This is a genomic window from Streptomyces sp. NPDC015125 (assembly GCF_043080045.1).
In the GTDB taxonomy this organism is placed as follows: Bacteria; Actinomycetota; Actinomycetes; order Streptomycetales; family Streptomycetaceae; genus Streptomyces.
The window spans coordinates 55,880-112,606 of sequence record NZ_JBIBVF010000008.1 but is presented as its reverse complement, the minus strand read 5'-3'; the positions used below and the strand labels follow the sequence as shown (position 1 = coordinate 112,606).

49 protein-coding genes, 3 tRNA genes and 4 pseudogenes (2 of these 56 only partly in view) are annotated in these 56,727 nt (G+C 70.8%); 29 read left to right on the top strand and 27 right to left on the bottom strand.

From position 1 onward, the window contains the following. On the bottom strand, positions 1–179 hold the 5' portion of the coding sequence (locus ACF088_RS19550) for a hypothetical protein (RefSeq protein WP_392377019.1). Its footprint begins 523 nt before the window's first position; only the first 179 of its 702 coding nucleotides appear in the window; the start codon lies at positions 177–179; the stop codon falls past the left edge of the window. Positions 180–286: 107 nt separating this feature from the next. On the opposite strand from ACF088_RS19550, the pseudogene ACF088_RS19545 reads away from it, so the two are divergent. Together ACF088_RS19545 and ACF088_RS19540 are read left to right on the top strand one after the other, a co-directional pair. Then, positions 287–1,307, top strand: a pseudogene (locus ACF088_RS19545) (FAD-dependent oxidoreductase); the annotation flags it as partial. A gap of 122 nt (positions 1,308–1,429) precedes the next feature. Next, a complete protein-coding gene (locus tag ACF088_RS19540; protein ID WP_392377018.1) occupies positions 1,430–1,897 on the top strand; it encodes a hypothetical protein in 468 nt (155 codons plus the stop codon). A gap of 476 nt (positions 1,898–2,373) precedes the next feature. Here the strand turns inward: ACF088_RS19540 and ACF088_RS19535 are convergent, their stop codons facing one another. The 3 genes and pseudogenes from ACF088_RS19535 to ACF088_RS19525 all read right to left on the bottom strand — a co-directional run bounded on the left by ACF088_RS19535 (position 2,374) and on the right by ACF088_RS19525 (position 3,562). Next, positions 2,374–2,709, bottom strand: a complete 336-nt coding sequence (locus ACF088_RS19535; RefSeq protein WP_392377017.1) for a DUF4333 domain-containing protein — start codon at positions 2,707–2,709, stop codon at positions 2,374–2,376. 316 nt (positions 2,710–3,025) lie between these two features. After that, positions 3,026–3,217: pseudogene (locus ACF088_RS19530) on the bottom strand (helix-turn-helix domain-containing protein); the annotation flags it as partial. Positions 3,218–3,346: 129 nt separating this feature from the next. Beyond that, positions 3,347–3,562 carry a hypothetical protein gene (locus ACF088_RS19525; protein WP_392377016.1) on the bottom strand — a complete coding sequence of 72 codons (216 nt, stop codon included), beginning with the start codon at positions 3,560–3,562 and terminating at the stop codon, positions 3,347–3,349. Between the two features lie 211 nt (positions 3,563–3,773). Here ACF088_RS19525 and ACF088_RS19520 point away from each other — a divergent pair, with 211 nt between their 5' ends. The 3 genes and pseudogenes from ACF088_RS19520 (at position 3,774) to ACF088_RS19510 (ending at position 6,024) form a co-directional block, all read left to right on the top strand. Beyond that, positions 3,774–3,938, top strand: a complete 165-nt coding sequence (locus ACF088_RS19520) for a hypothetical protein (protein ID WP_392377015.1) — start codon at positions 3,774–3,776, stop codon at positions 3,936–3,938. A 78-nt stretch (positions 3,939–4,016) separates the two neighbouring features. After that, a pseudogene (locus ACF088_RS19515) lies at positions 4,017–5,227 on the top strand (JmjC domain-containing protein). Then, positions 5,161–6,024 (top strand): aldo/keto reductase, encoded by an 864-nt coding sequence (locus ACF088_RS19510; RefSeq protein WP_392377014.1) that lies wholly within the window; start codon positions 5,161–5,163, stop codon positions 6,022–6,024. The pseudogene ACF088_RS19515 and the gene ACF088_RS19510 overlap by 67 nt, the downstream one beginning before the upstream one ends. Here ACF088_RS19510 and ACF088_RS19505 read toward each other — a convergent pair. The 4 genes from ACF088_RS19505 to ACF088_RS19490 all read right to left on the bottom strand — a co-directional run bounded on the left by ACF088_RS19505 (position 6,012) and on the right by ACF088_RS19490 (position 8,360). Beyond that, positions 6,012–6,866, bottom strand: a complete 855-nt coding sequence (locus ACF088_RS19505; RefSeq protein WP_392377013.1) for a hypothetical protein — start codon at positions 6,864–6,866, stop codon at positions 6,012–6,014. The genes ACF088_RS19510 and ACF088_RS19505 overlap by 13 nt on opposite strands. 1,091 nt (positions 6,867–7,957) lie before the next feature. Continuing rightward, positions 7,958–8,031: transfer RNA gene (locus tag ACF088_RS19500), tRNA-Ile, on the bottom strand. 178 nt (positions 8,032–8,209) lie between these two features. Further along, a tRNA-Asn gene (locus tag ACF088_RS19495) sits at positions 8,210–8,282 on the bottom strand. Between the two features lie 5 nt (positions 8,283–8,287). Next, positions 8,288–8,360: transfer RNA gene (locus ACF088_RS19490), tRNA-Asn, on the bottom strand. A gap of 219 nt (positions 8,361–8,579) precedes the next feature. Between ACF088_RS19490 and ACF088_RS19485 the strand changes: the two genes are divergently transcribed. Beyond that, a complete protein-coding gene (locus tag ACF088_RS19485; RefSeq protein ID WP_392377012.1) occupies positions 8,580–8,879 on the top strand; it encodes a YtxH domain-containing protein in 300 nt (99 codons plus the stop codon). A 66-nt stretch (positions 8,880–8,945) separates the two neighbouring features. Continuing rightward, a complete protein-coding gene (locus ACF088_RS19480) occupies positions 8,946–10,427 on the top strand; it encodes an FGGY family carbohydrate kinase (RefSeq protein ID WP_392377011.1) in 1,482 nt (493 codons plus the stop codon). 80 nt (positions 10,428–10,507) lie between these two features. On the opposite strand, the gene ACF088_RS19475 is transcribed toward ACF088_RS19480, so the two are convergent. The 8 genes from ACF088_RS19475 to ACF088_RS19440 form a co-directional block, all read right to left on the bottom strand. Beyond that, complete coding sequence (locus tag ACF088_RS19475) at positions 10,508–11,803, bottom strand: RNA polymerase sigma factor (RefSeq protein ID WP_392377010.1); 1,296 nt, start codon at positions 11,801–11,803, stop codon at positions 10,508–10,510. A 116-nt stretch (positions 11,804–11,919) separates the two neighbouring features. After that, positions 11,920–13,836, bottom strand: coding sequence for a DNA primase (dnaG, locus tag ACF088_RS19470; protein ID WP_392377009.1), 1,917 nt, complete (start codon positions 13,834–13,836; stop codon positions 11,920–11,922). 476 nt (positions 13,837–14,312) lie between these two features. After that, positions 14,313–15,365 carry a pyridoxal-phosphate dependent enzyme gene (locus ACF088_RS19465; RefSeq protein WP_392377008.1) on the bottom strand — a complete coding sequence of 351 codons (1,053 nt, stop codon included), beginning with the start codon at positions 15,363–15,365 and terminating at the stop codon, positions 14,313–14,315. Positions 15,366–15,374: 9 nt separating this feature from the next. Next, positions 15,375–16,640, bottom strand: coding sequence for an NAD(P)/FAD-dependent oxidoreductase (locus ACF088_RS19460; protein ID WP_392377007.1), 1,266 nt, complete (start codon positions 16,638–16,640; stop codon positions 15,375–15,377). 432 nt (positions 16,641–17,072) lie between these two features. After that, positions 17,073–18,398 (bottom strand): deoxyguanosinetriphosphate triphosphohydrolase, encoded by a 1,326-nt coding sequence (locus ACF088_RS19455; RefSeq protein ID WP_392377006.1) that lies wholly within the window; start codon positions 18,396–18,398, stop codon positions 17,073–17,075. Then, positions 18,395–19,384: a sirohydrochlorin chelatase gene (locus ACF088_RS19450; protein WP_392377005.1), complete on the bottom strand. Its 990-nt coding sequence runs from the start codon at positions 19,382–19,384 to the stop codon at positions 18,395–18,397. The genes ACF088_RS19455 and ACF088_RS19450 overlap by 4 nt, the downstream gene beginning before the upstream one ends. A gap of 237 nt (positions 19,385–19,621) precedes the next feature. Then, positions 19,622–20,647, bottom strand: a complete 1,026-nt coding sequence (locus tag ACF088_RS19445; protein ID WP_392377004.1) for an adenosine deaminase — start codon at positions 20,645–20,647, stop codon at positions 19,622–19,624. 187 nt (positions 20,648–20,834) lie between these two features. Next, complete coding sequence (locus ACF088_RS19440) at positions 20,835–21,275, bottom strand: gamma-glutamylcyclotransferase family protein (protein WP_392377003.1); 441 nt, start codon at positions 21,273–21,275, stop codon at positions 20,835–20,837. A 170-nt stretch (positions 21,276–21,445) separates the two neighbouring features. Here ACF088_RS19440 and ACF088_RS19435 point away from each other — a divergent pair, with 170 nt between their 5' ends. Then, positions 21,446–22,153: a vancomycin high temperature exclusion protein gene (locus ACF088_RS19435; RefSeq protein ID WP_392377002.1), complete on the top strand. Its 708-nt coding sequence runs from the start codon at positions 21,446–21,448 to the stop codon at positions 22,151–22,153. 82 nt (positions 22,154–22,235) lie between these two features. Here ACF088_RS19435 and ACF088_RS19430 read toward each other — a convergent pair whose 3' ends face one another. Beyond that, positions 22,236–23,327, bottom strand: a complete 1,092-nt coding sequence (locus ACF088_RS19430) for a trypsin-like serine peptidase (protein WP_392377001.1) — start codon at positions 23,325–23,327, stop codon at positions 22,236–22,238. Position 23,328: 1 nt separating this feature from the next. Continuing rightward, a complete protein-coding gene (cutA, locus tag ACF088_RS19425; protein WP_392377169.1) occupies positions 23,329–23,625 on the bottom strand; it encodes a divalent-cation tolerance protein CutA in 297 nt (98 codons plus the stop codon). Between the two features lie 398 nt (positions 23,626–24,023). On the opposite strand from cutA, the gene ACF088_RS19420 reads away from it, so the two are divergent. Further along, positions 24,024–24,389: a cupin gene (locus ACF088_RS19420; RefSeq protein WP_392377000.1), complete on the top strand. Its 366-nt coding sequence runs from the start codon at positions 24,024–24,026 to the stop codon at positions 24,387–24,389. A gap of 390 nt (positions 24,390–24,779) precedes the next feature. Here ACF088_RS19420 and ACF088_RS19415 read toward each other — a convergent pair whose 3' ends face one another. Further along, on the bottom strand, positions 24,780–25,568 hold the full coding sequence (locus ACF088_RS19415; protein ID WP_392376999.1) for a sulfite exporter TauE/SafE family protein: 789 nt from the start codon (positions 25,566–25,568) through the stop codon (positions 24,780–24,782). A gap of 70 nt (positions 25,569–25,638) precedes the next feature. Here ACF088_RS19415 and ACF088_RS19410 point away from each other — a divergent pair, with 70 nt between their 5' ends. Continuing rightward, the gene (locus ACF088_RS19410) at positions 25,639–26,535 is read left to right on the top strand and encodes an aldo/keto reductase (protein WP_392377168.1); all 897 of its coding nucleotides are present in this window, start codon (positions 25,639–25,641) and stop codon (positions 26,533–26,535) included. Between the two features lie 54 nt (positions 26,536–26,589). On the opposite strand, the gene ACF088_RS19405 is transcribed toward ACF088_RS19410, so the two are convergent. Continuing rightward, positions 26,590–26,922, bottom strand: coding sequence for a hypothetical protein (locus ACF088_RS19405; RefSeq protein WP_392376998.1), 333 nt, complete (start codon positions 26,920–26,922; stop codon positions 26,590–26,592). Between the two features lie 191 nt (positions 26,923–27,113). Here ACF088_RS19405 and ACF088_RS19400 point away from each other — a divergent pair, with 191 nt between their 5' ends. The 5 genes from ACF088_RS19400 (at position 27,114) to ACF088_RS19380 (ending at position 30,757) form a co-directional block, all read left to right on the top strand. After that, positions 27,114–27,944, top strand: a complete 831-nt coding sequence (locus tag ACF088_RS19400; RefSeq protein ID WP_392376997.1) for a helix-turn-helix domain-containing protein — start codon at positions 27,114–27,116, stop codon at positions 27,942–27,944. Further along, positions 27,941–28,228 carry a DUF397 domain-containing protein gene (locus ACF088_RS19395; protein ID WP_392376996.1) on the top strand — a complete coding sequence of 96 codons (288 nt, stop codon included), beginning with the start codon at positions 27,941–27,943 and terminating at the stop codon, positions 28,226–28,228. The genes ACF088_RS19400 and ACF088_RS19395 overlap by 4 nt, the downstream gene beginning before the upstream one ends. A 350-nt stretch (positions 28,229–28,578) precedes the next feature. After that, positions 28,579–30,003, top strand: coding sequence for an Ig-like domain repeat protein (locus ACF088_RS19390; protein WP_392376995.1), 1,425 nt, complete (start codon positions 28,579–28,581; stop codon positions 30,001–30,003). A 269-nt stretch (positions 30,004–30,272) separates the two neighbouring features. After that, positions 30,273–30,431, top strand: coding sequence for a hypothetical protein (locus tag ACF088_RS19385; protein ID WP_392376994.1), 159 nt, complete (start codon positions 30,273–30,275; stop codon positions 30,429–30,431). A 38-nt stretch (positions 30,432–30,469) separates the two neighbouring features. Next, positions 30,470–30,757 carry a hypothetical protein gene (locus ACF088_RS19380; protein WP_392376993.1) on the top strand — a complete coding sequence of 96 codons (288 nt, stop codon included), beginning with the start codon at positions 30,470–30,472 and terminating at the stop codon, positions 30,755–30,757. A 98-nt stretch (positions 30,758–30,855) separates the two neighbouring features. Here ACF088_RS19380 and ACF088_RS19375 read toward each other — a convergent pair whose 3' ends face one another. From ACF088_RS19375 to ACF088_RS19365, 3 genes are all read right to left on the bottom strand, one after another. Next, positions 30,856–31,926: an NAD(P)-dependent alcohol dehydrogenase gene (locus ACF088_RS19375; RefSeq protein WP_392376992.1), complete on the bottom strand. Its 1,071-nt coding sequence runs from the start codon at positions 31,924–31,926 to the stop codon at positions 30,856–30,858. Positions 31,927–32,176: 250 nt separating this feature from the next. After that, a complete protein-coding gene (locus ACF088_RS19370; protein ID WP_392376991.1) occupies positions 32,177–32,482 on the bottom strand; it encodes a hypothetical protein in 306 nt (101 codons plus the stop codon). Further along, positions 32,479–32,631: a hypothetical protein gene (locus ACF088_RS19365; RefSeq protein ID WP_392376990.1), complete on the bottom strand. Its 153-nt coding sequence runs from the start codon at positions 32,629–32,631 to the stop codon at positions 32,479–32,481. The genes ACF088_RS19370 and ACF088_RS19365 overlap by 4 nt, the downstream gene beginning before the upstream one ends. A 380-nt stretch (positions 32,632–33,011) precedes the next feature. Between ACF088_RS19365 and ACF088_RS19360 the strand changes: the two genes are divergently transcribed. The 14 genes and pseudogenes from ACF088_RS19360 to ACF088_RS19295 all read left to right on the top strand — a co-directional run bounded on the left by ACF088_RS19360 (position 33,012) and on the right by ACF088_RS19295 (position 49,489). Beyond that, positions 33,012–35,003: a glycoside hydrolase gene (locus tag ACF088_RS19360; RefSeq protein WP_392376989.1), complete on the top strand. Its 1,992-nt coding sequence runs from the start codon at positions 33,012–33,014 to the stop codon at positions 35,001–35,003. Between the two features lie 222 nt (positions 35,004–35,225). Then, entirely contained in the window at positions 35,226–37,880 is a 2,655-nt protein-coding gene (nirB, locus tag ACF088_RS19355) for a nitrite reductase large subunit NirB (RefSeq protein WP_392376988.1), read from the top strand. Then, the gene (gene nirD / locus ACF088_RS19350; RefSeq protein ID WP_392376987.1) at positions 37,880–38,335 is read left to right on the top strand and encodes a nitrite reductase small subunit NirD; all 456 of its coding nucleotides are present in this window, start codon (positions 37,880–37,882) and stop codon (positions 38,333–38,335) included. The genes nirB and nirD overlap by 1 nt, the downstream gene beginning before the upstream one ends. 123 nt (positions 38,336–38,458) lie before the next feature. Beyond that, entirely contained in the window at positions 38,459–38,956 is a 498-nt protein-coding gene (locus ACF088_RS19345; RefSeq protein WP_392376986.1) for an SRPBCC family protein, read from the top strand. A gap of 167 nt (positions 38,957–39,123) precedes the next feature. Beyond that, positions 39,124–39,426: pseudogene (locus ACF088_RS19340) on the top strand (ArsR/SmtB family transcription factor); the annotation flags it as partial. Between the two features lie 68 nt (positions 39,427–39,494). Beyond that, entirely contained in the window at positions 39,495–40,439 is a 945-nt protein-coding gene (locus ACF088_RS19335) for an oxidoreductase (RefSeq protein WP_392376985.1), read from the top strand. A gap of 362 nt (positions 40,440–40,801) precedes the next feature. After that, positions 40,802–42,766 carry an APC family permease gene (locus ACF088_RS19330; RefSeq protein WP_392376984.1) on the top strand — a complete coding sequence of 655 codons (1,965 nt, stop codon included), beginning with the start codon at positions 40,802–40,804 and terminating at the stop codon, positions 42,764–42,766. Between the two features lie 165 nt (positions 42,767–42,931). Beyond that, on the top strand, positions 42,932–43,747 hold the full coding sequence (locus tag ACF088_RS19325) for a maleylpyruvate isomerase family mycothiol-dependent enzyme (protein WP_392376983.1): 816 nt from the start codon (positions 42,932–42,934) through the stop codon (positions 43,745–43,747). 165 nt (positions 43,748–43,912) lie between these two features. Continuing rightward, the gene (locus ACF088_RS19320; RefSeq protein ID WP_392376982.1) at positions 43,913–44,299 is read left to right on the top strand and encodes a hypothetical protein; all 387 of its coding nucleotides are present in this window, start codon (positions 43,913–43,915) and stop codon (positions 44,297–44,299) included. A 292-nt stretch (positions 44,300–44,591) separates the two neighbouring features. Then, entirely contained in the window at positions 44,592–44,903 is a 312-nt protein-coding gene (locus ACF088_RS19315) for a hypothetical protein (protein WP_392376981.1), read from the top strand. Between the two features lie 151 nt (positions 44,904–45,054). Continuing rightward, positions 45,055–46,314 (top strand): ABC transporter substrate-binding protein, encoded by a 1,260-nt coding sequence (locus tag ACF088_RS19310; protein ID WP_392376980.1) that lies wholly within the window; start codon positions 45,055–45,057, stop codon positions 46,312–46,314. Continuing rightward, complete coding sequence (locus ACF088_RS19305) at positions 46,311–47,315, top strand: carbohydrate ABC transporter permease (protein ID WP_392376979.1); 1,005 nt, start codon at positions 46,311–46,313, stop codon at positions 47,313–47,315. Before ACF088_RS19310 ends, ACF088_RS19305 begins: the two co-directional genes overlap by 4 nt. Positions 47,316–47,321: 6 nt before the next feature. Continuing rightward, positions 47,322–48,158, top strand: a complete 837-nt coding sequence (locus ACF088_RS19300; RefSeq protein WP_392376978.1) for a carbohydrate ABC transporter permease — start codon at positions 47,322–47,324, stop codon at positions 48,156–48,158. A gap of 377 nt (positions 48,159–48,535) precedes the next feature. Then, positions 48,536–49,489 (top strand): TauD/TfdA dioxygenase family protein, encoded by a 954-nt coding sequence (locus ACF088_RS19295; RefSeq protein ID WP_392376977.1) that lies wholly within the window; start codon positions 48,536–48,538, stop codon positions 49,487–49,489. 286 nt (positions 49,490–49,775) lie between these two features. On the opposite strand, the gene ACF088_RS19290 is transcribed toward ACF088_RS19295, so the two are convergent. The 4 genes from ACF088_RS19290 to ACF088_RS19275 all read right to left on the bottom strand — a co-directional run. Continuing rightward, a complete protein-coding gene (locus ACF088_RS19290) occupies positions 49,776–50,621 on the bottom strand; it encodes an ArsR/SmtB family transcription factor (protein WP_392376976.1) in 846 nt (281 codons plus the stop codon). A gap of 683 nt (positions 50,622–51,304) precedes the next feature. Next, positions 51,305–52,600: a hypothetical protein gene (locus tag ACF088_RS19285; protein WP_392376975.1), complete on the bottom strand. Its 1,296-nt coding sequence runs from the start codon at positions 52,598–52,600 to the stop codon at positions 51,305–51,307. 486 nt (positions 52,601–53,086) lie between these two features. After that, positions 53,087–55,780, bottom strand: coding sequence for a pyruvate, phosphate dikinase (gene ppdK, locus ACF088_RS19280; protein WP_392376974.1), 2,694 nt, complete (start codon positions 55,778–55,780; stop codon positions 53,087–53,089). 590 nt (positions 55,781–56,370) lie between these two features. Then, a protein-coding gene (locus tag ACF088_RS19275; RefSeq protein ID WP_392376973.1) for a MarR family winged helix-turn-helix transcriptional regulator crosses the window boundary here: on the bottom strand, positions 56,371–56,727 show its 3' portion. 222 nt of this gene lie beyond the right edge of the window; the window shows 357 of its 579 coding nt (coding positions 223–579); its start codon lies beyond the right edge, outside the window — the gene reads right to left on this strand; it ends in the stop codon at positions 56,371–56,373.

Sequence of the window (56,727 nt, the reverse complement as noted above, 5' to 3'; positions counted from 1 at the left end):
TCCGAAGCCCGCACCGCCTCGACATCCAGCGCCTCCACCGCCGCCCGCGACCACTGCCAGGACCCCACATCCGGCTCCGGAACCAGCCCGATGTGCCGCGCCCACCGCCAAGTCGTGACCGGCACCTTCAGCCGCCTCGCCGTCTGGACCTCGTCGTACTCGTCTCGCCGTGCCCTCACACGTCCCTTCCTCATCGCCGCCCCGAACAGGACGGGCGAAACGCGACAGACCAGCGAAAAATATGCCAACAGGGCCTGCGCTGTGCCGAGTTGGGCCGCGCTACTGGATGCGCGCACTGGCGGAGCTCGACGCCTCGGGCGTGGTCACGGCGCTCGTTTCCCGCTGCATTCCATGCGGGTGCTCGACGCCCACGGTGGTCGGCTGGCCCAGGTGCCGCTGGGCGAGGCCGACGACCCACGACTGCGCTACCGGTGCCTGCGCCGAGGCGAGTTGAACGCCGCGCTGCAGGCCGAGGCCGTCCGACGGGGAATCCAGCTGTCGCACGGGGCACGGCTGGTGTCCGTCGAAACAGGCCGGACGAGGTGACCGTGCGCTTCGCCAACGGCCACGTCGCGACCGGCGATCTGCTCGTCGGCGCGGACGGCCTCAGCTCGGCCGTCCGGCGATCGGTCGCGCCCGGTGTGGAGCCCGTCTACGCGGGGCAGGGCGTCTTCTACGGCTAAACGAGCAGTAACCCGGCAGCGGAGGACACCGGCCAATTCACCACGGTGCGGGGAAGCTCCGCCGCCTTCGGCTACATGGTCTCGCCGGACGGGGAGACCTACTGGTTCGCCCGCGTCAGCGGCGACGCCGTGCCCGCCGACGAACTCGCACACCCCACACCGTCCCGCTGGCGAGCACAACTCGTCGCGCTGCTGGGCAAGGACGCCACCTCCGCCGCGGACATCGTCGCGGCCTCCACCGACGACATCATGGCCACCAACGCCACCGAGATCCCGCCCGGCACTCCCTGGCACTCCGGACGGACGCTGCTCATCGGCGATGCGGCACACGCGGCCTCACCGGTGACCGGGCAAGGGGCCTCAATGGCGCTGGAGGACGCCGTCATCCTCGCCAAGTCCCTGCGGGACACACCCGGCCAGGACAGCGCCCTCTCCCTCTATGAGGCGTGCCGCCGCCCACGTGTGGAGCACAACATCACTGCCAGCGGAGAGATCTCCCGCGGCACCCGCGCCCCGTCCCGCGCCGGCGGAGCACCGTCCCCTCAGCGCCCTGATGACGGCACCCTCACCGCCCAGCTGGACTGGAACCGCGATCTGCGCACTGTCTCCTGCAACGCGGAATAGATGCTGCCGGCGGGACGGCCGGGCGAAGGCGCCCCGTACGTATCTGCCGTACGGGGGAACACACGCCGGGCGCCGCCCGCAAGCGCACGGCCCCGGGCCAGCCAGCCGTGACAATCGCGGTCATGACATCGATGACGGAGACCTTCCACCAGGCCCTGCAGAACGCGCTGGCCGGTCGGGACACAGTCAGCATCCGCAGCACCCTGATCGAGATGTTGGAACGGGATCCCTCCAAGGCGGAGGTCTCGGCAGCCCACAAGGCGGCCCGAAGGATCGCTGAGGACGGGGACGCGGTCCTCATCTCCCTGCTTCCTGACCAGGCCGGCGCCGACGCCTACGTGCCTACGGCCCCTGGGGCCGGGAGACGGGCGTCGAACTACCTGACCGTGGACGAGAATGTCATCAGGGACTTGCCCTGCCGCGTCGAGCTCGCCACAGAGAAGTGGGACGCGCTCATCGACGAAGGCATGCGGCTTACCCAGCAGAGGATCGAAAGCGACCCGATGCTGTCGGCGTTCCTGCCCGGCTGGAAGGCCGAACCGCGTGCAGAGAAGCGGGCCCGTCCCATGGCAGAGGCACCAGCCAGCTGACACGCCGTTCAGCGCCCCGTACCAGCGCACAAGGCAAGAGCGCGGCGTAGGCGGGGAGCTTCGAAGAACACCGGCGCTCCATCGCCGCACTGCCTCGATGACGCCCGCCCAGATCCGCGACCCACCGGATTACGCCCTCGCCTGTCCGCCGGGCCGACCCAAGGGCTCACCTTCGGATCCTGACAGGCGCACGACGTCGAGGATCAGCCCTCAGGGGTTGGGCGCGCACTGATCCAGCAAGATCGAAAGACGCTGCCTAGTGCCGCATCAGGCAACGTTCGCCCTGTTCACGACCTCGCGGAGGTGTTCGTCGGCAGCGTGCTTGTTCCGCCAGATGATGTAGCGGCGGATCATGCTTCCCTGCTCCTTGTGGCTGGCGTGGTCGGTGCCGAGGTTCCGGCGCCTACTGATGCGGGCGTGGCATGTGCCACGCCCGCATCAGCGGCGGTTCCTCAAGCCTCTCGGGTGCCTCTGTGCTACTTCAGCAAGCCGAAGCCCATTGACACCTGGTCGCCCTCGACCTTGGCGGCATAGACCTCCATGGTCTGGTGCTTCTTCCCGAAGGCGGCGGTACACCGCACGGTCGCACCCTTCTTGGCAGGCAGCCCGCTCGGGCAGCTCACCGAATCGGGGTCGTCTCCGGGGTAGGAAAAGTCCTCCGCCGCACGCTCTTCCACGTCCGTCCGCGGCACCACCGGCCCTGCCCCGCTGGCAGTGGCAACGGAACCGTCGCTCGCCGTGTTTACCACGACCGTCACCACGCCTGCTGCCAGTACAGCAACCACGCTCAGGGCGATGATGATGCGCTTCATGCTCAACTCCTCACGATCCTTTCGGGCCGGCCCGGCCAACCCGCTTCGTGTTCCTCATCGCTCCGCCCTTCACGTCGGGCTCCGCTCACCCTGCTGATGAGCTGCGGGGAACAAGCAGTAGGATGCGGGCCCGGCCGGCGGCGTTCTGCAGGACGCGTGCCTGTTACACGCTTGTTCCAGTGCGCTTGGTGGCGTGCCCTGCACGACCACTTTTGTCATGATCGGCTTCATCACCCGGAGCGCGGGGGGCTTCATCCGCTCGTGCCTGCCCGCCGGTATCGCCACGAGACTCAGCCGGCCTAACCCTCACTAGCCGCACGTCCCGGACCCGGTCCGGGCTGGTGAACGTCACCTCGGCGATCTTCGCCACGGGCATGCCCTGCGCGGATAGCAGCACCATCTGGGCCCGCCGCCAGGTCACCACCGAACCGGTGCCCCGGCGGATGATCCGCAGCAACCGCCTGCCCTCGTCGTCATCGATTTCCCGGACCTGCACACGCTCAGCCACGTGCTCATTCTGACTGCCCCGCACCACCCGGCGCAGCAACCCCGCGAAGACTCATCACAGCGCAAACCTTGCCTGATGCGGCACTAGTTCCCTACGCGGCGGCTTATGCCGTGTCAGGTGGGTCAGTTGTCAGACCGTCCCGGTTGTCCGTGGCGCAGGGTCGTGCCGGAAGGAGTTGAGGTCGGCGGTGTCGGTCGGGGTCTCGGGGGTGGGGTGGCCGCCGGCAACCCTAAACCGAGCGGTCAGGCTGGTGCCGATTGTGGTCAGAGCTGCCGCCAGGACGGCGATGACGCCTGCCTGCACGGTGGCGGTGGTGGTGAGAGCCGGGGCGTGGGTCTTGCTCACGTGCGCTCGGCATGTCGACCTCCGGCACGCGTGTCCCGATCTCCCATCACAACCGTCGTCGCGCTCCTCCAGCAACCGAACGCGTTGGGCGACATCGAGGGACTTGTGTACATGGTCTCGAAAGCCGTCACTGGGACGGCCGCTTTGCGCCCTTGCCGGTGCCGGCTGCGCCCGGCACAGTGTGTGGCTCGCATTGGAGGGAGCGATCCTCATGAGTGATCAGCGAGGCGCCACGGAAGCGAACGGCCTGCTCGTGGCGGTGGAGGTCCTGGCCAGCGTGCACGACCGGAACGATGCCAGCCGGTCCGATCCGCCACCGGACGCCACGGGCGATACACAGCCCGACGGAGATGGGCTGAACCACCCCGCCAGTTAGGCGGATTGGCTCTTCGGGCCGTGTGGCGCTGCCGCACGGCCCGCAGTGCGTACTCCCCGTTTCGAGCAGAGGAGAGCTGTGGAACACCGGCTGGTCAGTGTCATCGAGGAGGCGCTGGGTTGGAGGGGACCGGGGCTTCTCGGAAAACGGTTCGCCCGCGGAAGCATCAGCGATCCGCGCGTACTGGAGCGGCTGCTGACGCCCAATCGGTTGCTCGACATGGTGATGCGCCGCAGCCTGACGAATCCGCAATTCCGTTGCTTCCGGGGCGGTGAGGAACTGCACCCGAGCGCCTATTCAGCCAGGACGTAAACCGCAGAGGCCAGAGCATCCGCATGGTCGACATGCGCCGGCTGGGACATCTCCTGGAGGACGGGGCGACGCTGGTCCTGGACCAGGCGAACGTTTTCGATGCCACGATGGAGGTGGCTTGTCGGGCCATGCAGTGGTGGTCACGGGAGCGCGTCCAGGTCAATGTCTACTTGACCACGAACGACGCGTCGGGGTTCCACTTGCACTGGGACGACCACGATGTCCTGATCATCCAGCTCGCCGGCGAGAAGGAGTGGGAGGTGCGCGGCCCTTCTCGGCCGGCGCCGATGTTCCGCGACGCCGCCCGCAACGAAGAGCCGAGCCAGGAGACCGTATGGGCGGGCACCATGAAGACTGGCGACGTCATGCACATACCCCGCGGCTTCTGGCACCAGGCAACCCGCAGCGGCAAGGGCTCGGGGCAGAGCATGCACATGACCCTCGGGTTCGCCAAGCGCACCGGGGTGAACTGGCTGTCCTGGCTCTCGGACTGGTCGCGCGAGAGTGAACTCTTCCGGCACGACCTTGACCGCTGGGGCAGCGCGGCCGAGCAGGACGCTCAGCGGCAGCAGCTGGCGGAAGCCGCGCGGAGCCTGATCGCCTCCCGCAGCCCCCAGGACTTCCTCGCCTCCCGAGAGCACGAAGCCACCTCGGCCCGGCACGTGCCGTTCCTGGAGATCTTCGGTCCGCTGCAAGAAGTCGTGTGCATCACCGAATTCCCTCCACTGATCCACGAGCACGACGAGGCCATCGACGTGGTCGCGTCGGGCAAGAAGCTCACCTTCACGGCCAAGGCCCTGCCTGCCCTACGACTGCTGCTGAGCGGCCAGCCCGTGCACCTCGCCCGCGCCGCCGCCGCGGTCGGCGCGGAGGTCGAAGGCCTGGCGGAGATCTTGACGGAGGAGGAGCTGTGCGCGCCCCTGACCCCGGAATTATCCTTGGGCTACACCGGTCTCGTCACGAACGCCGCCTGCTGACCGAAGCTCTGAGCCTCGGGATCCGCAGGATCGACACCAGCTACAACTACCTGAATTTCTCCTCGCATTCGATACTGTCCGCCGCGCTCGGAGACCTTCTGGATCAGTTCACCGTGTCCACCAAGGTCGGATTCTTCGCCCGCGGGAGCGCGGCAGCTGAGCACTCGCTCGATCCTGCCCGGCTTCGCCTCGCCCTGGAGCAGACGAACCGGGACCTGCAACGTGCCCCAGACCTCGTCTTCCTGCACAACCCGGAACGCTCCCTGCACGGATCCCCGGACAGCGCCCGTGACGCGTTGGCTCAGGCATGTGGCGCACTGGAGGACGCCGCGGCGAGCGGCCTGTGCAGGGCATGGGGAATCGCCACCTGGAATCCGGCCCCGCTGTCCGCCGCGGTGGACATCACACTCCCCCGCCCGTCGGCCTTCATGGTCCGCGCCGGACTCTTGGTGGGCATCGATGCTCTTGACGCTGCGGACGCCCTCGCCACGCTATGGAACCTGGGCACCGGACAGCGGTGGGGCATGAGCCCCTTCGGTGGCAACGCCAGCAGCTCTGTATGGGAAGCCCTGGACCCCCGCATGTTCCTGCAGGACCCTGCCGGCGGCGCCTCCCGCATCCAAGCGGCGTTTCGGGCCGCGTACGTCCTGCCACGTGTGGGGGCGGTCGCCGTGGGTTCCGACGATGCCGTCCACCTGCGCGAACTGGTCGCCGCGCTGGCCTACGACGCTGACGACGCGGTGATCACGCAGTATCGGGAACTCCTGCGACAGCGATCACGGGCTCACCGAGCCTGAAGTTCCCGCAAGATGCGCTCGACCTCCAGCCGGGCGGGCTTCAACTTCGGGTCTGCCTCGTCCGCGTAGCGGCCCACGACTTTCGTGCAGTAGAAGAGCGACATCAAGAGCCCGTCCCGGCTCTCCAAGTCCTCGCGGCGTTCGTGGCGTACGCGCTCCGCCAGAGCGGGGACCGCGAGGGAGTTGCCCCACAGCGACGCGGAGTCCAGCCCGCGGGGAGCCATCCCCCAGTCCTCCCAGTCGAACAGGCAAAAGGACGGGCTGGTCACGTTCGCCCAGTTCATGTCCGCGTGAGCAGTCGTCCAGTCCTCGATCGTGGTGTCAAGGGCGCCGAAGGTAGCAGTGACCTCCTCCGTGACCCGGGCTTGAGTGATGGTGACGGTGTCCGGCGTGGCTACGCGGGTGGTGCGCTGAGCGGCCAGCGCATCCAGCGAACTGTTCAGCGCTGCCCACCATGCCTCCGGCAGCTCCGGATCGACAGTGAGCGTCCCTCCCGGCTTCACCGGCGCACCGGGCAGCAGACTCGTCTCGTCTGCCCGCCACATCGCACGGGCGGCAGTATCGCGCCACGCCGTGCCCGCGAACCACTCAGGCTTCGCGATCCCGACCAGGGCCGCGGCGGCTTCGGTCCCGTTCCAGCCCTGACCGTCGATCCGTTCCAGAGGGCGCCGCTCCAGCCGGACCCAGGTGCCGCTGTCCGTCTGCGCTCCGACCGAGCGCCGCTTGCGCACCAGGGTCTCCCGGTCCAGATGCACACCGAGGGACCGCTCGACGCGATCGAGGACTTCCTCGACGGGCTCTCTTCTCAGATCGACGGAAGCGGAGGGTGGAGAAGAAGTCATGGACACAATGTGCCACGCCGAATCAGCCGCCGGGCGTCTCTCAGAAGCCTCACAGCTTGGGGAAACGAATCGTGCAACCTCGGTCACGACGACGCTCAGCTTTCGCGTGGCCGAGCAGATTGTCGCGGCCACCCGCACTCAAGACCGCCGCGCGGACGTTGGCAATCTTCCTACTGGATTTGCGGACGGTACTCCGCGCCACACCCGCTTCGACGCTCGCTGCACGCGGAGCGTCGACCTCTTGGACGCAGACGTGAAGTCCCGGGGTGGCAAAGCAGTGACCTCCCCCACCGGAGACCGGTGCTCACCAGGGCATCGACGATGTCCACGGCATCAGCGCGAAGGTGTGCCCGCAGAAGGGCGTACTCCTCGGGTTCGTGGAACACCTCGTCGTCCTCGGTGTTGTTCCCCTTGGGTAGGCGGGTGTGCGCGCACGGGTTCGAGCCACGTAGCGCCGGGTCGGCCTCCACGGCTGACTGGAGGATGCTGAACAGCAGGCCTTGGAGTCCGCGATGTGCGCTACGAAGTACGTACGCCGCCGGCGATCCGTGAGCGGCCTGGCAAACCGTCATCTCGGTCTTCTTCGTCCACTGCGCGAAGCAGTCGGGCGCCACCTGGGCCGTCGGAGCACAGGCCCAGCCGGATACCGATCTTCTCGGCTTGATCACCCTCGCCGGCCGGGGCCAGGAGGACGCCGCCAACGCGGCCGTGAAGCGGGTGAGGGAGCACTGCACGGCAAACGACCTGGAGTTGGTCCGGGTCGAGAACTTCAACGACCGGTACCCGGCGGAGGAGCGCGCGTCCTTCTCGTTCACGCACTTCACCGTCGCCCGCTGGCGATTCTGCGGGCCTGGACGGCTGGGCGTTGCCGACGGGTCTGCCGCCCGCAGCGGCCCGGGCCACGCGTCGTTCTCCGGCCGGACGTCGGACGGCGGCGTGAAGGTGCCCGCGTCCACCGATCCGGATCCATGTCCCCTGTGTGTCCCCTGGATCATGGTCCGAACGGCTGAACGGGGGCCACCACACCGAAGTGGTGGCCCCCGTTCTGACGTCTCCCCAGGTAGAAAGGGGCTTCGCCCTGGGTGCTGCGGTGGGGCGGGTGGGACTCGAACCCACGGCCGACGGATTATGAGTCCGCTGCTCTAACCGGCTGAGCTACCGCCCCCCACGGCGCGTCGCGCACATTTGTGCGCGCCGTCTGCCGCAGCATAGCCGCTCATACGATCTGTTGCCCGTGAGGGCTGCCGTCGCGCGACCACGCACGCCCAAGAGGACTTCGATCACGGGCCGTTCGGTTCCACGGCACAAGAAAAAGGACCCCTTCCGGGGTCCTCTTCTCTCTGCTCCCCCGACTGGACTCGAACCAGTAACCCTCCGGTTAACAGCCGAATGCTCTGCCAATTGAGCTACAGGGGACCGAGCTCCCCCGACTGGACTCGAACCAGTAACCTGCCGGTTAACAGCCGGCTGCTCTGCCAATTGAGCTACAGGGGATTGCTCTGTGTGCCTCGAATGCACCGCTGTCCGGGGATCCGGACGGCGCGCGTTCGCTGCGACACATACATTAGCGCAAGCAGGGGGGTGCTCCGCCAATCGGTATCGCCTCAGGTCACCTCGGGTGATCTCCGGCCCCGGAGGGTAGGCGCGCGTCACAGCCAGACGCCCCGGTGCGTACCGGCACCGGAGGGGTCCGACGAGAGGAAGGGTGGAGCAATGCGCTACCGGCTCACGTTCATCGCGGGACTGGCCACGGGGTATGTGCTCGGCACACGGGCCGGTCGGGAACGGTACGAGCAGCTCCGCAAGGCCGCCCAGCGGATCACGCAGAATCCGGCGGTCCGGAACACCGCGGAGTCCGCCGCGCTGACCGGGCGCGAGGCGGCTTCGAAGGCGTTCGGGACGGTGTCGGCCAAGGTCGGCGACCGGCTGCCCGGCTCGGTCAGCGAGCGGGTCCGTTCACTGCGCGAGCAGCGTTCCCCCAATGGGGACGACTGGGGCACGAGCAATACCTGAGCCGGGGCCGCCGGCGACAAACCCTGGCGCTGCTCCTATGCGTCGTATGGGGCATCATCTGGGTGCATGGGGATAGTCGCCGGATTGGACAGTTCGTCCGAGAGCACACGGATCGTCGTCTGCGATGCCGACACAGGTGCCGTCATCAGGCAGGGGTATGCGCCGCACCCCGTCGAGAAGGGGCCCGAGGCCGATCCGCAGGCGTGGCTGATCTCACTCGGCGAGGCGGCGGGTCGCGGGCTGCTCGAAGGGGTGCAGGCGATCGGTGTCTGCGCGCAGCCGCACGGTCTGGTCCCGCTGGACGTCGAGGGCAACCTCGTACGCCCCGCGCTGGTGGGCAACGACAAGCGGGCGCAGAGTGCGGCCGCGGATCTGATCGACGCGCTGGGCGGGCGTACCGCGTGGGCGCAGGCGGTCGGGGCGGTGCCGCAGGCGACGCATGCGGTGACGAAGATGCGCTGGCTGGCGCGTACGGAGCCGGCGCATGCGGCCCGGATCGCGGAGATCATGCAGCCGCACGACTGGCTGGCGTGGCAGCTGCTGGGGCGTCCCGCGCGGCGTACGACGGACCGCGGCGGGGCCTCGGCGACGGGCTTCTGGTCGGCGGCGACCGAGTCGTACCGGCCGGAGCTGGTGGAGCTGGCGCTGGGCCATCAGGTGCGGCTGCCGGAGGTGCTGAGCCCGTCGGGGACGGCCGGGTTCACCCCGGAGGGGCTGCTGATCTCGGCGGGTACCGGCGAGACGATGGCGGCGGCCTTCGGCCTCGGGGTCGGGGTGGGTGACGCCGTGGTGTCGCTGGGCGCCTCGGGTTCGGTGTTCGGGATTCATCACGAGGCGCTGGCCGACCCGACCGGGACGATCACCTCGTTCGCGGACGCGACCGGCCGGCATCTGCCCGTCGTGCACACCAGCAATGCCGTACGGGTGCTGCGCGGTGCGGCGGAGATGCTGGGGACGGATCTGGAGGGTCTGTCCGAGCTGGCGCTGAAGTCGTCGCCCGGTGCGTACGGCATGGTGCTGCTGCCCTATTTGGAGGGCGAGCGGACGCCGTATCTGCCGCATACCGCCGGGTCGTTGCACGGGATGCGCCGGGAGAGCATGAAGCCGGAGCACATGGCGCGGGCGGCCGTGGAGGGCATGCTCTGCGGGCTGGCGGATGCGCTGGATGTGCTGCGCGGGCGGGGCGTGACGGTGCGCCGGGTGTTTCTGCTGGGTGCGGCCGCCGAGCTGGGTGCCGTGCAGGCGGTGGCGCCGGGGCTGTTCGGGGTGCCGGTCGTGGTGCCGCAGCCGGCCGACTACGCGGCGCTGGGCGCGGCGCGGCAGGCGGCCTGGGCGTGGGGGGTGGCGCACGGCACCCTCACCCCGGCCCCCGGCGCGGAGCCGGGCGCGGGCGGCGGGGCCGCATGGGTCGATCCGCCACAGTGGCCGGCTGCCGCGAGCCAGGTGTGCGAGCCCGGTGAAGAGCTGCCGGTCGGGCAGGCCGTGCGCCAGCAGTACGCGACGGTGCGTGACGAGGTCCATCCCGGGGCGTTCCCGCGGCCGGAGTGAGGGCCGGGGTGCGGGGCCCGGGTGCGGGGCCCGGCGGCCCGGCCGTCCCGCGGCCCGGCGGTCCTGCGGCGCGGCCGGCCTCAGTCGAGGTAGCCGCGGAGCTGGTCGGCGAAGGCGTGGTCGCGGAGCTTGCCCAGGGTCTTGGACTCGATCTGCCGTATCCGTTCGCGGGTGACGCCGAAGATCCGGCCGATCTCCTCCAGGGTGCGGGGGCGGCCGTCGGCGAGGCCGTAGCGGAGCTGGACGACCTTGCGTTCGCGTTCGCCGAGCGTGGACAGGACGGCGTCGAGGTGCTCGCGGAGCAGCAGGAACGCGGCGGATTCGACGGGTGAGGCGGCGTCGCCGTCCTCGATGAGGTCGCCGAGGGCGACGTCCTCCTCCTCGCCGACGGGGGCGTGCAGCGAGACCGGCTCCTGGGCGAGCCGGAGGACTTCGCTGACGCGTTCCCCGGTCAGGTCGAGGTGGGCGGCGACCTCCTCGGGGGTCGGTTCGTAGCCGCGTTCCTGGAGCATCCGGCGCTGGACCCGCACCACACGGTTGATCAGCTCGACGACATGGACCGGGACGCGGATGGTCCGGGCCTGGTCGGCCAGTGCGCGGGACATCGCCTGGCGGATCCACCAGGTGGCGTAGGTGGAGAACTTGTAGCCGCGGGCGTAGTCGAATTTCTCGACGGCGCGGATCAGTCCGAGGTTTCCCTCCTGGACGAGGTCGAGCATGGTCAGCCCGCGGCCGACATAGCGCTTGGCGACGGAGACCACCAGGCGCAGGTTGGCCTCGATCAGACGGCGCTTGGCCATCCGGCCCAGCACCACCAACCGGTCGAGGTCATGGGCGAGTTGGGAGGACAGGTCGGGGGTGGTGGTGAGCTTCTCCTCGGCGAAGAGGCCGGCCTCGACGCGGCGGGCCAGCTCGACTTCCTCGGCGGCGGTGAGCAGCGGGATCCGGCCGATCTCACGGAGGTACTGGCGGAAGAGATCGGAGGACGGGCTGCCGGCCTCGGGGCGCGGTGCCGGCTCCGGGATGATCTCCTCGATGATCATTTCGGCGGCGGGCGGTTCGGCCTGCTGCGGCACGGTGAGCGGCTCCGGGGCCGGTTCCACGTCTGGTTCCGCATCCGGTTCCGCGTCCGGTTCCGCGGCCGGGTCCGTGGCCGGGTCCGTGGCCGGTTCCGCGTCCGGCTGTGCGGCGGGGGGCGCGTCGGCGAGGGTCTGGGTCTGCACGGGGGCGACCTCCAGGGTGATCGCTGCTGAGGCGGCAGAAAGGCCGGGCACGGTGGCGGCCGAGCCGCTGTCCGTCCCGTACGTCACAAGCGGTTGTGCGGGGGCTTCCGGCGCGGTGCGACCGGGCCCGCCGCGCTCCGAGGACTCAGGCACCGCTTCTCAGTGTGGAGTACGACACACTCCCGCCACGAGGGGCGTGCGGCCACTTTTTGAGTCCGTTCCGTGACCGGACGGCTACCGCGGGGAGTGTCCGGGGGTGTACGGGCTCCCTACAGGGCGCCGTAGCCGCGTTCGCGCAGGGACTGGCCGTACTGCTGGAGGACCCAGAGTTCGTTCTGTACGGCCGCGAGGTGTTCGGGGTCGGCGCGGGGGCCGAGGCGCTGGAGGGTGCCGCGGATTTCGGTGACGCGCTGATTGACGGCCGCGAGGCGGACGGCCACCAACTGGACGCCGGCGTAGGCCTCGTCGGGGTCGCGGCGGGTGTGCAGCGGTTCGACGGCGAGCTCGGTGACCATGGCGCGGACGGTGTCGTCGGGGGCGGCCTCCCGCACCCGGGGGACGTACGCACTGTCGGCGGCGCCGGCCGCGGTGCCGCCGGCGGCCTCGATGCACTGGCGGACCACGGTGTAGGGCGGGGCGGTGAACTCGTCGGCACCGTAGGCGTCGAAGGCCGGGGAGACGAGGTCGGGGCGCTGCAGCGCGAGCTTGAGGAGCTCGCGCTCGACGCGGTGGGCGGGGCTGCGGAGGTTGAGCGCCGGGCCGCGCGGGCCGGGCGCGGGGCGGGCCTGCTCGGCGGCCGGGGGCCCGCCCCGGCGCTGCTGACGGCCCTGTTCGGGGCCGCCGTCGCGGCCGCGCTCACGGGCCCAGCGGGCGAGCTGGCTGACCCGGCGGACGACGAACTGGGTGTCCAGGATGCCGAGCATGCCGGCGAGCTGGACGGCGGATTCGTGCTGGATGGAGCTGTTCTTGATGTTCGCGACGATGGGGGCGGCCTCGTCGAGGGCGGCGGCGCGGCCGACGGTGGTGTCGAGGTTGTGCCGGGAGACGACATGGCGCAGCGCGAACTCGAAGAGCGGGGTGCGGGCCTCGACGAGATCGGCGACGGCCGCATCGCCCTTGGCGAGCCGCAGGTCGCAGGGGTCCATCCCGCCGGGGGTGATGGCGATGGAGGTCTCGGCGGCGAACTTCTGGTCGTCCTCGAAGGCGCGCAGGGCGGCCTTCTGGCCCGCGGCGTCGCCGTCGAAGGTGAAGACGACCTCGGAGCCGGAGTTGTCCATCAGGAGGCGGCGGAGGATCTTGATGTGGCCTTCGCCGAAGGACGTGCCGCAGGTGGCGATGGCGGTGGTGACACCGGCCAGATGGCAGGCCATGACGTCCGTATAGCCCTCGACGACGACCGCGCGGTTGGTCTTGGCGATCTCCTTCTTGGCGAGGTCGATGCCGTAGAGGACCTGGGACTTGCGGTAGAGGGGGGTCTCGGGGGTGTTGAGGTACTTGGGGCCGTTGTCGTCGTCGCGGAGCTTGCGGGCGCCGAAGCCGACGACCTCGCCGGCGATATCGCGGATCGGCCACATCAGGCGGCCGCGGAAGCGGTCGATGGGGCCGCGGCGGCCCTCCTGGGAGAGGCCGGAGAGCACCAGCTCCTGGTCGCTGAAGCCGCGGCCGCGCAGGAAGCGGGTGAGGTGGTCCCAGCCGGCCGGGCTGTAGCCGACGCCGAAATGCTGGGCGGCGGCCTGGTCGAAGCCGCGCTCGGCGAGGAACTTACGGGCGATTTCGGCTTCGGGGCCGTCCAGCTGCTCGACGTAGAACTGCGCGGCGGCCTTGTGGGCCTCCACCAGGCGGGTGCGCTCGCCCTGCTGGCGGCCGGGGGTGTAGCCGCCTTCCTCGTAGCGCAGGGTGATGCCGGCCTGGGAGGCGAGCCGCTCGATGGTCTCGGCGAAGGAGAGGTGGTCGAGCTTCATGATGAAGTCGACGGTGTCGCCGCCCTCCTGGCAGCCGAAGCAGTGATAGAGCCCCTTGGCCGGGCTGACGTGGAAGGACGGGGACTTCTCGTCGTGGAAGGGGCACAGGCCCTTGAGGTTGCCACCGCCGGCGTTGCGGAGCTGGAGGTACTCGGACACGACGGCGTCGATCGGGACCGCGTCCCGTACCGCCTTCACATCGTCATCGTTGATCCTGCCTGCCACGCGTGAATTCTACGGCCGGGGGCGGACACTCCTGGCCGGGAGGCGTCCGCGAGCGCCGATGGCTTCCCCCCTCCCACCCCCGAACCCACCCCCGCCCCCTCCCCCGAAGGGGGAGGAGGGGGGAGGGGGCGGGGGAGCAGCTGGAGGAGAGCAGGCCGGGAGGCCGTGCGAGCCGGAAGGCAGGGGGGCCGGGGGGACCGAGGGGCAAGAGGGCTCGGAGGCCAGGAGGACCGGAGGCCGGGAGACCGGGAAGCCGGGAAGCCGGGAGACCGGGAGACCGCGAAGCCGGGAAGCCGGGAGACCGCGAAGCCGGGAAGCCGGGAAGACCGGAAGCCCAGGAAGCCCAGGAACACAGGAAGGACCGGAAGGACCGGAAGGACCGGAAGGACCGAAAGGACCGAAAGGACCGGAAGGACCGGAACGCGGAGGCCGGGAACCCGACACCCCCGTGGCCTTCCCGGTGGCAGTCTCGCCGCTCAACCCAGTAGCTCCAGAAACCGCTCCAGCCCCACGTTGCCCCCCGAGATGATCACGCCGAGGCGAGGCGGGTGGGGGGACCGCCCAGGCCGTCCGGGCACGGGGAGAGGGTCGATGCGCCCGGCGAGCAGGGCGGCCAGGGCGCTGGCGCCGCTGGGCTCGGTGACGATCTTGAGGCGTTCGAAGGCCAGCTTCATGGCCGCGCGGATCTCGTCGTCGCTGACCAGGACGACCGAGTCGAGCAGCCGCCGGTTGATGGAGAAGGTCAGCTCGCCGGGGGTCTCGACGGCCTGGCCGTCGGCGATGGTGCGCGGGACGGGCACGGTGACGCGGTGGCCGGCGGCCAGTGAGCGCCGGGTGTCGTCGCCGGCTTCCGGCTCCACGCCGATCATCCGGATGCCGGGGACCATGGCGGTCGCGGCGGTGGCCGCGCCGGCCATCAGCCCGCCCCCGCCGACCGGGACGAGCAGGGCGTCGAGCGGGCCGGTCTCCTCGATCAGCTCCAGGGCGGTGGTGCCCTGGCCCGCGATGATGTGCGGATGCTCGTACGGCGGGATCAGAGCTAGGCCGCGCTCCTCGGCGATCTTGCGGCCGAGGGCGGCGCGGTCCTCGGTGTACCGGTCGTAGGTGAGGATCTCGGCGCCGTATCCGGCGGTGGCGTCCTTCTTGGACTTCGGGGAGTCCTCGGGCATCACGATGACGGCGTGGCTGCCCAGCTCCCGGGCGGCCAGGGCGACGGCCTGGGCGTGGTTGCCGGACGAGTAGCCGGCGACCCCGCGGGCCAGCTGCTGCGGGGAGAGCCGGGAGAGGGCGTTGTAGGCGCCGCGGAACTTGAAGGCGCCGATCCGCTGGAAGTTCTCGCACTTGAGGTGGACCTCGGCGCCGACCAGCGCGTCGAGGGTGCGGGAGCGCAGGACCGGTGTGCGGTGGGCCACACCTGCCAGCCGCCGGGCGGCGTCCCGGACGTCGTCGAAGGTGACGGCCGGGACACCAGCGCTGCCGGTGCTGCCGGTGCTGCCGGGACCGGTGGAACCATGGGGGTTCTGCGTCATATGCGCACGCTACGGGAGCAGCGAGGCCAGCGGAACCTCCGGATCGGCCAGTGCCTCGGGCCGCAACCGCGCCCCGCTGCGGATCAGTTGCTGGATGGATTCGGCAACGTCCCAGACGTTGACGTTCATCCCCGCGAGCAGCCGGCCGTCCGCGCCGAGCCAGAAGGCGATGAACTCCCGTTTGGCGACGTCGCCGCGGCAGACGACCTGCTCGTAGGAGCCGGGCGGGGCGTAGCCGGAGTACTCCATGCCGATGTCGTACTGGTCGGAGAAGAAGTACGGGATGCGGTCGTAGCTGATGTCCTGGCCGAGCATGGCGCGGGCGGCGGCCGGGCCGCCGTTGAGGGCGTTGGCCCAGTGTTCGACCCGCAACCGGGTGTCCAGCAGGGGGTGGTCGGCGGCGGCGACATCCCCGGCGGCGTAGATGAACGGGTCGGAGGTGCGCAGTGCCGCGTCGACGGCCACCCCGCCGCCGGCCTCGGGCTCGGCGAGGTCCAGCCCGGCCTGTTCGGCGAGCGCGGTGCGCGGGGCGGCGCCGATCGCGGCGAGCACATCGTGGGCGGGATGCTCCTCGCCGTCGTCGGTGCGCACCGCGAGCACCACGCCGTCCTGTCCGACGATCTCGGTGAAGCGGGCGCCGAAGTGGAAGCGGACGCCGTGTTCACGGTGCAGATCGGTGAACAGGCCGCCGAGTTCGGGGCCCAGGATGCCGTGCAGCGGAGTCGGGGCGGCCTCGACGATGGTCACCTCGGCGCCGTAGGAGCGGGCCGCGGCGGCGACCTCCAGGCCGATCCAGCCGGCGCCGGCGATGACCAGATGGCCGTTGTCGCGGCCGAGGGAGGCCAGTACGCCGCGCAGCCGTTCTGCGTGGGCGAGGCGGCGCAGGTGGTGCACGCCGGCCAGACCGGTGCCGGGGATGTCCAGGCGGCGGGGTTCGGCGCCGGTGGCCAGCAGCAGCTTGTCGTAGGCGATCAGGGTGCCGTCGCCGAGGCGGACGGTCCTGGCCTCGGGATCGAGGCGGACGGCGGGCTGGCCCAGATGCAGCTCGATATGCGCCCGGGCGTACCAGGCGGGCTCATGGACGAATACGCTGTCGCGCTCTTCCTTCCCGAGCAGGAACCCCTTGGAGAGCGGGGGGCGCTCGTACGGGTGGTCGCGCTCGTCGCAGATGAGGATCACCCGGCCGGTGAATCCCTCCGCGCGGAGAGTCTCCGCGGCCTTTGCGCCGGCCAGGCCACCCCCGACGATGACGAACGTCTGGTGTGCGTCGACCACTTGTTTCCTCCTCGTTGCGGTGCCGTACGTCCGCGTCCGCGTCCGTAAACGCCCCCCTTGTGTGCCCCCGGTCTGTTCTCCCCCATTGATGCCGTCGGTGCCGCCGGGTTCCCGTTCGCTGGTGAACGGGGGTGCCGGTGCGCTGGTGAACCGGGGTCCCGATGCGCCGGTGAACAGGGTGTCCCGTGCAGCACTGCGGCCGGGGTTCCCGGTCCCCTGTCGTCAGGGTTCCCGGTCCCCTGTCGTCAGGGTTCCCGGTCTCCTGTCGTCAGGGTTCCCGGATCATGGTCGCCAGGTTCTCGGTCCGCCGTGGTCAGGGATCTCTGTTCACTGTTGTCGGGGTGCTCCGTTCGAAAGCGGTCGGGTTCGAGCGTCCCGCACGGAGCGTGAGGGGGGAAGAGCGTGCGGGGCAAGAGCGGCTTCCCTCTAGGGTCACCCTCGGTTGCCCGCTGCGTGACCAGGGCGGCGGGTGAGGCGGGCGTGCAGAGAGCGGGCCGAGGTGTCGGTCAGGGCCGCGATCTGGTCGATGACCGCGCGCATCCGTGCGGTGTCGTCGGAGGCGGCGTCGAACAGTGAACGGAACTGCGGATCAAGGCCGTCGGGGGCGCGGGCGAGCAACGCCTCGGCCAGTTCGGCGATGACGATGCGCTGCTCGGCACGGAGCGCTTCCTGGTCGGGGCGCTGCATGACGTACCGGTCGGCGACGGCTTTCAAAACGGCGCATTCCCACCGCGTTTCGGCCGGAACCACCAGCTCGGCTCCATAGCGGGTGAGCCGCCCGGTCCCCCACCGGGCCCGGGTCGCGGCCTCGGCCGCGAGACAGAAGCGGCCGATCAGCTGGCTGGTGGCGTCCTTCAGACGGGCCTGGGCCAGCGCGGAGCCGTCGTAGCCGTGCGGCCACCACGCCTGCTCCAGCAGGCGGTCCAGCGCCGCGGCCAGTTCCTCGGGTCCGGCGCCGGGCGCATAGCGCTCACCGGCGACCGCGAAGATCTCGGCGCGTTCGGCGTCGGCGAGCAGGAGGTTGGGGTCGAGGTGTCCGGCGTGCAGCCCGTCCTCGACGTCGTGCACCGAGTAGGCCACATCGTCGGACCAGTCCATGACCTGCGCCTCGAAGCTCTGCGCACCGGCGGGCGTGTCCCTCCGGAACCAGTCGAAGACCGGCAGGTCGTCCTCGTAGACCCCGAATTTCGGGGACGCGGGGTCGGTGGGGTGTGCGCCGCGCGGCCAGGGGTACTTGGTGGCCGCGTCGAGGGCGGCGCGGCTGAGGTTCAGCCCGACGCTGACCGTCGAGCCGTCCGCGGCGGGCACGAACCGCTTGGGCTCCAGACGGGCCAGCAGCCGCAGCGACTGGGCGTTGCCCTCGAAGCCGCCGCAGGACGCGGCGACTTCGTTGAGCGTCTGCTCGCCGTTGTGCCCGAAGGGCGGATGGCCGAGATCGTGCGCAAGGCAGGCGGTCTCGACCAGGTCCGGGTCGCAGCCGAGGGCGGCGCCGAGCTCCCGGCCGACCTGGGCGCACTCCAGGGAGTGGGTCAGCCGGGTACGCGGGCTGGCGTCCCAGGCGGGGGTGAGCGCGCCCGGGGTGACGACCTGGGTCTTGCCGGCCAGCCGGCGCAGCGCGGCGGAGTGCAGCACCCGGGCGCGGTCGCGCTGGAAGGCGGTGCGTCCCGGCCGTTTGTCGGGCTCGGAAACCCAGCGCTCGGTATCGGCCGCGGTGTAGCCGGGGATGGTCGGTGAGGTGCCCGTCGAGGTGCCCGTCATACCGCGACGGTAGCCGCCTTGGTGCTCTCGGGGCCGGATCCGGTACGCGCGAGGAGCGCCTGGTCGTAGCGGTGCAGGACGAGACGGGCCAGTGCGGGGTGGTCGCCCAGCGGCGCGGAGGCGGGCCCGGGGGCGGCGGCCGCGCACTGGGTGGCGAAGCGTCCGGGGGCGGTGAAGCAGGAGGCGACGGCGATCCGGTCGTGGCCGCCGGTGGTCAGCTCGCGGACCGCGTCGGCGACGGTGGGGGCGATCCGAGAGGAGCGACGCGGAGCGTCTCGGGCCGGGGTGGTGGCGGGCGACGGGAGGGCGGAGGCGGACGGAAGGGCAGAGGCGGACGGGAGGGCAGAGGCGGACGGGAGGGCAGAGGCGTAGGCGGGCAGTACGGGGGTGCCGCCGAGGCGGGCCGAGAGCAGCTGCGCGGTGTGCTCGGTGTCCTGGGCGGACCGCGGGGCACGGGAGCCGGCGGACGCCAGGACCACGGCGCTGCGCGGGCAGCGGCCGTCGGGGAATCCGGCCTCCAGGAGGCGGCCGTGCAAGGCCTCGGCGAGGAGGGTGTGCGGCCCCAGGGGCCGGGCGACCCGGCCGGTCAGGTGGGGTGCCCCGGTCAGCGCGGCGGGCAGGTCGTGGGTGACGTGGTGGCCCCGGCCGAAGAGCAGCGGGACGAGGACGGCCGCACCGTCCAGCTCGGCGAGGGTGTCGGCGAGCAGCGGACGGTTCAGCTCGATGTGCCCGAGTCGTACGGGCAGCCCGGGGCGCAGCGCACGGACCCGGTCGAGCAGCGCCCGGACGGTGGGCAGGGCGCGGGGGTCGCGGCTGCCGTGAGCCACGGCGACGAGGGTGGGGGGCGGCGGTGCCGGGCGGCGGAAGCCGTGCAGCCGGACCCGGCTGAGCCGGGCGCCGAGCTGTGCACTGATCTCGGCGGCGAGGTCCCCCGTGCCGAGGGGGGCGGGGGACCCGGGGGGCAGGTGCGGTATCGGCGCCGTCATGGCGTGAGCGTGACAGCCGGGCGTTGCGGTGCCGTTTCCCCGCGGCGAAGTTCGTGTTCCCTCCGGCTGCCACCGGCCCCCGCCCCGGCGCAAGGGCGGGCGGCAGGGCTCACCTCACGTCCCGCCGCCCGCTTGCCACCTGCTGCGCCCGCTTGCGACCTGCTGCGCCCGTTGGCGGCCTGCTGCGCCCGCTTGTGCTGGGCACGCTTGCGATCTGCTGCGCCCGATGGCGGCCTGCTAGGCCCGGTGCGCGTCGACTTCCCGCAGGTACTGCGCGCGGGCCGCCTCGTCGAGGAAGGAGGCCTGGAAGGAGTTGCGGGCGAGGGTGCGCAGCGTCTCGGCATCGAGGCCGAGGGCGTCGCGTACGGCGGTGAAGTTGTCACCCGCGTAGCCGCCGAAGTAGGCGGGGTCGTCGGAGTTGACGGTCACCAGCAGCCCGGCGTCCAGCATCGCGGGCAGCGGGTGATCGGCGAGGTCGTCGATCACCCGCAGCCGGACGTTGGACAGCGGGCAGACGGTGAGCGGCACCTGGTCGGCCACCAGGCGGGCCACCAGCCGCTCGTCCTCCAGAGAGCGCACACCGTGGTCGATCCGGTCCACGCCGAGGACGTCCAGGGCCTCCCACACATAGGCCGGGGGCCCCTCCTCCCCCGCGTGCGCCACGCACTTGAGTCCGGCCTCCCGGGCCAGCGCGAAGACCTCCTTGAACTTCGACGGCGGGTGCCCCACCTCGGCGGAGTCCAGCCCGACGGCGGTGATCTTGTCGAGGAAGGGGCGGGCCGCCTCGAACGTCGCCAGGGCGGATTCGGCGCTCTGGTCGCGCAGGAAGCACATGATCAGCCGAGTGCTGATGCCGTAGGTCTCCTGGGCGCTGTCCAGCGCGCGGGCCAGGCCGTTGATAACCGTGGCGATCGGGACGCCGCGCGCGGTGTGCGCCTGCGGGTCGAAGAAGATCTCGGCGTGCCGTACGCCCTGCTCCTCGGCGCGGGCGAGATAGGCGTGGGCGAGGTCGGCGAAGTCGTCCTCGGTGCGCAGCACGGCCATCAGCGCGTAGTAGAGGTTCAGGAACGACTGCAGATCGTCGAAGGAGTAGGCGCGGCGCAGCTCGTCCTCGGTGGAGTACGGCAGCGCGACGCCGTTGCGCTCGGCGAGCGCGAAGGCCAGCTCGGGCTCCAGAGTGCCCTCGATGTGCAGATGCAGCTCCGCCTTGGGCAGCGGCGCGGGGGCGGTTGCGGCGGAGGGGGAGGACGGGGAGGAAGCCACGCGGGTCACACCTGTTCTGCGGTTCGGGAAGCGGTCGGCGCCATGGACAGCGGTTATCGGCGCCATGGACAGCGGTTACGGGAAGATCCTCGTCCGGCGAGGAGTCGTCCAGGCTATCCGGGCCGGTGGCGAGGCCGCGGCGGCGCCCTGGCGGCCCGCGCGCCGTGGCGTCCGTGCGGCCGAGCCGTCAGCCGGCCGCCGCCCTGGAGGCCGGCCAGTCGCCGCCCTCGATGGGGGTCCGGGTGGCGTGCAGCCGGGCGGCGAGGCGCTCGGCCGCCAGGTAGACCCAGGCCCGTACGGTCCTGCCGTCGGCGCACACGGCGTCGGTGCTCACCCGCTCGTAGAGGTTCTCCGGGTCGCCGGGGGCGTAGTCCTCCAGCCGGTCCAGGGTGGCGCACACCTCGTCGTAGTCGGTGTCGCGGGGCAGGACGAGGTCGCCGTGTACCACCGCGCCGGCGGGTCCGGCGGTCGCGTACGGGTATCCGGGGCCGTCGTACAGCAGCGCGCCACCGATGTGCGCCGGTTCCTCGGCCGTGGTCCGGCCGCGCAGGGCCCAGGCGTGGTTGGCCTCGCCGGGGCGCAGCGTTCCGTAGACGAAGAACGGCAGGCGCTCGGGCTCGGTGGTCATGGCGGTGCTTCCTCTCCGGCTCTCCGGCTCTCCGGGACGGGGTGTTCCCTCTGCCACGATGCCAGGCCGCCGGCGCAACCATCACGGCGCGGTGGGCGTCGCAGCCTGCGAGATCGATCACGACGGGCGAGATCGATCACGACGGGCGTGGTCGGGAACGGGGGCACGGGATGCGAACGCGGGGACCGGGGCCGGTGCGGCGCATATGGAGCGGGGTGGGCCGGATACGGCTGCCGCGGACCCGGCGTGGCCGGCGCCGCGCCTATCAGGTCGTCGTCGCCCTGGCGGTGCTGGCGCTGGCGCCCGCGACCTGGATGAACGCGTCGGCGGGCCCCCGGGTGCGCAGTGTCGCGGACGCGCCCGCCGCACCCGTCGCCATCGTCTTCGGCGCGGGGCTGTGGAACGGCGCGCCGTCGCCGTATCTCGCCCACCGGCTGGACGCGGCCGCCGCACTGTACGACCGGGGTACGGTCCGCGCGGTCCTGGTGACCGGCGACAACAGCCGGCACGACTACGACGAGCCGGATGCGATGCGCGCCTATCTGCTGCGGCACGGCGTCCCGGCCCGGAAAATCGTCAGCGACTACGCGGGCTTCGACACCTGGGATTCCTGCAGCCGTGCGCACCGGGTCTTCGGCGTGGACCGGGCGGTCCTGGTCAGCCAGGGCTTCCACATCCGGCGCGCGCTGGCGCTGTGTACGGCGGCCGGTGTCGACTCGTACGGCGTCGGGGTGGCCGCGAAGCACGATGTGACCTGGGCGTACGGCGGGGTCCGGGAGATCTTCGCGGCCCCGAAGGCGGCGGCGGAGGCGCTGCTGCGGCCCGATCCGCACTTCCTCGGGCCGCAGGAGAAGGGGGTGGCGGAGGCGCTCCGTTAGCGCCGCCGCCACCCCCTTGGATCACCCCTTAGATGACCCCTAGATCACCCCTAGATCACCCCTTGGACCACGTAGATCACGATCATGCCTGGGATGCCCGGGCGTAGAGGCTGAGGAGCTTCTCGCCGAAGTACGGGCTGTAGGAGACGCGGTCGTTGTCCGGGCCCTTGGGGCCGCCGCCGTTGAGGCCGCCGATCAGACCGATGACCCGGCCGGTCCCGCTGTCCTCGTCGAAGTCGGTCAGCCAGGGGCTGCCGGAGGTGCCGCCGTAGAACCCACCGCACTCCATGCGGAGTTCATGGGTGCCGGACAGCCGGCTGGTGCGGGTGGCGCACCGTACGGCGCGGTCCTGGGGGTCGTCACGGACGTTCGGGTAGCCGACGACGGTGACGTCATTGGTGTAACCGGGCGTCGGGGAGAGAGTGTTGCCGCCGGTGACCTCCTCGACGGGCTGCCCGTCCTCGCCGGGGGCGACGGTGGCGAAGGCGAAGTCGAGGTCAGCCCCGGCTCCGGTGGTGCCACGGCCGGGGTAGGCGAAGGTGTCCTCGATCGCCCACACCCCGTACGGCTGTTTGTCCGCGCCGGAACGATACTGCGGGACGAAGGCGGCCCGGGTGCCGGGATTGCAGTGCCCGGCGGTGAGGAGCAGATTGCCGTGCGGGCTGTGCACCACGCTGGCGGTGCAGTGGTGCGCGCGGGCGTCCCCGTCCACGGAGAACAGCACGCCGACGGACGGCACGCCGCCGAAGTGCCGCGCGGCGGCGGCGGACTTGGCCGACGGAGCGGACTTGGCCGACGGAGCGGACCGGGCGGAGGGAGCGGACTTGGCCGAGGGAGCGGACTTGGCGCCGGCGGCCCGGTCCGAGGTGCCGGGCTCGGGGTCGGCCGGGGCGGCGGCCGCCATCCGGTCCGGCGTCCAGTAGGCGGCGGCGTCCCGGCTGGTCCAGGTGCCACCGGGGGTGGGGCTGGGCCGGCCGCCGTGCGATGCCGCGCTCCGGGCGTCCTGGGCGGCGTGGCCGACCGGTGTGAGGGTCAGGCACACCGCCACGCCGGCCACGGCGGTCCCGGCCGCGGCCCAGCGCCGCCGGGACCGCCGCTTCTGCGCACCCCGCGCCCTCGCGCCGAGCTCAGTGCGCTCCGTGCGCTCCGTGCGCTCAGTGGTGTTGCGTTCCACGTCAGTTCGTCTCCTCTGCGACCCAGGACAGGTATCCGGCACCGCCGCGGGTGACCGGGGTGGCGATGATCTCTGGGGTGTCGTAGTCGTGCGTCTCCAGGAGGTAGGCCTCCAGGGCCTCGTAGCGCGGCTCGGCCGTCTTGAACAGCACCTGCCATTCCTGGCTGGTCTCGACCACGTTGTCCCAGCGGAACACCGAGGTCACCGGCGCACTGATCTGCGCGCAGGCGGCGAGTCGGCTCTCGATCGCGCCGCGCGCCAGGTGAGCGGCCTTGGCCTCGCTGTCGACGGTCGTCATGACGGTCAGGAATCCGGCCGTGCGCCCGGCGGGGCCGGGCGGTTCGGCCGAGGCGGTCGGAGCGGTCGGGTCGGTCGGGTCGGCCACAGGTGCATCCTTCGCGGTGGGGGGCGGGAGGGATCGGGACAGACGGGACGGTGGGCCCGCGCCGGCCGAGCAGGCTCGCTCGACGGCCACGGAACCGCTCCGCATCGTACGGACCGAGATGATCATCGCGTAAGGGACCGGCCCACCTTGGCAGCGGTATGCACCCGGACGCCGCCCCTCCGCGGGCCGCCTTCCGCGAGTTTCCCGGGCGGTTCCCGGCCCGCGGGCGCGCTCCCCGGTTGCGTACCCCGGCGCACCGGCAACGATGGAAAGGAAGCTCCGCCGCGTTCCGCACGCGAAAGGCCGGCATCATGGACGATCTCGATGCACTCGCCCGTCACCTGCTCGACGAAGCCAGGTCCTCCGCGCACGGACGCAGCGCCCATCTCTTCCTGCACGACGGCCCGCTACGGCAGGCCGTGATCGCCCTGACCGCGGGTACCGAGCTGGACGAGCACAACACTCCCCCGGCAGCGAGCCTGCATGTCCTTTACGGGCGGGTCCGGCTGACCGGAAAGGGCGGCGGCCCGCAGCTGAAGGCAGGTCAAGTCGCCATGCTCCCGCTCGAACGGCACGGGCTACTGGCCCTTGAGGACTCGGCGGTGGTGCTGACGGCCGTCACGGGAGTCCCGCTGAGCGAGCGCCGTACGGCTACCGCGGCGGCGGCCCGGGGGTAAGGCCGCAGTACGCGGATGACCCCGGCGGGCGAGCAGGCAGACGCGGCCCCAGGCCCCCGACCCCCGGGGCATCCGTCCCTGCCCTCCAGGCCTCCACTCCTCCACGCCTCCCAGGCCGCTGGCTTCCTCCGCCCCAGCCCCAGCCCCAGCCCCATTCCGAGCCCAGCCCAGCCCGGCCTGCCCTGCCCAGGGCCCCGGAACGCCAAGCCCCTCCGCATCAAGTTCCGAGCATTCACATTTTCCTGAATCTTCTGTACTGCCAACGCCGGGACTGTCCGAGGCCGCGACCGGCCAGTTCCGACACCGGCCGGCAGGCAGGCAGGCACCGAGATCGTCCGACACCGACACCGACGCCGACACCGGCCGACACCAAGGCCGTCCGATGCCGGGTCAGACCGCCAGCCACTGGTCGTAAGCCAGCTTGCACAGCAGGGCGACGACCACGACCACCAGGACGCCCCGCACGAAGCCGGCGCCGCGTTTGAGGGCCATCCGGGCGCCCACCAGGCCGCCGACGAGGTTGAACAGCGCCAGCAGGGCGCCGAGTTGCCACAGCACGGTGCCCTGGATCGCGAACATCGTCAGCGCGCCGGCATTGGTGCACACGTTGACGACCTTGGCGGTGGCCGACGAGCTGACCAGGTCCATGTGCAGGATCGCGGTGAGCGCGACGACGAGGAACGCGCCGGTCCCCGGTCCGATCAGGCCGTCGTAGAAGCCGATGCCCAGGCCCGCGACGAGGACGGCCGCCACGACGCGCCGACGGGAGACCGGACCCGAGGGCGCGGGCGCGGTCCCGAAGGCCGGGCGGAAGAGGACGAAGGCGAGCACCCCCAGCAGGACGGCCATGATCAGCGGACGCAGCACCTCGCTGTTGATACCCGCCGCGAAGAACGCCCCGCCCAGCGAACCACCCAACGCGGCGAGGCCGATGCGCAGCGCGGTCCGGACATCGATCGGGGCCTTGCGGACGTAGGTGACCGCGGCCGCGGTGGTGCCCACGACGGCGGTGGACTTGTTGGTTCCGAGGACGTACGCGGTGGGTGTGTGCGGCAGACCGACCAGCAGGGCAGGGAGCAACAGCAGTCCGCCGCCGCCCACCACGGCGTCGATCCAGCCCGCCGCGAGGGCGGCCAGACAGAGCAGGGTCACGGTGAACAGCGATATGTCAGGAGGCACCGGCCGATCTTATGAACCACACCCCGTCCTAGGCTCCGCATTCATGGCATTCATGGCATTCATGGCACTCATGGATGCCGATACCGATACGGAGGGGGCCGAGGCCATGGGAAACGTCTTCCCGATCGGTGGTGAGCTGCCCGTCCGGCGGTTGGGGTTCGGGACCGGCGGGCTCGTGGGGCCCGGCTACTGGGGACCGCGGCACGACGATCCGGAGCGCTCCGTCGCGCTGCTGCGCCGGGCCGTCGAGCGCGGGGTCAACCTGATCGACACCGCCGACAACTACGGCCCGGACGTGGCCGAGGAGCTGGTGGCGCGCGCCCTGCACCCGTATCCGGCGGGGCTGGTGATCGCGACGAAGGGCGGCGTGGTCCGTACCGGCCCGGACCTCTGGCACAGCGCCGGACGCCCGGAGGATCTGCGCGCCATGTGCGAGGCGAGCCTGCGGCGGCTGCGCACCGACACCATCGACCTCTACCAGTTGCACCGGCTGGACCCGCAGGTGCCGATGGCCGACCAGTTGGGCACGCTGACCGAGCTCCAACGGGCGGGAAAGATCCGGCACATCGGCCTGGACTCCGTCAGCGCGGACGAACTGGCCCGGGCCCAGGACATCGCCCCGATCGCCTCGGTGCAGAACCGCTACAACCTGCTGGACCGCGCCGCGGAGGACGTCCTGGAGCTGTGCGAGAAGCGGGGCACGGCGTTTCTGCCGTGGTTCCCGTTGGGCCACGGCGCACTGGCCGAGGGTGCGGGCACGGCGGGCACGGCGCTCGCCACGGTCGCCGCCCGGCACGGCGCGACCCCCGGCCAGATCGCGCTGGCCTGGCTGCTGCACCGCTCCCCTGCCCTGCTGCCCACCCCCGGTACGGGCTCGCCCGCCCACCTCGACGAGAACCTGGCCGCGGCGGATATCGCCCTCACGGAGGGGGACTTGGCGCTGCTGGGCGCACTCGCGGCCGCGTAGCCTCAGCCTTCGGACCTCCGTCGCGCGGACGGCGGTCCCATGGGCGGCCGGCGCTCACCTCACCTGGCCCCCGTCGTCTTCCAGGGCGGTCGCCTCGGGGGAGTCGGCGGGCGCGAGGAGACGCCCGCCCCGACTCTCCGCGACGCGGTGCACCTCGACGAGGGATTCGGCCAACTCGACCGTCAGCAGGTGCAGTTCGCCTGAGGTCCAGGACCGCCCCACCAGGATGCGCCGCGCCTCCGCGATGAGTTCGGCGGCCAGCGCCATCTGCGCCGCCTCCATGGCGTCGGCGACACGGGACACATATCCGGTCCCGTCGCTGACGAGAAAGCACGGCTTGCCCTCCAGGCCGGTCCACGGCAGGAGCCGCGCGATGGCGTCGGTCATGTTGTCCACTCCGTAACTATGGGCTTGTGCGTGGCGGTGGCTCGGCTACGCCCGGTCGGACACCGGGTGTAGTCAATTGGTCACCGGAACAACGCGACAGGCAATAGAATGGGGGCGCTTGAACCGGCCTCGCTCAAGTCTGTGACCTGCCGCGACGCCGGTGTGCGTGCATATGACGAGAGGTCACCGCGTTGGACGAGACGACGCCGCCCGAGCACTTGAATCCGCTGGAGCGCTTCGGCCGCGACATCAGACAGGTCCGGCATGCCCGCAAGCTCACACAGAAGCACCTGGGCAAGGCCACCGGCTACTCCGAGGGGTACGTCAGCAAGGTCGAGTCCGGCACGCTGCTGCCCAGACCCAGCCAGAAGTTCGCCAAGGGCTGCGACCTCACCTTCGGGACGGGCGAGTTGTTCGCGGGGTTGTTACGGAGGATCGACGAAGGGGATCACCCGAGTTGGTTCGTTCCGTATCTCAATATGGAGCGGAAGGCGTCGCGGATACTGGATTACTCGGCGAGCCTGGTGATGGGCATGCTCCAGACCGAGGCATACGCGTGGGCAGTCTTCCGGGCCTCGCACCCACGCGAGGACACGGAGCTGATCAAAGGCAGAGTTGCCGCTCGCTTGCGCCGTCGCGAGCTCTTCGAGCTGGAGGCTCCTCCGCACCTGTGGGTCATCCTGCACGAGGCATGCCTGCGATCGGTGATCGGCGACGCCGAGGTCATGGCAGCGCAGCTTGACTACCTGCTGACGGTCGTTGAATCACCGCATATTGACCTCCAGGTCCTCCCGTTCTCCGCCGGGGCCCCAGGGGCGCATACGAGACCGTTCACGATGCTGACCTTCGAAAAGTCTCCCGCGGTGCTTTATGCCGACGGCCCACAGGGCGGCAAGCTGTACGACTCCGCCCCAACTGTCGCGTTACACCTCGACAGTTACGATCGGCTGAGGGCGCACGCGCTGTCCCCCGGCGAATCACTGGCCCTCATCAAGTCCCTGGTGAAGGAGTACAGATCATGAGCACCGACTTCCCTCTCACGAGCACTGAGTGGATAAAGTCGTCCAACAGCGACGCCAACGGCGGGGAGTGCATCGAGTTCTCCCGCGACTTCACGTGGACCAAGTCGTCCTACAGCGACGGCGACGGCGGTCAGTGCATCGAATTCTCCCGCACCCTCACCGAGACCCACGGCCTCGTCCCCGTCCGCGACTCCAAGAACCCCGGCGGTCCGGCGCTCGTCTTCCCGGCGGGCGGCTGGTCGTCGTTCATCACCGCGGTCAAGGGCGGGGAGTTCGCCGGCTGAAGCCCCGGCAGCGCCTCCGCATGATCGGCCCCCGTCGTCCGGCGGGGGCCGTCGTCATGTCGGCGTACGGCCGAGAGGTCGGTACCGCGCGCCGATGCGCGCTGCGCCAATCGGGCTAACCCGATCGCCGACTGTGGTGTGTCATCGGGCTGGTCGCTTCAATCGGTGCTACCGACGGTGGGGTGCCCATCCCTTGTCGGGGGACCATGGACGGTTGCCGGCGTGAGGCGGCTTCGTCGTGTTCTTCAGGGCACCCCCGACAGGTGTGCGCGCTCGGACGGCTCGCTGTCCTCCCGGCGTGCAGCAGCTCCCCACCTCCTTTATGGAGCCTTCGAAAGGGGCTGTCCAACATGGCACTCGCTCTCACTCTCACCCCGGCAACCGTCGCGGTGGGCCAGACCTTCACAGCCGCCGTCACCGGTGCCGCACCGGCAGAGGTGATCACCTTCACCTACGATGCCGTGGCCCCGCAGTCGGCAACCGCCGACGCCCTCGGCAATGCGAGCGTCACCTTCACAGCCACCACGTCGGGCACGGTAGTTGCTGCCGGTGCCACCAGTGGCGCCGCCACGGCGTCCCTGACCGTCACGGCCGCGGCGGACTGTGTGGTCACCCTGACGTCCACGCCGGCCAACCCGACCGCCGGCCAGCCGGTGACGTTCACCGCCACCGTCACCTGTGACGGGGTCCCCGTCGAAGGCGCGACCGTGGTCTTCGCCACCACCAGCGGCTCCCTGGGCATCGGCGTCACCACCGCCGCGGGACAGGCCACCCTCACCACCAGCCTGCTCCCGGCCGGGGTCAACGTCGTCACGGCCACCGTGGTCGCCGCCACCACCACCTGCACCTGCATCGGCATCAGCGCAACGGCGACCGTGACCGTCACCGCGGCGGAGAACTGCACCGTCACCCTGACGTCCACGCCCGCCAAACCGACCGCAGGCCAGCCGGTCACCCTCACCGCCACCGTCACCTGCGGCGGCGCACCCGTCGTCGGCGCGACCGTCCTGTTCAGCACCACCAGCGGACCGCTCGGTGTCGGCCTCACCAACGCGTCCGGCCAGGCCACCGTCACCACCGGCACGCTGCCCGTCGGCAGCACCACGGTCACCGCCACCGTGCTGGCCGCGACCACCACGTGCACCTGCGTCGGTGTCGCCGCCACGGCGACGGTGACCGTCGGGGCCGCACCGACCTGCGCCGTCACCGTGACGTCCACGCCGGCCAGCCCGAGCCCCGGGCAGCCGGTCACCGTCACCGCCACCGTCACCTGCGGCGGCACCCCGGTCCCGGGCGCGACCGTCCTGTTCAGCACCACCAGTGGACCGCTCGGCGTCGGCCTCACCAACGCGTCCGGCCAGGCCACCGTCACCACCAGCACGCTGCCCGTCGGCAGCACCATCGTCACCGCCACCGTGCTCACCGCCACCGGCAGCACCTGCAACTGCGTCGGTGCCTCCGGGACCGGGACGGTGACCGTGGGCGCGGCGACGGGGCTCACGGCGCACCCCGCCTGCTACCGGCTCAGCGTCCCCCCGCTGCCCTGGGCCTTCGCCACCGCCACGTTCAGCGCGAGTGGCGCAACTCCCGGCGCGACGGTCACCTTCCACCTGGACGGCCCCGCCGGCCCCGTGGTGTGCACCGCCGTCGCCAACGCGAGCGGCAACGCCAGTTGCACGGCCACTCTCAACATCGGGCAGGTGCTGTTCGCCGGCTACACCGCGACCAGCGGGGGCGTCTCCTCGTCCAGCACCCTGTCCATCTGCCTCACCTGAGGCCCGGTCCCGGCTCACGCACCGCGGCCGGAAACGCCGTACCGCAGCTCACCTGAACCGGCCCGACCGGCAAGCGAGTTGATGAGCGACCCGGCAGCACCGCCGACGAAACAGCCGACGAAGCAGCCGGCAAAACAGCCGTCCCCCGTAGTGCAAGTACGGGGGACGGCCGCTGGACCCCAAGGATAGGCCCCGGATGCACGGCGGCACGCCTGCCGGCCGACGGGGCCGTTGCCCCTCTTCGCACAACGTCACAGAAGGAGCGGAACATGGCCTGCAATTGCGGCGGCGGTGCCCGCCCGACCGTCACCATCTACCAGCTGAACCTGCCCGACGGCACCGTGCGGCAGTACTACACCTGGCAAGAGGCCGACGCGGCCAACCAACGCGCGGGCGGTATCGGCACCATCCTCGTCATCAATCAGTAACGGACCGACTGGGCATTCACGGTTACGGGGTGGATCTCATGAGCCTTGTGGAATTTCTGCTTTCCCTCGGCGCGACGTGCCGCATCACCAGATTCCTGACGAAGGACACGCTCGCGGCGGGATTCCGCTCCTGGGTGGCCGGCCGCTTCGGCGACGATTCCAAACCGGCCTATCTGGTCAGCTGCAGCTGGTGTTCCAGCATCTGGGTGGCTTCCGCCATGGCCCCGCTCGCGCACTGGGCCGGAGGGACGACCGGATTCCAGATCACCGCGACGGCCTTGTCCCTCTCCTACCTCACCGGGCTGGCTTCCCGGTGGCTCGATTGAGCCGTGGGAGCCATGGGAGTCGCGGGAGTCGCGGGAGTCGTGAAAACCGTGGGAGTGTGAAAAACGCGAGAACCGGAGGAGCCCCGTATCGGTAACGCCTAGGCACCATCCGCGTCGAAGTGAATCAGCGGCTTGATGATTCCGTCCTCTTTCGAGGCCATCATGGCAAAGGCCCGTTCGATCTCGTCGAAGCCGAATTCGTGTGTGGTCATCGGGGTGGGGTCGATCTTCCCGTTCTCCAGCAACCGGAAGATCCGCCGGAGCCACCCCCGGCCTCCGCGATTGAACCCGGCGTAGACCTGCTTGTCGGACATGCCGTACCCGAAGGACTCCAGGGGGATCTGCAACGGCTCGTGCCCCTCGCCGTGGTACCCGACATTGGAAATGCGGCCTCCCGGCTTCGTGACCCGGAAGGCCGCCTCCCAGGTCTGCGGGGTACCGAGCGCCTCGATGGCGGCGTCGACCCCCTGACCGTCCGTCAGTTCCATGATCCGCGCGACCGGATCGCACTGTGTGTGGTCGACGATCAGATCGGCGCCGAAGCGGCGGGCGAGTTCCTGGCGGGCGGGAACCGACTCGACGGCGATGATCAGGCCCGCGCCGAGCAGCCGGCAGCCGATCGTCGCCGACAGCCCCACCGCGCCCTGGGCGAAGACCGCAACGGTCTCGCCCAGGGCGAGTTCCGCGTGTTCGGCGGCGACGAACCCGGTGGAGAGCATGTCGGTGGCGTACAGCGCCTGGTGGTCGGAGAGCGAGGCGGGAATCGGGGCGAGGTTGGCCTCGGCGTTGTTGACCAGGAAGTACTCGGCGAGGTTCCCGTCGCGCTGGTGGGTGAAGCGGGCGCCTCCCAGCATCCGCCCCTGGCACTGCGAGGAGAACCCGCGCTGGCAGGAATCGCACTGGAAGCAGGGCGTGATCCCGGCCACCGCGACGCGCCGCCCCTCCTCAAGTCCCTCGACCGCCGAGCCGAGCGCATGGACGACACCGACCGCCTCATGCCCCAACGTCACATCCGGCGCGACCGGCATCGCGCCCCTCATGGTGTGCACATCGGTGGTGCACACCATGGCCGCAGTGGTGCGCACGACCACATCGGTGGGACCGGGCTCGGGGACCGGCTTCTCGATGACGGCGACCTCCCCGACCCTCCGGAGGACGAAAGCCCTCACGTGTGCGTACCTGCCGTTCGGCGCGGGGAGCGAGAGGAGACCGTCAGCCGGCCCCGGCCGCCCTGGTCCGTGCGGCGGACTCGGGAGAGCGCCGTGCCGTGCTCGCGAATGGGTGAGTGGCTCATGTCCTCGCTCTTCCCGCAGAGGAGGTCCGGCGCCGGTCGGGGCGTCATCTTCCGCCCGTTCGGCCGACCGGCACGCCCGGACCCGCCGAGGCTCCCGTAGCGATCGCCCCGGAGGACGTCCCCTGTCATGTCCCGCGACAGTCACCAAGGAAGATGCGGGTGCCCGTGTGGACGGTGCGCAGGAGGGCGGCGACGTCGTGCGGGGTGCGCAGCTCATCGTCCACCCGTAGGGGGATCTCGTAGGCGGTGAGCCGGTCGGTGGCGTACTCGTCCTTGTCGCCGAGGACCACGCGCACGGCGTCCGTCGTGGGAGGTGCCGGGAGGACACCCCGTACGTGTTGGTCTTCGATGAGGGGCGCGTAAACGTGGTGGAGCAGCAGGCCCGTGATGTCGGCCTGCTGCTCCACGATCTCTTCGTGGTTGTCTGTCACTGATTTACCCAATTCGGGCACTTCTGCATGCCCTTGCAGCAGGCGGTGATCACGCCGATCTTGATGTGCACGAGATCGCACTTGCGGATGTTGTGCCGACCGGTGAAGTGGTTCCAGCCCAGTTCGGCGTTGCCGACGAGCGTCGGCATCTCCCGGCCCTCGGGGTCGACCGAGGTGCACTTGCTTGACCTTCTTGTTCCACCACGGCGCCGCGCTCGCGGGCGCCGCGGCCCCAGCGAGGAGGAGGGCTGCTGCTTCGACTGGCGAAATGATCCCCGTGATCTTCTTCATGATCCGGCCATGACATGTACGTCTGCTGATCGTCAGCCGAATTTCCGTCCGGGTGACCGGCCGTCATATCGCCTCGATGGGGGGCAGAACATGGTCCGCTCGATGGCTCGCCTTCGACGGCCGAGGCGTTCGCCGGAGTCGACGCCCTTGCGGACTCCCCCTGTCGGCACAGCAGCCAACCGGCCGTGCAGGACGCCCTCTTAGAACTCTCTTAATCCCCCTGACTATTCACTGACGTATGACACCCCACCTCCCCACGGCCACGGGGCGACGCCGCCGTACCACCCGTGTCCTCGCCGCCTCCCTCGCGCTCACCGCGACCACTCTCGGAGTCGCCGGATGTGACAGCGCGGCCGCCGGCACCCTGGAGGGCAGCCGTCTCGCGCTCCCTGTCGCCGGTGGCACCGCCGTCGTCGACACCGCCTCGCTGGCCGTGAACGCACACACCGACGACGGGCGGCAGCTGGTGCTGTCCGCTCCGGCCGGCGGCGGGCTCGGGAAGCCGGGGCCGGTGACCCGTACGGCCGACGGGGCGCACTGGAGCTACCCCGACAAGGGGCTGAAGGTGACGGCGAGTTCGGAGCGCGGTCGGCTGCGGATCAGGCTGCGGGCGGACCGCGACGGGTCGGTCAACTGGCCGGTGACCGGCACCGACCGGGCCGCCTCCGCCGTGCAGGTCCCGCGCGGCGAGGGGCTGGACATCCCGGTGAAGGACGCCTTCTGGAACGCCGGCCCCGAGAAGGGCGGGCTGGCCGGCAGCACCGTCGACATGGGCGAGGGCCTGGCACTCCCGCTGTGGGGCTACTCCATCGGCCGGGCCGGCGTCAGCTACCTCACCCCCACCGACCTCGGCACCTCGCTGCAGTTCGCCTCCACCGGCGGCCGGCTCCGCACCACGGCCGAGCACGCCTTCGACGCCGGTGAGGGCACCCGCGACTACGAGGTCTCCTTCGCCCTCACCGACGGCAACCCGGTCGCCTCCGCCGCCGACTACCGCTCCTACCTCTCGCAGCACGGCCAACTCGGCAGCCTGCGGAAGAAGATCGAGCAGAACCCGGCCAACGGCAAGCTGCTGGGCGCCTTCCACGCCTATGTGTGGGGCGATGCGCGGACCGCCGCCGGGGTGGACAAGCTGAAGAAGCTGGGCGTGGACCGGATGTGGCTCGGCTACGACGCCGGCCCCGACCCGATGAACGCGCAGGCGGTGCGGGCCGCCAAGAAGGCGGGCTATCTCGTCGGCCCGTACGACACCTTCGCCAACGGCCAGAACCCCAAGGGCGCCGACAGCCCCACCTCCGTCTGGCCGGGCCGGGTCTATCCCGACTTCTGTGTCCGCAAGGCCGACGGCACCCCGGAGACGGGCTTCGGCAACCGCGGCTGCTACCTCAGCTCGCGCGCCTTCGAGAAGGCCGAGCCGACCGAGCACTACCTTGCCGACCGCACCCGCAGCATGGTCGCCAACGGCGCGGACAGCTACTTCCTCGATGTGGATGCGACGGGAGAGGTCTTCCGCGACCACGGCAAGGGTCACGAGATGACCAAAGCCGAGGACCGCACGCATCGCCTGGCCCGGATGCAGCGGCTGTCGAAGAACCTCGTCCTCGGCTCGGAGGCGGCCCAGGCCTGGGCCAACAAGGTCTTGGCCTACAACCACGGCTCGGGCACCCCGGTCGACGACGGCCTGTGGAAGCTGGAGAAGGACCGGGAGACGTGGGGCGGCTACTACCCGGAGAAGGCCCCCACCGCCTTCTTCAAGCCGGTGCAGCTGCCCGGCAGGATGGCCACCGCCATGTACGACCCGAAGTACCGCGCGCCGCTCTACGAGACCGCGCTGCACGGCTCGCTGGTCAACGCCGAGCGCTGGGAGCTGTCGTACGAGAAGCTGCCGGCCCAGAAGACCACGCGGGCGCTGTTGGCGATGCTCTACAACACCCCGCTCAACTATGTCCTCGACGGCCCGACGATCGCCAAGGACGGGCCCGAGTTGGCCGCGCTGCAGAAGTACTTCTCGCCGCTGCACCGCGCCGCGGGTACCGAGCAGATGACCTCGTTCCGGTGGCTGACCGGTGACCGCAGCGTGCAGCGCACGGTTTTCGGCAACGGCAAGCTGACCGTGACCGCCAACTTCGGCAGCAAGGTCGTGGACGGGCTACCGGGCGGCTGTGTGGACGCCAAGCTGTCCGGCGACAAGCAGTCGCGGCGGCTGTGCCCGGCACGGCTGAACGGCTGAACGGCTGAACGGCTGAACGGCTGATGAGCTGCACAGTTGCATAGGTGAACGGCTGATCAGCCGGTGGGGCGGCCGCCCTCACACAGCGGCCGCCCTCACACGGCCACGCCCCTCACACAGCCACGCCCCTCACACGGCCGCGCCCCCGCCACTGAGGGCAGCGTTCCGCCCGGGAAACAGTGCAGATGCGGGCGGGTAACAGCCGCGCCGCAGGCTGACGGCATGACCTCGATGCCGCCGCACCCCGATGCCACGCCGGACGCCGCACCCGGCACCCCCACCCTCGTCCTCGTCGGCCACGGCATGGTCGGCCAGCGCTTCCTGGAGGAGCTGGCCGACCGCGGTGTCACCGAGCGGGCCCGGGTGGTGGTGCTGTGCGAGGAGCCCCGCCCGGCCTACGACCGGGTCCAGCTGACGTCGTACTTCGCCGGCCGCACCCCGGACGACCTGAGCCTGGCCGATCCGGACTTCATGGCCCGGCACGGCATCGAACTGCACCTCGGCGACCCCGCCACGGCCGTCGACCGCACCACCCGTACGGTCACCGCCCGCTCCGGCCTGACCGTCCGCTACGACGCCCTGGTGCTGGCCACCGGCTCCTACCCGTTCGTGCCGCCGGTGCCGGGCAAGGACAGCCCGGGCTGTTTCGTCTACCGCACCATCGACGATCTGCTCGCCATCGAGGAGTACGCCAAGAACGCCCGCACCGGTGTGGTGGTCGGCGGCGGGCTGCTCGGCCTGGAGGCGGCCGGGGCGCTCAAGGGCCTCGGACTGCGCACCCACATCGTGGAGTTCAGCCCGCGGCTGATGGCCCTCCAGGTCGACGAGGGCGGCGGCCGGGCGCTGCGCCGCACCGTCGAGGGGATGGGGCTGGAGGTGCACACCGGCGTCGGCGGCAAGGAGATCGTCGCGGACGGGGCGGGCGCGGTCGCCGCCATGGGCCTGTCCGACGACTCCCGTATCGACACCGACCTGGTGGTCTTCTCGGCCGGTGTCCGCCCCCGCGACCAGCTCGCCCGGGACTGCGGGCTGCCGGTCGGCGAGCGGGGCGGCATCGTCATCGACGAGCACTGCCGCACCGGTGACCGGGACCTCTACGCGATCGGCGAGTGCGCGCTGGCCCCGGACGGCCGGGTCTACGGCCTGGTGGCCCCGGGCTACGACATGGCCCGGGTGGCGGCCGAGGCCCTCGCCGGGCGGTTCGGCGGCGGCACCGGGGAGCCCACCGTCTTCACCGGCGCGGACCTGTCCACCAAGCTGAAGCTGCTCGGCGTGGACGTCGCGTCCTTCGGCGATGCACACGGCACCACGGACGGTTGCCTGGACGTGGTCTACGCCGATTCCCGCAGCGGCGTCTACAAGAAGCTGGTGATCGGGGCCGCGGGCGAGCTGCTGGGCGGCGTCCTGGTCGGTGACGCCGAGGCGTACGGCATGCTGCGGCCGCTGACCGGCACCGTTCCCCCGCTGGCGCCCGAGCAGCTGGTGCTGCCCGCGGGGATCGCGGCCGAGGGCGGCGGCGCGCTCGGCCCGGCCGCGCTGCCGGACGATGCGGTGCTGTGCAACTGCCACAACGTGACCAAGGGGACGGTGCGGGCGGCGGTCACCGAGCACTCCTGCGGCACCCTCCCCGAGATCAAGAAGTGCACCAAGGCCGGTACCGGCTGCGGCAGTTGCGTCACATCGCTGACCGCCGTGATGAACGACGAGCTGGCCGCGTCCGGCGTCCGTGTCGACACCGGTCTGTGCGGCTGCTTCCCGCACACCCGCGCCGAGCTCTACGAGATCGTCCGCACCCTGCGGGTGACGAGCTTCGCGGCGCTGCTGGACTCGCACGGCCGCCCGGAGGCCAGGAACGGCGACGGCTGCGAGATCTGCAAGCCCACCGTCGGCTCGATCATCGCCTCCCTCGCGCCGGCCGTCGGGGCCGACGGCTATGTCCTCGACGGAGAGCAGGCCGCCCTCCAGGACACCAACGACCACTTCCTCGCCAACCTCCAGCGCAACGGCTCGTACTCCATCGTGCCGCGCATCCCCGGCGGGGAGATCACTCCGGAGAAGCTGATCGTGATCGGCGAGGTGGCCCGCGACTTCGGCCTCTACACCAAGATCACCGGTGGTCAGCGGATCGATCTGTTCGGCGCCCGGGTCGACCAGCTCCCGCAGGTGTGGGCCCGGTTGGTGGCGGCCGGCTTCGAGTCGGGGCACGCGTACGGCAAGGCGCTGCGCACCGTGAAGTCGTGCGTGGGCCAGACCTGGTGCCGCTACGGCGTCCAGGACTCGGTCCGTATGGCCATCGAGCTGGAGCTGCGCTACCGGGGCCTGCGCTCCCCGCACAAGCTGAAGTCCGCGGTCTCCGGGTGTGCGAGGGAGTGCGCGGAGGCCCGCGGCAAGGACTTCGGCATCATCGCCACCTCCCACGGCTGGAATCTGTACGTGGGCGGAAACGGTGGCGCCGACCCGCGCCATGCCGACCTGCTCGCCCAGGACGTGAGCGACGCCGAACTGATCCGCCTGATCGACCGCTTCCTGATGTTCTACATCCGCACCGCCGACCGCCTGGAGCGCACCTCGGCCTGGCTGGAGCGGATCGAGGGCGGCCTCGACCACGTACGGGACGTCGTCGTCCACGACTCCCTGGGGCTGTGCGGCGAACTGGAAGCCCTGATGGCCGCCCATGTCACCCACTACCGCGACGAATGGGCCGAGACCCTCGCCGATCCCGAACGGCTGGCCCGCTTCGTCTCCTTCGTCAATGCGCCCGGCGCACCGGATCCGTCGGTCCGCTTCGTCCCGGAGCGCGACCAGGTCAAGCCGGATCTGACGCTGCTGTCCGGCCCCACTCTGCCCGTTCGCACGCTGGAAGGAACCTCCGTCTGATGACCACTGCAGCCACCCCCCTCGCCCGCCCTGCCACCGCCGCCACGGCCGGCACGTCGGCCACGGCCACCGCCTCCGCCCCCGCCGCCCTGGCCGCCCCGGCCGCCCCGGCCGCCACTGTCGAGATCCGCTGCCCCCAGGGCTGGATCGCGGTGTGCACGCTGGACGACCTCACCCCGGGGCGCGGGGTCGCCGCCCTCCTCCCGGACGGCACCCAGGCCGCGCTCTTCGTCGACCGTGCCGGGCAGGCGTATGCGATCGCCAACCGCGATCCCTTCACCGGCGCCCAGGTGCTCTCCCGCGGTCTGACCGGCTCGGCCGGCGGCCGGGCGTTCGTGGCATCGCCGCTGCTCAAGCAGCGTTTCGACCTGGTGTCGGGGGACTGCCTGGACGACCCGGAGGTCGCCGTGGCGGCCTATCCCGTACGGACGCGGGGCGGCGAGCACGACTGCTGAGGACCTGCCCCTCCCCACCCTTAAGCGCAACCCACCGGTTGCACCTCCTCCCGCTACGTGCAACCATCGAGTAGCACGTAAGCATCGGCAGGGCACGGCAGGGCACGGCAGGAGGAGCACCCCATGACCACCGACGGCAATCAGCACAAGGACAGCGGCGCGGACGGCGCCAACGACCGCATCGAGCGGGAGATCGGCATCGCCGCACCCGTGGAGCGCGTCTGGGCCGTGCTCACCGAACCGGAGCACGTCGGCTCGTGGTTCGGCCAGGGCGAACCGACGCAGATCGACCTGCGGCCGGGCGGGATCATGGAGCTCGACCACGGCCCGTACGGCCTGTTCCCGACCAAGATCGTGAAGGTGGACCCGCCGCACCACTTCTCGTACCGCTGGGCCAGCGCGCACCCCGGTGAGGTGGCGGTCGAGGGCAACTCCACCCTCGTCGAGTTCACCCTCACCCCGGAGGGCGACGGCACCCGACTGCGCGTGGTGGAGACCGGGTTCGCCGGCCTCCACATCCCCGAGGACCGGAAGAAGACCGCCGGGTACGAGAGCCACTCCGAAGGCTGGTCCGGTCAGGTGGAGAACATCCGGCGGTACGCGGAGCAGCTCGCGGCATGACGAGGGCCGGAGAAGCGGGCGGGCGGCCGGGCGGGGGCGTGGGCCAGGGCTCGGGCGGGGGTGGCAGTCGGGGCTCGGGCGGGGGCAGCGGCCAGGGCTCGGGCGGGGGCAGCGGCGCTCAGGGCTCGGACTCGGACGTCGGCCAGGGTTCCGGCTCGGATGCCGCGGCCGAGGTTCTCTCCGCGCTGGCGGATCCGACCCGCCGCCGGATACTCGACGCCCTCGCCGCACACGGCGAGGCGACCGCCACGGTCCTGGCAGCCGAACTGCCGGTCAGCCGCCAGGCCATCGTCAAACACCTGGGCGTCCTGGACCGGGCCGGTCTGGTCGCCGGCCACCGGGAGGGCAGGGAGGCGCGCTACCGGGTCATACCGGAGCGGCTGGGGGTCACCGCCCGGTGGATGGACCGGGTGGCCGCCACCTGGGACACCCGTCTCTCATCGATCAAGCGCCTCGCCGAGGAGGAGTGACCACGGGCGCAACACCCGGGTCGCCCCACCCACGTACTCTGGTCGCCCCCGTACGGAGGAGCACAGGCGTGACCCGGTGGAACACCAGCCACATCGCCGACCAGACCGGCCGCTCGGCGGTCGTCACCGGCGCCAACAGCGGACTCGGCTACGCCACAGCACGTGAACTGGCCCGCCACGGCGCCCGCGTACTGCTGGCCTGCCGCAACGAGGCGCGGGGCATGGCCGCCCTGGACCGGCTGCGGTCCGACGTCCCCACCGCCGAGGCCGAGTTCCGCCCCCTCGACCTGGCCGATCTGTCCTCCGTACGGGACTTCGCGGCCGCCCTCGACGATTTCGACGGCGACCGCCTCGATCTGCTCATCAACAACGCGGGCGTGATGGCACTGCCGTACCGCACCACCGCCGACGGCTTCGAGATGCAGTTCGGCACCAACCACCTCGGCCACTTCGCGCTGACCGGTCTGCTGCTGCCCAAGCTCCTCGCCACGCCCGGCGCCCGGGTCGTCACCGTCTCCAGCATGCTGCACGCCCTCGCCGACCTCGACTACACCGACCTCAACAGCGCGCGCTCCTACCGACGCTGGATCGCCTACAGCCGCTCCAAGAGCGCCAACCTGCTCTTCACCCACGAACTGACCCGGCGGCTGGCCGCTGCCGGGTCACAGGTCGTCGCGGCTGCCGCGCACCCCGGATACGCCGCCACCAACCTCGCGACCGCGGGCGTCCGGATGGAGGGCCGCACCTCCGCCGAGCGCATGGTCGACCTGGCCAACCGCGCGCTCGCCCAGTCCCCGGACGGCGGCGCCCTGGGCACCCTCTGCGCGGCCACCGCGCCCCACATGCGGCCGGACTCCTTCATCGGCCCGCGCAGCGGACTGCGCGGCGCCCCCGTCCAGTCCTTCCGCGCCCCCTGGACCAAGAAGGCCGCGAACGGTGAGCGGCTGTGGGCCGCCTCGGAGGAGCTCACCGGCGTCCACTACGACTTCTCACGGCCTGCTGCGGCGCTCTGACCCGCACCCCGCCGACGGCGCTCCGACCTGCGGGAAGGGAAGGGCCGGGAGGGAAGGGCCGGAAGGGAAGGACGCGAAGCGAAAGGGGAGGGAAAGGGCGGGAAGGGGAGCGAAGGGGAGCGAAGGGGAGCGAAGGAGAACGAAGAGGCCGCGGCTGAGCGCGAGCATCCGCACCGCGGACAGCTCCTGTGGACAGCTCCACGGCCGCTCCCACGGCCGCTCCCACGGCCGCTCCCTGCGTCAAGAACCCGTGAAGAACACACCGCCGCCCGCCAAAGGGCCGCCAAGGCCCGCAGACGGCGGCCGTCGCGCCCGCACGCTGAGCTGGTCCCGCACGGTGTTGCACGGAGGTACGACGACAGATGTCGATGGTTTCCCAGCCCGATGGCCGGCCCGAGGAACCGCCGGATACCACTACCGGCGCCGTCACCACCCAGCCGAACGACACCGGCGCCGACACCGGCTCGGGCCGCGTATCGGCCCACGGGCCGGCCCACGGCTCGGGTGACGCCACCGCCCCCGCCTCCGACACCCGCCACCGCCTCACCGCCCTCCAGGGCCTGGCCGCCCTCTCGCTCGATGCCATGGCGTCCGTCGCCTACGGCCCCGAGTCGATCGTGCTGGTCCTGGCCGCGGCGGGCGGCTACGGCCTCGGCTTCACGCTCCCCGTCACGCTCGCCATCGCCGCGCTGCTGGCCGTCCTGGTGGCCTCGTACCGCCAGGTGATCGCCGCCTACCCCAACGGCGGCGGTTCGTACGCGGTGGCCAAGGCCCACCTCGGCCGCCGCACCGCCCTGGTCGCCGCCGCCTCCCTGCTCCTCGACTACGTCCTCAATGTCGCGGTCTCCGTGACGGCCGGTGTCGCGGCCCTGACCTCGGCGTTCCCCGCGCTCTACGACGACCGTACGGGGATCTGCCTGGCGGTGCTCGTGATCATCACCGGCATCAACCTGCGCGGCATCGTCGACTCGGCAAAGGCCTTCCTCCTCCCCACCGCCGTCTTCATCGGCGCCATCCTGACGATGATCGTCGCCGGTCTCTTCCGCGACGCCCCCGCCTCCACCGTCACCGCCGACGGGCACACCTCCGTCCTCGCCCACAACGCCACCGCCGTCGGCGCCCTGCTCCTGCTCAAGGCGTTCGCATCCGGCTGCTCGGCGCTGACGGGGGTCGAGGCGGTCGCCAACGCGGTGCCGTCCTTCCGGGCGCCGGCGGCCAAGCGCGCCCAGCGCACCGAGGTCGCGCTCGGCGCCCTGCTCGGCGTGATGCTGATCGGCCTGTCCGTCCTGATCGGCCGCTTCCACCTCCAGCCGGTCGAGGGCGTCACCGTCCTCGCCCAGCTCGCGGACGCCTCTCTCGGCCACAACGGGGCTTTCTACGTCGTCCAGTTCGCCACCATGGTGCTGCTGGCCCTCGCCGCCAACACCTCCTTCGGCGGTCTGCCCGTCCTGATGGGCCTGCTCGCCCGGGACAACTACCTGCCACACGTCTTCGGCCTCAAGGCGGACCGCCAGGTCCACCGCCACGGCGTGCTGGCGCTCGCCGCCGTCGCCGCGGCCCTGTTGGTCTTCTCCGGCGGCGACGTCAACACCCTCGTCCCGCTGTTCGCCATCGGTGTCTTCGTCGGCTTCACGCTCTGCCAGATCGGCATGGTCCGGCACTGGCGCCTCGACCGGTCCCCCCGGTGGCGCGGCAAGGCCCTGCTGAACGGCTTCGGCGCGCTGCTCACCGGCGTCTCGGCGATCGTCGTCACCGCCACCAAATTCACCGAGGGCGCCTGGCTCATCGTGATCGCCCTGCCGCTGCTGGTCCTCGTCTTCGAGGCCGTGCACCGCGCCTATGCCCGTATCGGCGAGCGCCTCGGCCTGGGCCGCGTCCCCGAACCCCCGCACCGCGCCCCCTCCCTCGTCATCGTCCCCGTCTCGCATCTCTCCCGGCTGACCTGCGAGGCCCTCAACGCGGCGGTGTCCCTGGGCGACGAGGTGGTGGCGGTCACCGTCACCTACGGCGCCCCCGAGGACCGCCCGGCCGCCGAGGCCCTGCGCCGCGACTGGGAACTGTGGAACCCCGGCGTGGAACTCCTCGAACTGCCCTCCGGCACCCGCTCCCTCGGCCGCCCCATCGCCGCCTATGTCACCGGCCTGACGGCACGGCACCCCACCACCCGCGTCACCGTCCTGATCCCGGAGGCCGAACCCGCCCACCTCTGGCAGCGCCTGCTGCAGAACCAGCGCGGCGCGGTCGTCGCCCGTGCGGTGCGCCGGGACACGGATGCGGTCATCTGCCGGTTGCGGTTCCGCCTGGAGCAGCAGGGCGCCCGCTCGTGACGCCGGACTGGGGGGGGAGGGGGACGGCTCGTGACGGGGAACGGCTCGTGTGGGGAAACGGCTCGTGATGCGGAGCGGCTCGTGATGCGGAACTGCTCACCGCTCGTGACACGGAACCGCTCGTCGTGACGCTCCGTTGTCAGTGGTGCGTCCTACCGTGAGGTCATGAACTCCGCAAACCCCGCCATGGATATGGATTACGACGGTCACTGTGCCGCAATCGTCGACCAGGCCGCACTGCTGGCGTCCTGCCTCACGGAGCGGGACGCCGACCTGACGACCACCGTCCCCTCGTGCCCGGACTGGAACCTCGCCCAGCTGCTCCGGCATCTGGGCGAGGCCCATCGCTGGGTCGAGGACCTGGTACGAACCCGGGCGACCGAACCCCCGCCCGAGACCGCCCTCCGCGTCCTGCCCCGCGACACCACCCAGTCCCCGGCCGAGGCCGCCGCCTGGCTCCTTGAGGGCGCCCGGCGCCTTGCGGACACGTTGCGCTCCACGGGCCCCGACGTCCGGATCTGGACCCCGCTCCCCTCCGGCTCCCCGCGCTTCTTCGCCCGCCGCATGGCCCACGAGACGGTCATGCACCGAGCCGATGTCACGCTGGCGCTCGGCGGCGACTTCACCGTCGACCAGCGACTCGCCCTCGACACCCTCGACGAATGGATGGAACTCGGCTCCCTCCCCGAGATGTTCGACTTCCACCCCGACCGACGCGAACTCCTCGGCCCCGGCCGCACCCTCCACTTCCACGCCACGGACACCCCGCCGGAAGCCGCCGCCGACTGGCTCGTCGACCTCACCGGCGACACCCTCGCCTGGCGCCGCGCCCAGGAACCAGCCGCCGTCTCCGTCCGCGCGCCGCTGACCGGCCTCCTGCTCCTCATCTATGGCCGCACCCCCGCCGACGACAACACCTTCGAGATCACCGGCGACGCGGAACTGCTGGAGTTCTGGCTGGCACGTGTGTTGTTCGGTTGAGGACCGGGACACCGCCCGGCACCCCACTCACCTCGCCCCGTCTCGCCCCTCATCCCGCGCCGGCCCCGGCCCCGGCCCACCCGGAGACGAACCAATCAGCCCGCCGGTGCGTGGATTAAGTTGGCCACCGCCCACAGGAACCAACCCACCCGAGGAGAGAGCCCCATGACCGAGTCCGACCGGCCGGGCAGCACTCCCGGCCTGCCTCCCACACCTCCCCCGTACCGTCCCCGGCTCGGACCGGATCCCCTGCCGACGGACGAGGCCGAGGCATTGGCGATCGGCCGGAAGCACTTCTCCGAGGTCGGTTCGCCCGGCGGTCCTTCCGGCCTGTTCGTCCACGAATTCGACATCGGCTACCTGATCCAGGCGAGCTGGCCGGTGGTCGGAGACCCCACTGCCCGCCCCTCGAACCCCGGGGGCGCCAACATCGTGATCTCCAAGATCGACGGTGAGGTGTCGCACCTGCCCAACTTCCCCGCGGAGGCCGCGGTGGAGCTCTATTACAAGGTCTACCGCCCGAACGAGGTCCGCTGCCCGAACGACGCCTGACCCCGGCGTGGCCACCGCAATGGGACAGCGACGGAAACCTCACAGAAGAGCAAGTCGTTCGCCGTGTGAGGGGCGGCAACCCTTCCGTCTCGACGGCGAGGTGACACGGCGTCCCGCACGCAGAGTGCAGAGAACTGCCCACTGCACCCTTGCCCGGTCTCCTCACCCTCGCCTCCGGCCGCACCATCCTGCCGGCCCCTGCACACTCGCATCCGCCCGGGCCCTCTCGGCAGCGCCTGCGCGGGCAGTACGCACCCCGCACCATCTCCGCACCGACCAGGAGGGAACCGATATGCCCCAGGACCAGCACACGCCGCCCACCACCCCCGAGGAAGCGCTCGCCATCGTCCGCAGCCGCTATGCCGAGCCCAAGCTGCCGGACGGCTCTCCCGCCCCTCTGCACGTCGAAGAATTCGACCTCGGCTACCTCGTTTACGCCGCTTTCCCCGACACCCCCGACGTATCAGGCGAGCCCCAGCCGGCCCCGCCCGGCGGGTCAAAGATCATCGTCGCCAAGGACACCGGCGAAACCGTCACCGTGCCCAACTTCCCCACCGAGGCGGCCATCGACCTGTACCGCAAGCAGCGTCAGGCCAACGCGTAGCGGGGCCCGCCCGCGGCATCCACCGCCCCTCCCCCACCCCCCGTTTCGTGCAGATGCCATGCGCGCTTCACCGTCGTGCGGCAGAGTGGACGGTCGCACCGTCGGTGATCGACGATCACCGGTAGGTTACGAGCGCAGGGGGCGACGTGCCATGACGGAGATCAACAGGCGGCGGCTGTTGGCGGCCGGCGGCGGGGCGGCCCTTGCCGCGGGGCTGGCGACCGCGTGCGGGTCCAATACCGGGCGGGGCGGCGGTGGTTCGGGGCCCGCGATCAGTCAGTGGTACCACCAGTACGGGGAACCCGGGACCCAGCAGGCCGTGAAACGGTACGCCGCCGCGTACCGGAAGGCGGACGTCTCGGTGCAGTGGCGGCCGGGTGACTACGACCGGCAGACGGCAGCCGCGCTGCTCACCGACTCGGGGCCGGACGTCTTCGAGGCCAACGGGCCGCTGCTGGACCAGATTCAGGGCGGGCAGGTGGTCGACCTGACCGCCGAGGTCGAGCCCGTGAAGGACGACTTCCACCAGGCCGTGCTGGCCCCGAAGATCTGGCAGGACAAGATCTGGGGCATCCCGCAGGCCGTCGACATGCAGCTGCTGTACTACCGCAAGAGCCTGCTGAAGCAGGCCGGGGTGCAGCCGCCGCAGACGCTCGATGAGCTGGTGGACGGGGCGAAGAAGCTCAGCGGCACGAAGACCAAGGGGCTGTTCCTGGGGAACGACGGCGGGGTGGGGGTGCTCGGTGGGACGCCGTTGTTCGCGGCCGGGCTGAGCCTGATCAGCCCGGACGGCAAGGCCGGGTTCGACGATCCGGCGGCGGCCCGTGCGCTCGGGAAGGTCCGGCAGCTGTACGCGGACAAGTCGTTGCTGCTCGGTGCGCCCACGGACTGGTCCGATCCGGCCGCCTTCATCCAGGGCCTGACCGCGATGCAGTGGTCGGGGCTGTGGGCGCTGCCGCAGATCGCGAAGGCGCTGGGGGACGACTTCGGGGTGCTGCCGTTCCCGAAGGACGGGAGCGGAGGTACACCTTCCGTGCAAGTCGGCGCCTATGGCTCCGCGGTCAGTGCCCGGAGCCGGCGCAAGGAGGAAGCCAAGGCCTTCGCCAAGTGGCTGTGGGTGGACCGCACCGACTACCAGCAGGACTTCGCGCTGTCGTACGGATTCCATATTCCGGCGCGGATCTCGCTGGCCAAGAAGGCCAAGCAGTTGCAGTCCGGCCCGGCGGCGGACGCGGTCCGGCTCGCGGCCGATCACGGCTATGCCGAGCCGCTGTTGTGGACGACCGCGGACCGTACCGCCTATCAGGACGCCCTGAGCCGGATCATCAAGGACGGCGCCAACCCGGAGAGCGAGCTGAAAACCGTGGTGCGCAAGGTCAACGCCGAGCTTCAGCGGGTCAAGAAGAAGTGACGGCGGAAGGGACCGAAGCGGCGGTCACGGACGTACCGGCCCCGCGTGCCGCGGCGGCGCAGGAAGCCGAGCCCCGCTCGCCCGGCGCCCGATGGCTCGGCCCGCAGCGGCGGAATCTCTGGTTCTGGGTCTTCGTGGGGCCGTTCGCGATCGGGCTGGGGCTGTTCACGTACGTGCCGTTGGTGTGGAGCGTCTACCTGAGCTTCTTCGACGCGCACAACACCGTGAGCCCGGCCGGCTCGGATTTCGTCGGGCTGGGCAACTACGGCACGATGCTGAGCGATCCCGCGTTCCTCGGCAGCCTGGGCACGTTTTTGCTGTTCACGGTGTTCATCGTGCCGGCGACCTACGCACTGTCGCTCGCCCTGGCGCTGATGGTGAACCGGCTGCGCTTCGCCCAGGCGTTCTTCCGGTCGGTGTTCTTCCTGCCGACGGCCTGCTCCTATGTCGTCGCGGCGGTGATCTGGAAGCTGTCCGTCTTCAACGGGGTGCGGTTCGGGCTGGCCAACACCGTGCTGGGATGGTTCGGCGCCGAGCAGACGGCCTGGCTGTCGACGACCGATCCGCCCTGGTACTGGCTGGTCATCGTGACCGTACGGCTGTGGCTGCAGGCCGGGTTCTACATGATCCTGTTTCTGGCCGGGCTGCAGCGGATCTCACCGCAGCTGTACGAAGCGGCGGCGGTGGACGGGGCGCGGCCGGGCTGGCAGGTCTTCCGGCACATCACCTTTCCGCAGTTGCGTGCCACGTCCGTGGCGGTGGTGCTGCTGTTGGTGATCAATGCGTTCCAGGCGTTCGACGAGTTCTACAACCTGCTGAGCGATGCACGCGGCTATCCGCCCTATGCGCGACCGCCGTTGGTCTATCTGTATTACACGGCGCTCGGACAGGACCAGAATCTCGGGCTGGGCAGCGCGGGTGCGGTGATCCTGGCCCTGATCATCGCGGTGGCGACGGTCGTACAGGCCCGCTGGTTCGGCCTCGGCCGCAAGGAGGAGTGAGCACCGATGCATGACGCGCTGACCAGAGCCGGGCGCGCACTGCGGGCCGTCGCCGTGATCGCCCTCGCGTTGCTGTTCCTCATCCCCTTCTACCTGCTGGTGCGGAACGGACTGGCCACCGAGCGGGACATCACGGCCCCGGGCTGGACGTTCTTCCCGCACGAACTGCAGTGGTCGAACCTCACCGAGGTCTTCCGGGATCCGAACCTCCCCATGGGGCGGGCGCTGCTCAACTCCACGCTGATCGCGGTGTCGACGACCGTCGGAACGGTGGTGTTGGCCTCGCTCGCGGGGTACGGCCTGGCCCGGATCCCCTACCGGCACGCCCAGGTCGTCTTCTACGCGGTCCTGGGGACGCTGATGGTCCCGGCGGCCGTGACGTTCGTGCCGAGCTTTGTGCTGGTGTCGTCGCTCGGATGGATCTCCACGCTGCGGGGTCTGGTCATTCCGACGCTGTTCAGCGCGTTCGCCTGCTTCATCTTCCGGCAGTACTTCCTGGGCTTCCCCAAGGAGCTGGAGGATGCGGCGCGGGTCGACGGGCTCGGCTACTGGCGGACGTACTGGCGCATCGTGGTGCCCAACGCCCGGCCGGTCTTCGCCGCCGTCGCCACCATCGTCTTCATCGGTGCCTGGAACGCGTTCCTGTGGCCCCTGGTGATCGGGCAGGACCAGGAGGCCTGGACGGTGCAGGTGGCGCTGTCGACGTTCACCACCGCGCAGAACCTCAATCTGCACGAGCTGTTCGTGGCCGCGGCGGTCTCCATCGCCCCGTTGGTGGTGGTCTTCCTGCTGCTCCAGCGGTACATCGTGGCGGGGGTGGAGCGCAGTGGGATCGATGACTGAGGGCATTGAGCCCACCCGTCCGGAGGGGGTACGGTGCGGGGCATGAGCACGCACCCGACTGTCCGTGAGGTGGCCCCGCGCGAGGGCGGCCCCCGCGGCGAGTGCGCGCCCCGCGGCCTGAGCTTTCTGCGCCGCCGCGGCCGGGTGGGGTCTCCCCCGGCCCGGTGTTTCTGTCCGGCCTGACGGCCTCCCGCGCCGACGGCTTCCCGCGGTGACGGTTTCCTGCACTGACGGCTTCCTGCGCTGACGTGCGGCGGGCGGTGGTCCGACGACCGCGTCCACCCTGGCCGCACCACGCTCCCCCTCGGCCATCAGCAGGCTCCCCACTCCCTCTCCCACCCCAGCCTCCCCTTCCCCCTCTCGTTCAGGAGGACCAGTTGACGACGCTCGCCGATTCCGCGGCTCCCCTCGCCCCCACCCCCGCACTGCGCCCCCACCGCATCCCGGCCGACGGCCTGTACGAAGGGCACCGCATCCTGCGCCGGACTCCCGACGGCTGGGAGGACCGGTCGTACGAGCGCTTCGAGGTCGTGCCCCAGGCGGCCACCATCGGGGCCGAAATCCGTGGGCTGGACCTGTCCCGTCCGCTGTCCGACGGCCTGCGCACGGAGCTGAACCGGGCGTTGCTGGAGTGGAAGGTGCTGTTCTTCCGCGGGCAGCATCTGAGCTCCGCGGCACAGCGCGAATTCGCTCGCAATTGGGGTGAGCTGGAGACCAACCCGTTGCTGGCGTGGGGCGATTCGGAGGATGTGGTGCGGTTCGACAAGGCGGCCGGCGGAGTCCCGACGTTCGAGAACGTATGGCACACGGATGTCACGTTCCGGGAACGGCCGGCGCTGGGTGCGGTGTTGCAACTGCGGGAGGTGCCGCCCGCGGGCGGGGACACGATGTGGGCCGATATGGCTGCGGCATACGACAATTTGCCTCCGGAAATCCAGGCACGGGTCAATGGGGCGCGGGCGGTGCACGACTATCTCCCGGGTTTCGCGCGCTTCTACTCCGCCGTTCAACTGGCGCCATTTCAGGCGCAGTTCCCGCCGGTCGAGCATCCGGTGGTGCGCCGGCACCCGGAGACCGGGCGGCGGATGCTGTTCGTCAACGCCTCCTTCACCACCCGGATCGTGGGCCTGGCGGAGGCGGAGAGCGACCGGCTGTTGCGCGTGTTGTTCCAGCAGGCGCAGGTGCCGGAGTTTCAGGTGCGGTGGCGCTGGCAGTCGGGGGACCTCGCGTTCTGGGACAACCGTGCCACCCAGCACTATGCGGTGAACGACTACGGGACGCATCGCCGGGTCGCCGAACGGGTCGCCATCGCGGGCGACCGCCCCTACTGACCGCGGGCCTTGCGTAGCTGCCGCCCGCCACGACGTACCCGAGGGGCGGCAGGGCTGCTCGGCAGGGCGGCAGGCGCCGGGCGAGCGGCAGACGGAGACGGACTGGTGGCAGGTGGAGCCGGAGCCGGAACCGGACTTGCCGCATGGCGGCCTGGGCCCCCGGCACGACGTACCGGGCAGTCGGCACGGCGTCCGGGGCAGTCGGCACGGCGTCCGGGGCGCGGCACGGCGTACCCGGGGCGCGGCACGGCGTACCCCACGCGTCCGGACGCGCGCCCGGCGCCGCTCACCCCAGCCGTTCGTACGCCGCCGCTTCCGCCGGACGCGCACCGCGCAGCAGGGCCGCACCCAGCGGGGTGAGCGTGTGCAGCACCGCGTTGCCCTGCCGCAGGGTGACCAGCAGGCCGGCATCGCGGAGCACCGTCGCGTGCTGGCTGGCGGAGGCCAGCGAGACATCGGCGCGGCGCGCGAGTTCGCTGGTGGTGCAGCCGACGCCGATGCCCTGGAGTATCGCGGAGCGGGTCTGGCCGACGAGCCGGCCGAGGGAACGTTCCGGCGGGACCGGCGGGGTGAGCCGCGGCGTCTGGTGTTCCACGGGGTAGACCAGCACGGGCGTCAGATCCGTGTTGTGGAAGGTGACCGGGGTGCGGCGGCAGAAGTACGACGGCAGCAGCAACAGCCCCCGGCCGCCGAGGTGGAGATCGCGGTCCACCGGATAGTCGGCCTCCAGCACGGGCGGGCGCCAGCGCATCATCGGCGGGAGCGAGGCGAGCAGCCGGTCCGCACCGCCGTCGAGCAGCGCCCTGCCACGGGCGGCCCGGTCGGCCTCGATACGGCCCTGGACGCGCGGCCAGTACGGGGCGACGGCCGCCTCGTAATAACGCTGGAGGATCCCGGCGAGCCTGCCGAGGGCACGGGTGTCGCCCTCGGCCATCGCCCGTATCCACGACGGGAACGGGCGGGTGGCCGTGGAGAGCCGGCCGAGTTCCTCGTGCAGCCGCCCGGCCGGCGTCTCGCGCAGCGCGGCGAGCGCGTCGGTCATGCCGAGGAGCCCTTCGGCGGGCGTCAGGAAATCGGGAAAATACCCGCGGGTGGGCACGAGCGGCGCCAGCAGTCGAGCTTCGCCATTCAACCTTCCGCGCGTTTCCGATCGCCATTTGCCGAACGCCGAATCGTCCCGTCGGTCGCGCAGCCGGTGAAAGCTTAAGACGGTCTCCCACAGTGCGTCCGGGCGTGCCGCAATGCGCACACGGGCCAGATCGAGTCCACTGAAATGGACGCGTAACACCGAAACCCCCACCTCTGGTTTCCTCAGTCGACCCCCGGCACGCCTGAGTATGCACGCCAACACGTGCGGTCACCATGCCCTTTTGGCCAGACTTGAAAGTGGTCGCGCCACCGGGCGGGGTGGAGGAAAGCTTGTACTCAATTCAGCGGCGGTGCGAACGGACCGGATTGCTCGATCCCGTGGGGGGTGATGGGCAACCACCCGGCCGTTCGCCAGCCCCGCTGAAGGCCGCACCCCGCGCCGACCGGGGTGACGGCAGCTCCCGAGGGGGGAGTCCGGAAAAAGCGAGGGCGGCACCTCCGCACAGGTGCCGCCCTCGTCCGTTTGACCTGCGAAGATGCCGAAACGGTGGGCCCGTGGGCACTGCTGGGGCACACTCCACGTGAACCGCGTACACCCCGGTGTGATGACACACGGGCGGGTTGAGGCGCGGGCGGGTTGAGGCACGGGCGAGATGACGCACGGGCCCGCATCCGGCACTCGGATGCGGGCCCTCTTCGGCGCCTGGGGTCAGTTGGCGCCTGGGGTCAGTTGGTGCCCCGGGCCCCACGGCGACGGCGGACGGCGAAGACCGCCCCGGTGCCGAGCAGCGCGGCGGCGCCGCCCGCGAGGGCGAGCTGCGGCACGGCGGGGGACGCACCGGTCGCGGCGAGGCTGCCGCCGGTGCCGGCCGACGCCGGCTGGGCGGAGGCCGTGGAGTCGGCGGAGGCGACGGAATCGGTCTGCGCGGCCGACTTCGGCTTCGGCTTCGGACGGTCCTTGTCCTCGACCTTGCCGGGCTTCGCCTCGCCGACCGTGCCGGGCTTGCTGCCGGCCGGCAGCACCTTGAAGTCGTAGCGCTTCATGGGGCCGAGAACACACGGGTTGTACGCGTCGGAGGCGTCACCCGCGAAGAGGGCGAAGGCATCGGTGGCAGGGGCCCCCGCTTCGAGTGCCATCCGCATCTTCACCTCGGTGCGGGCGCCGGGCTTCATGTCCTTGACGGGGGCAACGTGGTTGCTGCCCTCGGGGGCCAGCTCCTGCCAGCCGGCGCCGTCGGCCCACTGCACCTTCAGGAAGTGCTGCTCCTGGTTCTTGGCGACGAGGCGGAAGAACACCAGCGGGTCCACGTTCAGCGTGCGGTCGGTGGCGTTGGCCACGGTGAACGAGAAGTCGACCGTGGTCCCGGCGACCATCTTCGAGGGCAGGCGGTTCGCGAGCACGGTCAAGCCCGGCACGCGTACGCAGTCGCCGGCAGCGGCGAGCGCCTTGTCGGCCGCCTCCTTGGTCTTGCGTGCCTCGGCCGAGGCGTTGAGGACCTTGTTCCACTCGCGGAAGGCCGCGACCCGGGCGTCGTCCCATGCATCCCGGGCCGCCTTGCGCTTGGTGTCCGCGTTCGCCTTGGCCTCGGCGGCAGTCCTGGCGTCGGCCTCGGCCGCGCCGAGCGCCTCCTGCGCCTTGACCTTCTCGGCCTCGTCCTTGGCCTCGCCCAAGGCGGCCTTGGCCTCCGTGACGGCCTTGTCCGCGGCGGTCTTGTCGGCGTCGGCGGCCTTGGCCGCCTTGTCCGCGGCGAGGGTGGCCGCCTTGAGCGGGTGGGAGTCCTGGTCCAGGGCGTCCATGGTGGCCTTGATCTTCTCGCGGCCGGCCTTCTCGGCGGCAACCGCGTCCTCGTACGCCTTCTTCGCGTCGTCGGCGGCCTTCTTCAGTTCCGCATAGGTCGGCTTCTGCTGCGTCTGCGCCGGAGCCTTCGGGGCGGCGAAGACGGAGCCCGCCGGGAGCAGGACCGCAGGTGCGGTGACGGCGGCGACGGCGACAGCGGTCGCGAGGGTACGGCGAAGGTTCACTAGGGGCCTTTTCGTGGTCAGAAAGAAGGGAATCCGCCGCATGGGCGTGGCGCTCATGCGTGCGAGATGGGTGATCTTATGACCGATATAAGGCCTAAGGGCAACGAAAAAATCACTTGGCCTGAGTGATCCCACCCTCGATCCCAGCGGGTAAATCGGGGCAATACCGAGCAGTTGCCCTCTTTCCCGCAGGTTTTTCTGTGATCTAACCGACGGGAGTTTCTGACGGTTCTTCGACTACCGGTTCCTCAACTACCCGGCGCTGCTGGGGTCTTGCGTCGCCACACAAGTGCCCGCAGAGCACAAGACCGAGGGCGGCACCTCCGCACAGGTGCCGCCCTCGTTGGGGTGCCGGAGCCGACAGCCGGGCGACTGAGGGTTGGGACCCGCACTGCCGGGCTCCGGTGGGTCTTTCACGCCACCGCAGGCGCACTCGGCGCCCCCGGTGACCGGTGGGGGCAGCGGTACTCGCTGCCCCCGGTGTGGTCAGCGGCTGTCGCTGCCCTTGGACTCCGCGGCCGCGCGGCCCGCCTCCAGCCGTGCGACCGGGATGCGGAACGGGGAGCAGGAGACGTAGTCCAGTCCGGCCTCGTGGAAGAAGTGGACGGACTCCGGGTCACCGCCGTGCTCGCCGCAGACCCCGAGCTTGAGGTCCGGGCGGGTGGCCCGGCCGGCCGCGGCGGCGTTGCGGACCAGGGCGCCCACGCCGTCCTTGTCGATGGTCTCGAACGGGCTGACGCCGAAGATCCCCTTCTCCAGGTACGCGGTGAAGAAGCTGGCCTCGACGTCGTCGCGGCTGAAGCCCCAGACCGTCTGCGTGAGGTCGTTCGTACCGAAGGAGAAGAAGTCGGCCGACTCGGCGATCTGTCCGGCCGTGAGGGCGGCGCGGGGCAGCTCGATCATCGTGCCGAGGGTGAGCTTGAGGCTGACGCCGTGGGCCTTCTCGACCTCGGCGATGACCTGCTCGGCCTCCTCGCGGACGATCTCCAGCTCCTGGACGGTGCCGACCAGCGGAATCATGATCTCCGCACGCGGGTCGCCCTTGGCGTTCTTGCGCTCGGCGGCCGCCTCGGCGATGGCGCGCACCTGCATCGCGAACAGACCGGGGATGACCAGGCCGAGGCGCACACCGCGCAGGCCCAGCATCGGGTTCTGCTCGTGCAGCTTGTGCACGGCCTGCAGCAGCCGCAGGTCGTTCTCGTTGGCGTCCTTGCGGGCCTCGGCGAGCGCGACCCGGACCGACAGCTCGGTGATGTCGGGCAGGAACTCGTGCAGCGGCGGGTCCAGCAGCCGGACCGTCACCGGCAGTCCGTCCATCGACTCGAACAGCTCGATGAAGTCGGCCTTCTGGAGCGGCAGCAGCTGGGAGAGCGCGGCGTCCCGGTCGGTCTCGGTGTCGGCCAGGATGAGGTGCTCGACCATCTCGCGGCGCTCACCGAGGAACATGTGCTCGGTGCGGCACAGGCCGATGCCCTGGGCTCCGAAGCGGCGGGCACGGGCGGCGTCCTCGGCGTTGTCGGCGTTGGCCCGTACGCGCAGCCGGCGCACCCGGTCCGCGTACGCCATGATCCGGTGGACGGCCTTGACCAGCTCGTCGGCGTCCTCGGCACCGGCGTGCATCCGGCCCTCGAAGTACTCCACGACCGGGGACGGCACGACCGGCACCTCGCCGGCGTAGACCTTGCCGGTGGAGCCGTCGATGGAGACGACGTCGCCCTCCTCGATGACGGTGCCGTCGCTGGTCGTCATCCGGCGGGCCTTGGTGTCGACCTCCAGCTCCTCGGCGCCGCAGACACAGGTCTTGCCCATGCCGCGGGCGACGACGGCGGCGTGTGAGGTCTTGCCGCCGCGGGAGGTGAGGATGCCCTCGGCGGCGATCATGCCGTTGAGGTCGTCGGGGTTGGTCTCCCGGCGGATCAGGATGACCTTCTCGCCGGAGCGCGACCACTTGACGGCGGTGTACGAGTCGAAGACGGCCTTGCCGACCGCCGCGCCCGGGGAGGCGGCGATGCCGCGGCCGATCGTCTCGGACTTCGCCCCGAGGTCGAAGCGGGGGAACATCAGCTGGGCGAGCTGCGCGCCGTTGACCCGCTGCAGGGCCTCGGCCTCGTCGATCAGGCCCTGGTCGACGAGCTGGGTGGCGATACGGAAGGCGGCGCCGGCGGTGCGCTTGCCGACCCGGGTCTGCAGCATCCACAGCTTGCCGCGCTCGATGGTGAACTCGATGTCGCACAGGTCCTTGTAGTGCGTTTCGAGCGTCTCCATGATCTGCATCAGCTCGTCGTACGACGCCTTGTCGATGTTCTCGAGGTCGGCGAGCGGCACGGTGTTGCGGATACCGGCGACGACGTCCTCGCCCTGCGCGTTCTGCAGGTAGTCGCCGTAGACGCCCTGGTGCCCGCTGGCGGGGTCGCGGGTGAAGGCGACGCCGGTGCCGGAGTCGGGGCCGAGGTTGCCGAAGACCATGGAGCAGACGTTGACCGCGGTGCCGAGGTCGCCGGGGATGCGCTCCTGGCGGCGGTAGAGCTTGGCGCGGTCGGTGTTCCACGAGTCGAAGACCGCGCGCACCGCGAGGTCCATCTGCTCGCGGGGCTCCTGCGGGAAGTCCCGGCCGGTCTCCTTGGACACGATGTCCTTGAAGTGCGCGACCAGGCTCTTGAGGTCGGCGGCGTCGAGCTCGATGTCGACGCGGACGCCCTTGGCCTGCTTGGCCTCCTCCAGCGCCTCCTCGAAGAGCTCGCCGTCCACGCCCAGCACGGTCTTGCCGAACATCTGGATCAGGCGGCGGTAGGAGTCCCACGCGAACCGCTCGTCACCGGCCTGCGCGGCGAGGCCGGAAACCGATGCATCGGAGAGGCCGATGTTGAGGACGGTGTCCATCATGCCGGGCATGGAGAACTTCGCCCCGGAACGGACCGATACGAGCAGCGGGTCGTCGGCCTGGCCGAGCTTCTTGCCCATCTTCTGCTCAAGGGCGTCGAGGTGCTCGGAGACCTCGGCACGCAGTGCCGCAGGCTCGGTGCCGCTGTCGAGGTAGACCTTGCAGGCTTCGGTGGTGATCGTGAAGCCGGGAGGGACCGGAAGTCCCAGGTTGGTCATCTCGGCGAGGTTCGCGCCCTTGCCGCCTAGGAGGTCCTTGAGGTCCTTGTTGCCCTCGGTGAAGTCGTAGACGAACTTCACGGACGAAGGCTGGGTTACGTGGGGATCTTGCGTTTCCGGCACGGCACTGACTCCTCGCCGACGGGCTGCCCTGACGGCGAGGAACATACCCAGATCGAAGGCACATCGGTACGTCCACTTGGTCGACATGCGTGCGTAACCAGCCGTCCGCCACTAGATCGAAAGTGATCATGCATTCGGCGGTCACTTCACTACCTGAATGCATCACTCCGCTATGCAGTTGAAACACGGCCAATGTGCTACCCAGAGTCACGAATGGCGTAATCAGTCGAACGAATGAAGCATGGCACCCGGTGCCACCATTGGAGAGGTAGAGTCCCGCCGCCACCGCTCATCTGAGCGCAACCCCTATCAGGGGTGGCGAGAATCACGCGCTCATGTGTGACCCGGTCCCATCATTTGGACCCTCTCCAGTCTCTCGCTCCACGACCTGTTCAAGGAAGGCATCCACCACGACGCGCGCCCGGTCCCGTACGGCCGGCGGATCTGGGCGTCGGCATCGGGCCATATCTCTCGGCGCCTCTTGCGGCCCCTTCTCCTACCTCTTGGCCGTCGCCCGCCCTCCTACCCCTTGGCCGTCGCCCGCTCTCCTACCCCTTGGCCCGTCGCCCGCTCCGTCGTGGCCGGGGGTTCTGGCCGTCCAGCAGTTCCAGGATTCGGTCCGCCCCCCGGGTCTCGACCTGCAGCACGACCCGGCCCAGCAGATCCGCCAGATCCAGTGCCTCGTCATCGCTCAGTGCCTCGGTGACAAAGGCTTCCTCGGTGTGAAATTCCGGGAAGACCCGGATCATCAGCCGCTCGCCCTCGGGGGTCAGGGAGAGCAGGGCGAGCCGCCCGTCGGCCGGGTGGTTCTTGCGTTCCAGCAGGCCGCGGCCCTGGAGTGTGCGGGCGACGCCGGTGAGCGTGCCCTTGGAGATGCCCGCGTCCTCGGCGACCCGCCGGGTCTC

What these genes read in the sequence shown, in the direction of transcription:
- ACF088_RS19485 (WP_392377012.1), top strand. Translation starts at nt 8,580, where the DNA reads ATGCGCTACCGGCTCACGTTCATCGCGGGACTGGCCACGGGGTATGTG.
- ACF088_RS19420 (WP_392377000.1), top strand. Translation starts at nt 24,024, where the DNA reads ATGGACGATCTCGATGCACTCGCCCGTCACCTGCTCGACGAAGCCAGG.
- ACF088_RS19505 (WP_392377013.1), bottom strand. Translation starts at nt 6,866, where the DNA reads ATGACTTCTTCTCCACCCTCCGCTTCCGTCGATCTGAGAAGAGAGCCC.
- ACF088_RS19535 (WP_392377017.1), bottom strand. Translation starts at nt 2,709, where the DNA reads ATGAAGCGCATCATCATCGCCCTGAGCGTGGTTGCTGTACTGGCAGCA.
- ACF088_RS19480 (WP_392377011.1), top strand. Translation starts at nt 8,946, where the DNA reads ATGGGGATAGTCGCCGGATTGGACAGTTCGTCCGAGAGCACACGGATC.
- ACF088_RS19380 (WP_392376993.1), top strand. Translation starts at nt 30,470, where the DNA reads ATGAGCCTTGTGGAATTTCTGCTTTCCCTCGGCGCGACGTGCCGCATC.
- ACF088_RS19300 (WP_392376978.1), top strand. Translation starts at nt 47,322, where the DNA reads ATGCATGACGCGCTGACCAGAGCCGGGCGCGCACTGCGGGCCGTCGCC.
- ACF088_RS19455 (WP_392377006.1), bottom strand. Translation starts at nt 18,398, where the DNA reads ATGACGGGCACCTCGACGGGCACCTCACCGACCATCCCCGGCTACACC.
- ACF088_RS19450 (WP_392377005.1), bottom strand. Translation starts at nt 19,384, where the DNA reads ATGACGGCGCCGATACCGCACCTGCCCCCCGGGTCCCCCGCCCCCCTC.
- ACF088_RS19325 (WP_392376983.1), top strand. Translation starts at nt 42,932, where the DNA reads ATGAACTCCGCAAACCCCGCCATGGATATGGATTACGACGGTCACTGT.
- cutA (WP_392377169.1), bottom strand. Translation starts at nt 23,625, where the DNA reads ATGACGACCGTCGACAGCGAGGCCAAGGCCGCTCACCTGGCGCGCGGC.
- ACF088_RS19410 (WP_392377168.1), top strand. Translation starts at nt 25,639, where the DNA reads ATGGATGCCGATACCGATACGGAGGGGGCCGAGGCCATGGGAAACGTC.
- ACF088_RS19540 (WP_392377018.1), top strand. Translation starts at nt 1,430, where the DNA reads ATGACATCGATGACGGAGACCTTCCACCAGGCCCTGCAGAACGCGCTG.
- ACF088_RS19435 (WP_392377002.1), top strand. Translation starts at nt 21,446, where the DNA reads ATGCGAACGCGGGGACCGGGGCCGGTGCGGCGCATATGGAGCGGGGTG.
- ACF088_RS19310 (WP_392376980.1), top strand. Translation starts at nt 45,055, where the DNA reads ATGACGGAGATCAACAGGCGGCGGCTGTTGGCGGCCGGCGGCGGGGCG.
- ACF088_RS19465 (WP_392377008.1), bottom strand. Translation starts at nt 15,365, where the DNA reads ATGACGCAGAACCCCCATGGTTCCACCGGTCCCGGCAGCACCGGCAGC.
- ACF088_RS19320 (WP_392376982.1), top strand. Translation starts at nt 43,913, where the DNA reads ATGACCGAGTCCGACCGGCCGGGCAGCACTCCCGGCCTGCCTCCCACA.
- ACF088_RS19395 (WP_392376996.1), top strand. Translation starts at nt 27,941, where the DNA reads ATGAGCACCGACTTCCCTCTCACGAGCACTGAGTGGATAAAGTCGTCC.
- ACF088_RS19360 (WP_392376989.1), top strand. Translation starts at nt 33,012, where the DNA reads ATGACACCCCACCTCCCCACGGCCACGGGGCGACGCCGCCGTACCACC.
- ACF088_RS19520 (WP_392377015.1), top strand. Translation starts at nt 3,774, where the DNA reads ATGAGTGATCAGCGAGGCGCCACGGAAGCGAACGGCCTGCTCGTGGCG.
- ACF088_RS19315 (WP_392376981.1), top strand. Translation starts at nt 44,592, where the DNA reads ATGCCCCAGGACCAGCACACGCCGCCCACCACCCCCGAGGAAGCGCTC.
- ACF088_RS19390 (WP_392376995.1), top strand. Translation starts at nt 28,579, where the DNA reads ATGGCACTCGCTCTCACTCTCACCCCGGCAACCGTCGCGGTGGGCCAG.
- ACF088_RS19440 (WP_392377003.1), bottom strand. Translation starts at nt 21,275, where the DNA reads ATGACCACCGAGCCCGAGCGCCTGCCGTTCTTCGTCTACGGAACGCTG.
- ACF088_RS19405 (WP_392376998.1), bottom strand. Translation starts at nt 26,922, where the DNA reads ATGACCGACGCCATCGCGCGGCTCCTGCCGTGGACCGGCCTGGAGGGC.
- ACF088_RS19330 (WP_392376984.1), top strand. Translation starts at nt 40,802, where the DNA reads ATGTCGATGGTTTCCCAGCCCGATGGCCGGCCCGAGGAACCGCCGGAT.
- ACF088_RS19345 (WP_392376986.1), top strand. Translation starts at nt 38,459, where the DNA reads ATGACCACCGACGGCAATCAGCACAAGGACAGCGGCGCGGACGGCGCC.
- nirD (WP_392376987.1), top strand. Translation starts at nt 37,880, where the DNA reads ATGACCACTGCAGCCACCCCCCTCGCCCGCCCTGCCACCGCCGCCACG.
- ACF088_RS19385 (WP_392376994.1), top strand. Translation starts at nt 30,273, where the DNA reads ATGGCCTGCAATTGCGGCGGCGGTGCCCGCCCGACCGTCACCATCTAC.
- nirB (WP_392376988.1), top strand. Translation starts at nt 35,226, where the DNA reads ATGACCTCGATGCCGCCGCACCCCGATGCCACGCCGGACGCCGCACCC.
- ACF088_RS19365 (WP_392376990.1), bottom strand. Translation starts at nt 32,631, where the DNA reads ATGCCGACGCTCGTCGGCAACGCCGAACTGGGCTGGAACCACTTCACC.